54 protein-coding genes and 1 riboswitch (2 of these 55 running past the window's edge) are annotated in these 57,038 nt (G+C 68.9%); of the genes, 32 read left to right on the top strand and 22 right to left on the bottom strand.

The window, feature by feature from the left end; genetic code table 11:
- The 4 genes in view from ACSZL9_RS09905 to ACSZL9_RS09890 are tightly spaced (at most 38 nt apart) and all read right to left on the bottom strand, a layout consistent with a single transcriptional unit that may run on beyond the window.
- Positions 1-801, bottom strand: partial view of a biotin--[acetyl-CoA-carboxylase] ligase gene (locus tag ACSZL9_RS09905; RefSeq protein WP_446665326.1) — the beginning only. The gene continues 1,005 nt to the left of window position 1, outside the view; 801 of the gene's 1,806 nt are visible here — the first part of the coding sequence; its start codon is at positions 799-801; the stop codon falls past the left edge of the window.
- A 38-nt stretch (positions 802-839) separates the two neighbouring features.
- Positions 840-2,411 (bottom strand): FtsX-like permease family protein, encoded by a 1,572-nt coding sequence (locus ACSZL9_RS09900; RefSeq protein WP_446665325.1) that lies wholly within the window; start codon positions 2,409-2,411, stop codon positions 840-842.
- A complete protein-coding gene (locus tag ACSZL9_RS09895) occupies positions 2,389-3,096 on the bottom strand; it encodes a hypothetical protein (RefSeq protein WP_446665324.1) in 708 nt (235 codons plus the stop codon). Before ACSZL9_RS09895 ends, ACSZL9_RS09900 begins: the two co-directional genes overlap by 23 nt.
- Entirely contained in the window at positions 3,096-3,824 is a 729-nt protein-coding gene (locus ACSZL9_RS09890) for an ABC transporter ATP-binding protein (RefSeq protein WP_446665790.1), read from the bottom strand. Before ACSZL9_RS09890 ends, ACSZL9_RS09895 begins: the two co-directional genes overlap by 1 nt.
- 384 nt (positions 3,825-4,208) lie before the next feature.
- Here ACSZL9_RS09890 and ACSZL9_RS09885 point away from each other — a divergent pair, with 384 nt between their 5' ends.
- Entirely contained in the window at positions 4,209-4,826 is a 618-nt protein-coding gene (locus tag ACSZL9_RS09885) for a TMEM165/GDT1 family protein (RefSeq protein ID WP_446665323.1), read from the top strand.
- A 2-nt stretch (positions 4,827-4,828) separates the two neighbouring features.
- Here ACSZL9_RS09885 and ACSZL9_RS09880 read toward each other — a convergent pair whose 3' ends face one another.
- On the bottom strand, positions 4,829-5,659 hold the full coding sequence (locus ACSZL9_RS09880; protein ID WP_446665322.1) for a phosphotransferase family protein: 831 nt from the start codon (positions 5,657-5,659) through the stop codon (positions 4,829-4,831).
- 41 nt (positions 5,660-5,700) lie between these two features.
- Here ACSZL9_RS09880 and ACSZL9_RS09875 point away from each other — a divergent pair, with 41 nt between their 5' ends.
- Both ACSZL9_RS09875 and ACSZL9_RS09870 read left to right on the top strand, forming a co-directional pair.
- Positions 5,701-6,516 (top strand): hypothetical protein, encoded by an 816-nt coding sequence (locus ACSZL9_RS09875; RefSeq protein ID WP_446665321.1) that lies wholly within the window; start codon positions 5,701-5,703, stop codon positions 6,514-6,516.
- A gap of 212 nt (positions 6,517-6,728) precedes the next feature.
- The gene (locus ACSZL9_RS09870; RefSeq protein ID WP_446665320.1) at positions 6,729-7,271 is read left to right on the top strand and encodes an AAA family ATPase; all 543 of its coding nucleotides are present in this window, start codon (positions 6,729-6,731) and stop codon (positions 7,269-7,271) included.
- Positions 7,272-7,299: 28 nt separating this feature from the next.
- Here ACSZL9_RS09870 and ACSZL9_RS09865 read toward each other — a convergent pair whose 3' ends face one another.
- Positions 7,300-8,217: a LysR family transcriptional regulator gene (locus ACSZL9_RS09865; protein WP_446665319.1), complete on the bottom strand. Its 918-nt coding sequence runs from the start codon at positions 8,215-8,217 to the stop codon at positions 7,300-7,302.
- A gap of 79 nt (positions 8,218-8,296) precedes the next feature.
- On the opposite strand from ACSZL9_RS09865, the gene ACSZL9_RS09860 reads away from it, so the two are divergent.
- Entirely contained in the window at positions 8,297-9,049 is a 753-nt protein-coding gene (locus ACSZL9_RS09860) for a sulfite exporter TauE/SafE family protein (protein ID WP_446665318.1), read from the top strand.
- A gap of 130 nt (positions 9,050-9,179) precedes the next feature.
- On the opposite strand, the gene ACSZL9_RS09855 is transcribed toward ACSZL9_RS09860, so the two are convergent.
- Positions 9,180-9,875 carry an HNH endonuclease family protein gene (locus tag ACSZL9_RS09855; protein ID WP_446665317.1) on the bottom strand — a complete coding sequence of 232 codons (696 nt, stop codon included), beginning with the start codon at positions 9,873-9,875 and terminating at the stop codon, positions 9,180-9,182.
- Between the two features lie 148 nt (positions 9,876-10,023).
- Complete coding sequence (locus ACSZL9_RS09850; RefSeq protein ID WP_446665316.1) at positions 10,024-10,737, bottom strand: MOSC domain-containing protein; 714 nt, start codon at positions 10,735-10,737, stop codon at positions 10,024-10,026.
- Between the two features lie 29 nt (positions 10,738-10,766).
- On the opposite strand from ACSZL9_RS09850, the gene ACSZL9_RS09845 reads away from it, so the two are divergent.
- Both ACSZL9_RS09845 and ACSZL9_RS09840 read left to right on the top strand, forming a co-directional pair.
- Positions 10,767-12,455 carry a DUF885 domain-containing protein gene (locus tag ACSZL9_RS09845; protein WP_446665315.1) on the top strand — a complete coding sequence of 563 codons (1,689 nt, stop codon included), beginning with the start codon at positions 10,767-10,769 and terminating at the stop codon, positions 12,453-12,455.
- Between the two features lie 27 nt (positions 12,456-12,482).
- Entirely contained in the window at positions 12,483-14,369 is a 1,887-nt protein-coding gene (locus ACSZL9_RS09840; protein WP_446665314.1) for a cation:proton antiporter domain-containing protein, read from the top strand.
- A 13-nt stretch (positions 14,370-14,382) separates the two neighbouring features.
- On the opposite strand, the gene ACSZL9_RS09835 is transcribed toward ACSZL9_RS09840, so the two are convergent.
- Both ACSZL9_RS09835 and ACSZL9_RS09830 read right to left on the bottom strand, forming a co-directional pair.
- A complete protein-coding gene (locus ACSZL9_RS09835) occupies positions 14,383-15,030 on the bottom strand; it encodes a response regulator transcription factor (protein ID WP_446665313.1) in 648 nt (215 codons plus the stop codon).
- Positions 15,023-16,162 (bottom strand): sensor histidine kinase, encoded by a 1,140-nt coding sequence (locus tag ACSZL9_RS09830; RefSeq protein ID WP_446665312.1) that lies wholly within the window; start codon positions 16,160-16,162, stop codon positions 15,023-15,025. Before ACSZL9_RS09830 ends, ACSZL9_RS09835 begins: the two co-directional genes overlap by 8 nt.
- A gap of 139 nt (positions 16,163-16,301) precedes the next feature.
- Between ACSZL9_RS09830 and ACSZL9_RS09825 the strand changes: the two genes are divergently transcribed.
- The 3 genes from ACSZL9_RS09825 to ACSZL9_RS09815 are packed head-to-tail and all read left to right on the top strand — an operon-like array spanning position 16,302 to position 18,144.
- Complete coding sequence (locus tag ACSZL9_RS09825) at positions 16,302-16,865, top strand: hypothetical protein (protein ID WP_446665311.1); 564 nt, start codon at positions 16,302-16,304, stop codon at positions 16,863-16,865.
- Positions 16,862-17,503 carry a hypothetical protein gene (locus tag ACSZL9_RS09820; RefSeq protein ID WP_446665310.1) on the top strand — a complete coding sequence of 214 codons (642 nt, stop codon included), beginning with the start codon at positions 16,862-16,864 and terminating at the stop codon, positions 17,501-17,503. Before ACSZL9_RS09825 ends, ACSZL9_RS09820 begins: the two co-directional genes overlap by 4 nt.
- A gap of 11 nt (positions 17,504-17,514) precedes the next feature.
- Positions 17,515-18,144: a Maf family protein gene (locus ACSZL9_RS09815; RefSeq protein ID WP_446665309.1), complete on the top strand. Its 630-nt coding sequence runs from the start codon at positions 17,515-17,517 to the stop codon at positions 18,142-18,144.
- Between the two features lie 42 nt (positions 18,145-18,186).
- On the opposite strand, the gene ACSZL9_RS09810 is transcribed toward ACSZL9_RS09815, so the two are convergent.
- Complete coding sequence (locus ACSZL9_RS09810) at positions 18,187-19,467, bottom strand: MFS transporter (RefSeq protein ID WP_446665308.1); 1,281 nt, start codon at positions 19,465-19,467, stop codon at positions 18,187-18,189.
- Between the two features lie 308 nt (positions 19,468-19,775).
- Here ACSZL9_RS09810 and ACSZL9_RS09805 point away from each other — a divergent pair, with 308 nt between their 5' ends.
- On the top strand, positions 19,776-20,585 hold the full coding sequence (locus ACSZL9_RS09805) for an MBL fold metallo-hydrolase (RefSeq protein ID WP_446665307.1): 810 nt from the start codon (positions 19,776-19,778) through the stop codon (positions 20,583-20,585).
- 3 nt (positions 20,586-20,588) lie between these two features.
- Here ACSZL9_RS09805 and ACSZL9_RS09800 read toward each other — a convergent pair whose 3' ends face one another.
- A complete protein-coding gene (locus ACSZL9_RS09800) occupies positions 20,589-21,899 on the bottom strand; it encodes an MFS transporter (RefSeq protein WP_446665306.1) in 1,311 nt (436 codons plus the stop codon).
- A gap of 106 nt (positions 21,900-22,005) precedes the next feature.
- On the opposite strand from ACSZL9_RS09800, the gene ACSZL9_RS09795 reads away from it, so the two are divergent.
- Together ACSZL9_RS09795 and metE are read left to right on the top strand one after the other, a co-directional pair.
- Positions 22,006-22,662, top strand: a complete 657-nt coding sequence (locus ACSZL9_RS09795) for an ArsR/SmtB family transcription factor (RefSeq protein ID WP_446665305.1) — start codon at positions 22,006-22,008, stop codon at positions 22,660-22,662.
- Positions 22,661-22,869, top strand: a riboswitch (cobalamin riboswitch). It overlaps the preceding gene by 2 nt.
- 52 nt (positions 22,870-22,921) lie before the next feature.
- Positions 22,922-25,201, top strand: coding sequence for a 5-methyltetrahydropteroyltriglutamate--homocysteine S-methyltransferase (gene metE, locus ACSZL9_RS09790; RefSeq protein WP_446665304.1), 2,280 nt, complete (start codon positions 22,922-22,924; stop codon positions 25,199-25,201).
- Here the strand turns inward: metE and ACSZL9_RS09785 are convergent.
- From ACSZL9_RS09785 to ACSZL9_RS09770, 4 genes are all read right to left on the bottom strand, one after another.
- On the bottom strand, positions 25,198-26,601 hold the full coding sequence (locus ACSZL9_RS09785; protein WP_446665303.1) for a YihY/virulence factor BrkB family protein: 1,404 nt from the start codon (positions 26,599-26,601) through the stop codon (positions 25,198-25,200). The two genes, metE and ACSZL9_RS09785, sit on opposite strands and share 4 nt — an antisense overlap.
- A gap of 59 nt (positions 26,602-26,660) precedes the next feature.
- Complete coding sequence (locus tag ACSZL9_RS09780; protein WP_446665302.1) at positions 26,661-27,332, bottom strand: tyrosine-protein phosphatase; 672 nt, start codon at positions 27,330-27,332, stop codon at positions 26,661-26,663.
- Between the two features lie 103 nt (positions 27,333-27,435).
- The gene (locus ACSZL9_RS09775) at positions 27,436-29,088 is read right to left on the bottom strand and encodes an acyl-CoA carboxylase subunit beta (RefSeq protein ID WP_446665301.1); all 1,653 of its coding nucleotides are present in this window, start codon (positions 29,086-29,088) and stop codon (positions 27,436-27,438) included.
- Positions 29,085-30,266, bottom strand: a complete 1,182-nt coding sequence (locus tag ACSZL9_RS09770; RefSeq protein ID WP_446665300.1) for an acyl-CoA dehydrogenase family protein — start codon at positions 30,264-30,266, stop codon at positions 29,085-29,087. The genes ACSZL9_RS09775 and ACSZL9_RS09770 overlap by 4 nt, the downstream gene beginning before the upstream one ends.
- 81 nt (positions 30,267-30,347) lie before the next feature.
- Here ACSZL9_RS09770 and ACSZL9_RS09765 point away from each other — a divergent pair, with 81 nt between their 5' ends.
- From ACSZL9_RS09765 to ACSZL9_RS09745, 5 genes are all read left to right on the top strand, one after another.
- Positions 30,348-30,761: a MerR family transcriptional regulator gene (locus tag ACSZL9_RS09765; protein WP_446665299.1), complete on the top strand. Its 414-nt coding sequence runs from the start codon at positions 30,348-30,350 to the stop codon at positions 30,759-30,761.
- Positions 30,762-30,937: 176 nt separating this feature from the next.
- Positions 30,938-31,918 (top strand): cutinase family protein, encoded by a 981-nt coding sequence (locus ACSZL9_RS09760; protein WP_446665298.1) that lies wholly within the window; start codon positions 30,938-30,940, stop codon positions 31,916-31,918.
- Between the two features lie 30 nt (positions 31,919-31,948).
- The gene (locus tag ACSZL9_RS09755; RefSeq protein ID WP_446665297.1) at positions 31,949-32,839 is read left to right on the top strand and encodes an AAA family ATPase; all 891 of its coding nucleotides are present in this window, start codon (positions 31,949-31,951) and stop codon (positions 32,837-32,839) included.
- A complete protein-coding gene (locus tag ACSZL9_RS09750) occupies positions 32,823-34,370 on the top strand; it encodes a VWA domain-containing protein (RefSeq protein WP_446665296.1) in 1,548 nt (515 codons plus the stop codon). The genes ACSZL9_RS09755 and ACSZL9_RS09750 overlap by 17 nt, the downstream gene beginning before the upstream one ends.
- Positions 34,371-34,408: 38 nt before the next feature.
- Positions 34,409-35,659, top strand: a complete 1,251-nt coding sequence (locus ACSZL9_RS09745; RefSeq protein WP_446665295.1) for a hypothetical protein — start codon at positions 34,409-34,411, stop codon at positions 35,657-35,659.
- Positions 35,660-35,704: 45 nt separating this feature from the next.
- Here the strand turns inward: ACSZL9_RS09745 and ACSZL9_RS09740 are convergent, their stop codons facing one another.
- Positions 35,705-36,946: a protein kinase domain-containing protein gene (locus tag ACSZL9_RS09740; protein WP_446665294.1), complete on the bottom strand. Its 1,242-nt coding sequence runs from the start codon at positions 36,944-36,946 to the stop codon at positions 35,705-35,707.
- Between the two features lie 28 nt (positions 36,947-36,974).
- A complete protein-coding gene (locus ACSZL9_RS09735; RefSeq protein WP_446665789.1) occupies positions 36,975-37,811 on the bottom strand; it encodes an aldo/keto reductase in 837 nt (278 codons plus the stop codon).
- 194 nt (positions 37,812-38,005) lie between these two features.
- Between ACSZL9_RS09735 and ACSZL9_RS09730 the strand changes: the two genes are divergently transcribed.
- Positions 38,006-39,781: an acetyl/propionyl/methylcrotonyl-CoA carboxylase subunit alpha gene (locus ACSZL9_RS09730; protein WP_446665293.1), complete on the top strand. Its 1,776-nt coding sequence runs from the start codon at positions 38,006-38,008 to the stop codon at positions 39,779-39,781.
- A 27-nt stretch (positions 39,782-39,808) separates the two neighbouring features.
- On the opposite strand, the gene ACSZL9_RS09725 is transcribed toward ACSZL9_RS09730, so the two are convergent.
- Entirely contained in the window at positions 39,809-40,462 is a 654-nt protein-coding gene (locus ACSZL9_RS09725) for a TetR/AcrR family transcriptional regulator (protein WP_446665292.1), read from the bottom strand.
- 127 nt (positions 40,463-40,589) lie between these two features.
- Here ACSZL9_RS09725 and ACSZL9_RS09720 point away from each other — a divergent pair, with 127 nt between their 5' ends.
- On the top strand, positions 40,590-40,769 hold the full coding sequence (locus tag ACSZL9_RS09720; protein WP_446665291.1) for a hypothetical protein: 180 nt from the start codon (positions 40,590-40,592) through the stop codon (positions 40,767-40,769).
- A 154-nt stretch (positions 40,770-40,923) separates the two neighbouring features.
- Positions 40,924-41,109, top strand: a complete 186-nt coding sequence (locus ACSZL9_RS09715) for a hypothetical protein (protein ID WP_446665290.1) — start codon at positions 40,924-40,926, stop codon at positions 41,107-41,109.
- Between the two features lie 256 nt (positions 41,110-41,365).
- Here the strand turns inward: ACSZL9_RS09715 and ACSZL9_RS09710 are convergent, their stop codons facing one another.
- Positions 41,366-42,787, bottom strand: coding sequence for an NAD(P)H-quinone dehydrogenase (locus tag ACSZL9_RS09710; RefSeq protein WP_446665289.1), 1,422 nt, complete (start codon positions 42,785-42,787; stop codon positions 41,366-41,368).
- 86 nt (positions 42,788-42,873) lie between these two features.
- On the opposite strand from ACSZL9_RS09710, the gene ACSZL9_RS09705 reads away from it, so the two are divergent.
- Together ACSZL9_RS09705 and ACSZL9_RS09700 are read left to right on the top strand one after the other, a co-directional pair.
- Positions 42,874-43,722, top strand: a complete 849-nt coding sequence (locus tag ACSZL9_RS09705) for a purine-nucleoside phosphorylase (RefSeq protein WP_446665288.1) — start codon at positions 42,874-42,876, stop codon at positions 43,720-43,722.
- Positions 43,719-45,362 (top strand): phospho-sugar mutase, encoded by a 1,644-nt coding sequence (locus ACSZL9_RS09700; protein ID WP_446665287.1) that lies wholly within the window; start codon positions 43,719-43,721, stop codon positions 45,360-45,362. Before ACSZL9_RS09705 ends, ACSZL9_RS09700 begins: the two co-directional genes overlap by 4 nt.
- Before the next feature lie 206 nt (positions 45,363-45,568).
- On the opposite strand, the gene ACSZL9_RS09695 is transcribed toward ACSZL9_RS09700, so the two are convergent.
- Entirely contained in the window at positions 45,569-46,150 is a 582-nt protein-coding gene (locus ACSZL9_RS09695) for a hypothetical protein (protein ID WP_446665286.1), read from the bottom strand.
- Positions 46,151-46,273: 123 nt separating this feature from the next.
- Here ACSZL9_RS09695 and deoC point away from each other — a divergent pair, with 123 nt between their 5' ends.
- The 10 genes from deoC to ACSZL9_RS09645 all read left to right on the top strand — a co-directional run bounded on the left by deoC (position 46,274) and on the right by ACSZL9_RS09645 (position 56,409).
- Positions 46,274-47,224 (top strand): deoxyribose-phosphate aldolase, encoded by a 951-nt coding sequence (deoC, locus tag ACSZL9_RS09690; protein ID WP_446665788.1) that lies wholly within the window; start codon positions 46,274-46,276, stop codon positions 47,222-47,224.
- 16 nt (positions 47,225-47,240) lie between these two features.
- Entirely contained in the window at positions 47,241-48,692 is a 1,452-nt protein-coding gene (locus tag ACSZL9_RS09685) for an aldehyde dehydrogenase family protein (RefSeq protein WP_446665285.1), read from the top strand.
- The gene (locus ACSZL9_RS09680) at positions 48,692-49,576 is read left to right on the top strand and encodes an aldehyde dehydrogenase family protein (protein WP_446665284.1); all 885 of its coding nucleotides are present in this window, start codon (positions 48,692-48,694) and stop codon (positions 49,574-49,576) included. The genes ACSZL9_RS09685 and ACSZL9_RS09680 overlap by 1 nt, the downstream gene beginning before the upstream one ends.
- 82 nt (positions 49,577-49,658) lie before the next feature.
- Entirely contained in the window at positions 49,659-50,291 is a 633-nt protein-coding gene (locus tag ACSZL9_RS09675; RefSeq protein WP_446665283.1) for a uridine kinase family protein, read from the top strand.
- Positions 50,292-50,442: 151 nt separating this feature from the next.
- On the top strand, positions 50,443-51,150 hold the full coding sequence (locus ACSZL9_RS09670; protein ID WP_446665282.1) for a C40 family peptidase: 708 nt from the start codon (positions 50,443-50,445) through the stop codon (positions 51,148-51,150).
- 84 nt (positions 51,151-51,234) lie between these two features.
- Positions 51,235-52,353 (top strand): DUF7847 domain-containing protein, encoded by a 1,119-nt coding sequence (locus ACSZL9_RS09665; RefSeq protein ID WP_446665281.1) that lies wholly within the window; start codon positions 51,235-51,237, stop codon positions 52,351-52,353.
- Positions 52,343-52,987, top strand: coding sequence for a DUF4129 domain-containing protein (locus ACSZL9_RS09660; RefSeq protein WP_446665280.1), 645 nt, complete (start codon positions 52,343-52,345; stop codon positions 52,985-52,987). Before ACSZL9_RS09665 ends, ACSZL9_RS09660 begins: the two co-directional genes overlap by 11 nt.
- Positions 52,984-54,090: a DUF4350 domain-containing protein gene (locus tag ACSZL9_RS09655; RefSeq protein ID WP_446665279.1), complete on the top strand. Its 1,107-nt coding sequence runs from the start codon at positions 52,984-52,986 to the stop codon at positions 54,088-54,090. The genes ACSZL9_RS09660 and ACSZL9_RS09655 overlap by 4 nt, the downstream gene beginning before the upstream one ends.
- Positions 54,087-55,085 (top strand): AAA family ATPase, encoded by a 999-nt coding sequence (locus tag ACSZL9_RS09650; protein ID WP_446665278.1) that lies wholly within the window; start codon positions 54,087-54,089, stop codon positions 55,083-55,085. Before ACSZL9_RS09655 ends, ACSZL9_RS09650 begins: the two co-directional genes overlap by 4 nt.
- Positions 55,086-55,110: 25 nt before the next feature.
- Positions 55,111-56,409: a DUF58 domain-containing protein gene (locus ACSZL9_RS09645; RefSeq protein WP_446665277.1), complete on the top strand. Its 1,299-nt coding sequence runs from the start codon at positions 55,111-55,113 to the stop codon at positions 56,407-56,409.
- A 12-nt stretch (positions 56,410-56,421) separates the two neighbouring features.
- Here the strand turns inward: ACSZL9_RS09645 and ACSZL9_RS09640 are convergent, their stop codons facing one another.
- Positions 56,422-57,038 carry the 3' portion of a stage II sporulation protein M gene (locus ACSZL9_RS09640; protein WP_446665276.1) on the bottom strand. It continues 379 nt past the right edge of the window, so the window shows 617 of its 996 coding nt (coding positions 380-996); the start codon falls outside the window, past its right edge — the gene reads right to left on this strand; it ends in the stop codon at positions 56,422-56,424.

The following is a 57,038-nucleotide window of genomic DNA, read 5'->3' as shown; positions in this document are numbered from 1 at the left end:
GTCCGGCTCCGGCAGCAGGTCGCCCTCCCCCGGCCGAATGTGTATGACGTCCCCGACCGCGTGCGGAACCGCGCCCTCGGGGGTGTCGAGCACCAGCCGTCCCATGTTGTCGATGTCCAGTGCGGTGCCGGTGACGGGGTCGTCACCGGAGCGCTCGACCCGCACCTGCTGACCCACCGTGACGCAGGCGGCGCGGTAGGCGGCATCCTCCGTCTGCCCGTCCCACTCCTGCTGGACCACCACCAGCTGCTCCAGCACCGCGACGATGAGGTCCTCGCAGCGTACGTCGTAGCCGGCCAGGTGCAGGGATGTTGCGGTGTTGACCGGCAGCTGGTCGGCGGTCTGGTGCACGTTGATGCCGACGCCGACGACCACGACCGGGTCGGGTCCGCCGGTGGCCTGGCACAGGATGCCGGCCAGCTTCGCCCACGGGGCGCGGGCGTCGGGGCGTGCGAGCACGTCGTTGGGCCACTTCAGCCCGATCGACGCGCCGGTCAGGTCTCGTATGGCGCGTCGCACGGCGACGCCGACCAGCAGCGGCACCCAGCCCCAGCGGGTCGCGTCACGCGGCAGCGGCAACGTCGCGGACAACGCGATCGACGTGCCTGCGGGGGCGACCCAGGTGCGGTCCAGCCGTCCGCGCCCGGCGACCTGGTTGTCGGTGACCAGGGCCCGCCACGGCTGCGGGTTGCGCATCAGCTCGTCATTGGTGGAGGCCACTTCGGGGCTGACGTCGACGTCCTGCCAGGGCGTGGCATCCAGCCGATCGTTGATCTCCGACCGATCGAGGAAGTGGCTCACGTCACCCAGGCTAGTCGTCGTACTGCTGGCGGCCGTGCTCACCGTGCCGCCACCTCCGTCGCGGCGTTGCGACGCAGCAGCACACCGGCGGGCAGGAAGGTCGCGCCGGCGCCGATAGCGGTGGCCCCGGCGAGGATGAGCGCGAGCGTGCCGGGACCGACGGCAGGGGTCGAGCCGCCCGTCATACCGATGCTGAAGGCGGTCAGTGTCGCCCAGGCGGCGCCCACGCCGATGGCAGCCGCGATGGCCAGGAGTAGCGCGAGTTCCCAGCGCAGCAGGCCACGCACCTGTCGCACGGTCGCGCCGACGAGTCGGATCAGGGAGAACTCGCGCGATCGGTCCATCGTCGCCATGGCGAGCGTGTTGATCGCGGCGATCGCGCTGAAACCGACGATCAGCGCCAGGAACACCGAGCTCACGCCGGCCGTGCCCCGGCTCTGCGGGTCGGCCGCTCGTAGGTGCCCGCCGCTGCCGGTGACATGCAGTCCGGGGAAGCCGGTCAGCCGGTGTGCCAACCCGGTGGGAGTGACGTTGCCGCGCACGAGCACCTCGGCGGCGAGCGGGTCGTCGACGTGGCTGCGGAGCGTGGTCCACGGCAGCAGCGTGTCGCCGAAGCCGAGGCCGCGGTCGTACACCGCGACCAGCCGGTATGACGCAACGGTCCCGTCCCCCAGGGTGACTCGCACGGCCGAGCCGATCGACCGGCCCTGCGCCGCGCGGGTGCTCATCGCGATCGTGCCGGCGTGCAACGCGGACAGCGATCCGCGCACCACGCCCGGGTCCAGCACCTGGGTCAGCCCCTCCCCGCCCACCCCGTGCGTCGACCGCTTGTCCTGGCCGACCCACACCGTCGAGCGCACGACGGGCACCGCGGCGGTGACGCCGTGGGTGTTGCGGATCCGGTCAACGGCACGGTCCGGGACGCCCGGTCCGTCCGAGCGCACGACCCGGTCCGCGTGCAGCCCCTCCGTCGCCTGCGCATGCGCGGCACTCGACAGCGTCAGCGGCACGAAGACGATCGTCGCCGCCATACCGATGAGCAGCGCGAGGGGCGACACTGCTGCGGCCACCCGGCGACTACGCAGCTTCGCGTTCTGCGCCGCCAGGAATCCGCCGACCGGCGAGATGCGCCATACGACGGCGAGCAGGGTGGTCGCGACCCGCACGAGCAGCGGCCCGAGCAGCGTCGCGGCGATCAACCAGAGCAGCGCGGACAGGTAGGTGACCGGCATCGCCGCCGGTTCGGAGTGCAGGCCGGTGAGCACGCTGGTGATGACGACGGCGCCGACCGTGGCAAGCAGCCCGGCAACCACGCGCACGGTCCCGACGCCGCGCCGCTCGATCGTCGACTCCCCCAGGGCATCCGCCGGACTGATCCGCCCGATCCGGCGAGCCGAGATCCGGGCGGCCACCACACCGGCGACACAGGTGACGAGGGCCGCAGCAGCGAGCGGGAACGGGCTGCGGGTCAGCTGCACCGTGTCGGACACCGCACCGACCGACACGAACCGGTGCAGGATCGCCTCGCTCGCCGGGATGCCCGCAAGTGCACCCGGCACGCCGCCGAGGATGCCGACGACGAGCGCCTCACGTCCGATGAGCCGGCGCACCTGCCGGGGTGTCGCGCCGATGGCGCGCAGCAGCGCAAGCGAGGCGGGTCGCCTCGTGCTCGGAGAGGAAGACTGCGGACTGCTCCGTGACGGGATGCTGCGGTGTGGCGATGCCGGACACGACATACGCGGTGGGATCGACGGTCGACTGCACGGTGACGCGGGAACCCACGTGCAGGTGCGCCCGTGCGGCGAGACCGCGGTCGACCACCACCTGGCGGTCGGTTGTCGGGGCGCTTCCCGCACTCAGTCGGTATGGCGTCAGGCGCGCCGACTGCCAGTTCAGCCCGATGGTCCGGCCGTTCGTCCCAGGCACGAATCCACCTGTGGGAGACACGATTTCGGCGACAACCCGGCGTTCGGGGACGACATGTGCGCCCGGGACCGCCCGGAGGCGGGAGCCGACCGCCGAGGGCAGCCAGGCGCGTTCCGCGAGCGGCTTGGACTTGGTCTTCTTCTTGATCTTGCCGTGCTTGTGCTTGATCTTCGTCCAGTGGATCTGCTGGTCGGCGGTGACGACGGTCGGGGTCCCGGCATACCGCTGCGGTGGGATGGAACCATGGATGCCGGTCTCGAGGAGGCCGCCGCACGCGCTGACCATCGCGGCGGCGCAGAAGAGTGCCAGGAACGCTCCGAGCACCGAGGTCTTCCGCCTGCGGAGTGAGGCGAGCGTCAGCCGCAACATCAGGCCCACGTCCCGAGGTGCGCCATCCGCTCGGCGATGCGGCCGGCGGGCAGCGTGCCGGTGATCTCGGCGATGCGGCCGTCGGCGAGGAAGACCACCGCGTCGGCATACGAGGCGGCGACCGGGTCGTGCGTGACCATCACGGTGGTCTGCCCGGTGTCGTCGACGGTGCGGCGTAGCAGCGACAGGATCTCCTGCGCGCGGACGGTGTCCAGCGCACCGGTCGGCTCGTCGGCGAAGACGACCTCGGGGCCGGTGATGAGCGCGCGGGCGATGGCTACGCGTTGTTGTTGGCCGCCGGACAGCTGTGCCGGCAGGTGGCCGGCCCGGTCCGACAGTCCGACGCGCGCCAGGCTGTGCGCCAACCGCGCCTTGTCGGTGCGGCGGTGCGCGAGGCGGAGCGGGAGGGTGACGTTCTGTCGAACGGTCAATGACGGCAGCAGATTGAAGTCCTGGAAGACGAAACCGATGCGCTGCCGGCGGACCAGGGTGAGTTCGGTCTCGGAGAGCGCCGACAGCTCGGTGCGCCGCGAGCCGAGGCTGACTCGGCCGCTCGTCGGACGGTCGAGGCCGGCCGCGCAATGCAGGAAGGTGCTCTTGCCCGATCCGGACGGGCCCATGACCGCGGTGAAGGTGCCGGCCGGGATCGTGACGCTGACGTCGTCGAGTGCGGTCACTGCTGCGGTCCCCCGCCCGTAGCGTTTGGTGACGGAGTCCAGGCGCACCATCGCGCCGTCATACTGCAGCGCCTCGGGCCGGTGTTGTCGCTTCTTGCGCATACTCCGACGCTAGGTATGACGCGCCTCCGACGCAGTGGGCCTGGACCCACTCTCCGCCGTCGAGCGGGTGGGGTTATCCCTACCCCGTTCTCTGCTCGTCGATGCCACGTCGCCGATGTGCATCTCCTGCGTCGGCCCGTTACCCTGATGTGCGAACGGGAGTAGTCCCTCGACCGGATGTCGACATACTGGCGGCCCGCCGCCCGGTGTCCGGGGTCACCTCGCAGTGACCGGACGAGACGTTCGAACCATGACAGCAACCCGCTGCCGGTTCGACGTGCTCGTCCTTTTCTTTTGCCTGCACGGCGTTCCGGCCCGAAGCCAAGGACTATCGTGCTCGACCTCGGAATCATCCTCACCGTCTTCGTGCTCGCCTTCGTGGCCGAGCTGCCGGACAAGAGCGCCGTCGCCGGACTGGTGCTCGGCACCCGCTTCCCGTGGCCGTGGGTCTTCACCGGCGTGGCCGCGGCGTTCCTGACCCACGTGGTGATCGCCGTCAGTGCCGGCCAACTGATTTCACTGTTGCCCGGGCGATTGGTCGAGGGTGTGGTCGCAGTCCTCTTCCTGCTCGGTGCCTGGCTGATCTGGCGGGAGGGCGCGCACTACGACGACGTCGAGGCCGAGGGCGAGGCGGAGAGCGCCGACGCTGTGTCGGGTCGCTTCGACGGCGCCGGGTTCTTCAAGGTCGCCTCGCTCGGGTATGGCGTCATCTTCGTCGCTGAATGGGGCGACCTGACCCAGATCCTGACCGCCAATCTCGCTGCCAAGTATGACGATCCGCTGTCGGTCGGTATCGGCGTCACGCTCGGTCTGTGGGCCGTGGCGCTGATCGCCATACTCGGTGGCAAGACGCTGCTGAAGTTCCTGCCGATCGTCTGGATCACCCGTGTCGCCGCGGTCGTGATGGTGGTGCTCGGTGTGCTGAGCGCAGTGACGGCGATCCGCGGCTGACGTCAGGAGAGCAGCGTCGCGGTCCATGCGTCGAGCCGCTCGCGCAGGACCCTCGAGGTGATGTCGCTCCTGCCGATGCCGTGGTAGTTCCCGTCCCACGACTCGACGTGCGGGTCGGCGTGCTCGGCAGCGAGGATGTCCCATGCGCGTATGTCGGAAACTTGTCGACCGCAACGCCTTTCGTAGCTGTGCAGGAAGTCTTCCGCGGCGGCCGGCGAGCCGAGGAGCACCAGGTCCTGACGGCACCAGGCGACGTCCACACCACGCGGTGCCCAGCGGGCGCCGCTCCAGTCGACGACGCCGACCAGCTGATCAGCGTCCCAGAGCGCGTTGCCGCACCAGAAGTCGAAGTGGGTCAGGACGCGCTCGGTCAGGTCGACCCGGTGCCACGCCTCCTGTGCCGCGGCGGACAGCCGGCCAGGGCGGACCGCCGGTTGTTGCGGCTCGGGCCGCAGGCCGGTGCCGTCGAGCCGGTGGGTCCGGGCCAACACGTCGGCCAGCTGGCCGGCCATCGCCTCCGGTGCGAGGTCGAGGGCCGGGTGCCGTCCGGCGAGTGCCGAGGTCACGATCACCGGCTGACCGGCCTCTTCGCCGTGCGCCAGCAGATGCGGAGCCATCGCGCCGAGCGGACCGAGCCGTTCGAGGACGCCGATCTCGTGCGTGACGGCCAGGGACGCGTGCGGGAACGCACGCACGACATACGAATCCGTGTCGTCGGTGACCAGCACAGTCACGGCGTGCTGTCCCCCGGTGAGCGTCCGTTGCAGCCGTAGCGGGCGCGACAGAAGACGTGATCCGGCGCCGGCAACGTCCACGGGGCTGAGCGAGTCCATCCGGCAACCTTGACATGCCGCCCTCGCGCGATGATGTGGGCATGCCTGCCGACGGAGAACGCACCGACCTGAACCTGCGCGCGACCGTGACCGGCATCGGCGAGATCTTCGCGGTGTTCGACGCACGCACCCAGGACTCGGGGCACATCTCCTACGGCGTACGCGACGCGGACGGGAAGCGGTGGTTCGTCAAGACGCCCGGCGAGGACGAGGTGACCGCCGGCGGCGCCGACCGTGCGGCACGCTCTCGCGCACTCGAGTTGTCCGCGGAGGTGTGCACTGCTGTGACGCATCCGGCGCTCATCCCCATCGATCGGATCATTCGGACCCCGGAGGGCGTCGTCACCGTCTCCCCGTGGTTCGACGGCGAGTTGGTGCGCGCACCAGCCCAGCTGCGGGACGACCCCGCGCAGGCATTCAATCGCTTGAAGTCGCTGCCGGCCGAGGAAATCGTGGCGGCACTCGACGCGGTCATCGACCTGCACGTGCGGCTCGACGCGGCCGGCTGGGTCGCCGGTGACCTGTATGACGGCTGCCTGATGTACGACTTCCCCACTCGCACCATGAAGGTGATGGATTTCGAGTGCTACCACCGTGGTTCGTTCGTCAACCGGGTCGGTCGGCTGCCCGGCTCCACCCGGTTCATGGCGCCCGAGGAGTCGACGCTGGGTGCGGTGATCGACGCGCGAACGACGGTCTTCACGCTCGGCCGGATGATCCAGATCTTCCTGCTCGAGCGACACCCCGACCACTCGGCTCGCGAGATCGCCGCAGCCGCAACGCAATCCGAACCGGCGAAGCGGCCCTCGTCACTGGCTCACTTCCAACACGCGTGGCGGCGTGCCTGCCCGTCATAGCCCGTCAGAACGGTGGTGGTGGCTCGGGGAACTCGACACGGATGCCGTCCGGCCATCGACGTATGTCGCACCGACCGCTCACACGCCACAGGCCCGCGTGCGGAATCGCAGGAGTCGCCTCCAGCAGCGACATCTGGTGCGTCGGTGTCGGTGTCGGTGTCGGTGAGTAGGCGTAGGTCGTCGAGGTCGGTGAACACGTTGGGTGTCACGTCGTGACCGCGCGTTCCCACTACGGTCGACATGTGGGTGAGTGGAACTTTCTCGTCGAAGGCGTCTCGGGCGCGGGCAAGACGACGGTATGCCGGGAGTTGTGCCGTCGTGGTTGTCACGCGGTGAACGGCGACACCGAGCTTGCCTACCAAGGTGATCCGAGGACCGGCGAACCCACAGACATCCCCTCGCACTGGCACCATCTCTGGCGGGTCGAGCAGGTCAGGGCGCTGGCGGCCGATCGGTCCGAGCACTACACGTTCTTCTGTGGCGGCTCTCGCAACCGGTCGAACTTCATCGAGTTGTTCGACGCGGTGTTCGTTCTGGACCTCGATCTGGACACGCTGAATGCACGGCTCGACCGGCGTCCGGACGAATTCGGCAGCAAGCCCGACGAACGCGCGCTCGTCATCCGGCTGCACAGGAGTCAGGAGGATCGACCCGATCCGAGCATCGCTATCGATGCCACCGCCTCCGTGGCGGAGGTCGTCGACGTGATCGTTCGCCACGCGAAACGGATTGCCCGTGAAGGAGATTCGCGCTAGACGACTTCCGGCCCGCGTGGCGGAGCGGTCATGCTCCCCAGGAGCCGGCGACGAGGTGATCGCACAGCGCTCGCGCGGTCGGTGAGAGTTCGGCCTCGGCGACGAAGCACACCAGCAAAGTGCGTTCGGCCCAGGGCTCGTCGAGCGCCGTCGCGACCAGAGACCCGTCGTCGAGCCAGTCCTTCACGGCATGTCGCGGCAGGACGGTGATCCCGATGCCGGCTGCGACCGCTCGGCATACCGCGTCGATGCTGTGCAACCGCACCCGATAGGCGAAGCGTGAACCCAGCGGCAGCGTGTGGTCCTCGAGGTGCTCGGCGAGGGCGTTGCCGTGGCTCAGGCCGACGAACGGTCGCTCGACGACCTCGACGATGGACACCGTGCGTCTGCGTGCCAGTGGGCCACTCGGTGCGCTGAGGACCACGAGCTGGTCGTCGCGCAGCCGGCGCGTCTGCAGCGCCCCCAGGTCCGCACTGTCGGACACGATGCCCAAGTCAGCGCGGCGCTCAGCGACCTCCACGACGGCGCGCCGGCTGGGTCGCTGCTCGAGGTCGATCCGGACAGCCGGCCGGTCCGCCAGGAACGAGGTCACCGCGGCCGTGACCAGGCTCGCGGTGCTCGCCGTGTTTGCGAGCAGCCGGACCGTCGCACCCTGTGCCTCGGCGTATGCCGCCAGCTCGAGGTTCAGCTGCTCCATGCCCTGGTTGATCGACCGCGCGTGCTGTAACAGCAGTCGCCCTGCTCCGGTCAGCGTGACGCCGCGGCGGCCACGGTCGAAGAGCGGCACACCCAACGCGGTCTCCATCCCGCGCACCCGAGCACTGGCGGAGGCCAGCGCGAAGTGTGACCGCTCCGCTCCCCTGGTGATGCTCCCGGACTCGGCGATGCTGATGAAGAGCGTCAGGTCCGCCGGGTCGAAGCGCAGCGGAGAGCCGGTTGTCGCCATACAGCCTTCGTATCAGCCGAAGGCACACTTCGGCAATGCCGCATTGTGCTCATCCTGCGAGCACGGCACGCTCGATGCCGTGGGATTCTGGGAGTCACTATTGCTGCTGCTGACAGCGGGTTTCGCAGCTGGTGCAATGAACGCAGCCGGTGGCGGCGGATCGTTCGTCACGCTGCCGGCGATGATCAGCACCGGTGTGCCTCCTGTTATCGCGAACTCTTCCAGCAGCGTCGCCCTCTTTCCCGGCAGCCTCGCCGCCGCTGTTGCCGGTCGACGCGACCTCGCACCGGTCGCCGGGAGATCGCTGCGCACGCTCGTCGTAGTCACCGCGACCGGTGGCCTTTGCGGCGGAGTCCTGCTGATCAGCACACCGGGCGGTGTCTTCGACGCGGTGATCCCCTGGCTGCTCCTCTTCGCCACCGTCACGTTCGCCATCGGCCGGCCCGTCGGGGCCGCCCTACGCCGCCGGGTCACCCTGCCCGCACCCACGATCGTGGTCGGTCAGTTCGTCCTCGGCATGTACGGCGGCTACCTCGGCGGCGCGGTCGGGATCCTGATGATGGCGATGTGGAGTCTGCTCGGCGAGGCAGACGTGCATCACAGCAACGCCGCCAAGAACCTGATGGTCGGTGCCGCCCGTGCCGTGGCGGTGCTGGTCTTCGTCGCCACCGCGAGCGTCGCCTGGAGCGCCACCGTGCCCGTGCTGCTGGCTGGGATCGCCGGTGGCTGGGCCGGCGCCCGCGGTGCGCACCACGTGCCTGCGCCGGTGCTGCGCGCCGGGATCGTGACCGTGATGTTGGTGATCACCGTGGCGTTCTTCGTCAATCAGTGACCTCGACAAGCTCGGCCATCTCGAAGGCTCGGCCATCTCGAAGGCCCGGCCACCTCGACACGCTCGGTGACCTCGACACGCTCGGTGACCTCGACAGGCTCGGCCACCTCGGAGGACAATCTCGCCGGCGTCAGCAGGTCTCCAGCATGCTGTTCAGCGCAGTCTTCTCGGTGCTGGTCACCCACAAGCCGTACTTGTCCTTGATCAGCACCCACCGGGTTGCATAGAGGCAGTAGGCGTCCGTGTTCGGCGGCTTCCACTCCGACGGATCGTCGTCGCTCTTCGACTGGTTCAACGAGTCGTCCGACGACACCAGCACCAGTGGATCGTTCGCATACTGCGTGCGCTTCTCGGTGTCCCAGGCCGCAGCACCCGTGACATAGGCAGCTGCCAGCGGCACGACGTGATCGATGTCGATGTCGGACGCCTCGTCATACTTCTTGGCGCCATACGGATCGACCCACGTGCCTTGCAGACTGGTGCAACTCGAGGACATCGTGACGTCCTCACCATCGCGGTACAACGCCGCGTTGCGCGCATTGCAGGAGTTGTTCGGCTCCTCCGGCCAGCCCCACGTGGACGCGTCCCGCCAGTGCGGGAAGAGGTCGCGGTCGTAGCCGTCCATCGAGCCCTTGGCCTTGACCGTCAGGGTCGGCAGGTCTGCCTTCGCGTCCTCCGGTGTCCCGGTCATCCCCAGTTTGAGCTGGGCTGCGGCGACCGTGCTCGACACCTCCCCCACTTCGGATGCCTGAGCGGGGGCGGTGGTCGCGACCACACCGAATGCGAAGGAACCAGCTGAAACGACAGCAACGAGGCGGTATTTCATGGTTTTCGACGCTACGCCCGGCAAGTTCACGCGCGGGTGAAGTGCGGGTCAGACGTCGGTCAAGAGTTGGTGTCGTCAGAGAGTGTCGTCGCGGGGGTCTCGATACGCCTCCCCCGGCTACTCGACCACCTTGGCTGCGCTCCCCCTGCTACTCGACCAACTCGTCGACGGTTTCCCCCAGCCGGGCAGCGACCCGCTGGCGCTCTCGCTCACTCAGCACGCCGGCATCAAGCGCCGTGTGCATCGCCTCGACGTCGCCGTAGTGCGCCCTGAACGCCGTCGGCACGGTCACGCCGTGATCGGGAGCGGCACCGACGTGCACAGCATCCCCGGGGTGTATGACGCCAGGCGTCACCACCTCCAGGTAGGCGCCGGACAGGCCGTGCTCGACATACTTCTTCAACCAGCCCTGCTCGGCCATGTGCGTCCGGAAGGTGCCACAGGGGATCCGCGGCCCGGTGACGGCCAGCACCGCAGTGCCGACGGTCCACTGCGTGCCGATCACGCTGTTGTCGACATCGATGCCGGTGGTCGTGAGGTTCTCCCCGAACATACCGTTGTCGAGGGTCCGTCCGAGTCGCTCGCTCCACCAGTCCAACTGCTCACGGGCGACGGCATACACCGCCTGACGGTCGCCCCCGTGGTGCGCCCGGTCCCCGATGAAATCGTCCACGACACCGCTGCCGATGCCGTCCGCGACCTTCGGCCCGGGATCGCGCACCGCGATCTGCGGCACGGCGCGCTTATGGATGCCCGTCATGCCGTGGTTGGCCGGATTGGGTTGTGCCCGACCGGTGTTCGTCGACAGCACGAGTCCGGTGCCCGTTTCGCCGCTGCCCACCCAGCTCTCGTCGCAAACCACGACGCCATTGTCGGCCGCACACAAACGCGATGCAATGCGGTCTCACCGCGACTAGCGTGCACGATGTGACAGACGATCTCGCACGCAAACCCACCCCCGTCGACGCGATCGCGGAGGACTTCCACGACAAGTCCCTCCGGCTCTCCCCCATGCTGGGCACCTATATCGGCTCCGGCGAGCGACAGGACGAGCTCGACGACTTCTCCCCTGCCGGCCTCGCCGCCGCCAACGCCCTGACCCGCGAGACGCTCGCCGCGCTCGAGCAGGCGACCCCCGAGGACGACGTCGACAAGGTGACGATCGACGCGATGCGCGAGCGCCTCGGCCTCGACGCCGAGATGTACGACGCGCACCTGCAGCACGGCGCGCTGAACGTCATCGCCTCGCCGTTGCAGGACATTCGCGACGTCTTCGACCTGATGCCGACCGACACGCCCGACCAGATCGACACGATCGGACGGCGTATGACGGCCGTGCCGACCGCCCTGGACCAGTGGTTCGAGTCGCTGCACACCGCCACGGAGCACGGCGTCGTCAGCGCACGCCGCCAGGTCGAGGCCTGCATCAAGCAGACGGAGGACCACACAGCCGCCGACGGCTACTTCGCCGAGCTGAAGTCCCAGCACCCGCAGATCGCCGACGCGGTCGACACCGCAGCGGCCGCCTATGCCAAGGCCGGCGAGCGCCTGCGCGCACAGATCCTGCCGCTGGCGCCCGAGGCCGACGGATGCGGCCGGGACGCCTACGGCCTGCACTCACGCTATTTCCTGGGCTCAGCGGTCGACCTGGAGGAGACCTACGCCTGGGGCCAGCAGGAGCTCGCCCGCATCACCGAGCAGATGCAGCAGATCGCCGAGCAGATCAAGCCGGGCGCCACGGTCAAGGAGGCGATGGCCGCACTGGACACCGACCCCGACTACACGCTGCACGGCACCGACGAGCTGCAGCGCTGGATGCAGGGCAAGGCGGACGAGGCGGTCGCTAACCTCGGCGCCAGTCATTTCGACATACCCGAGCCGGCGCGCACCATCGAATGCTGCATCGCCCCAACGCAATCCGGCGGCATCTACTACACCCCGCCGAGCGAGGACTTCTCCCGTCCGGGCCGCATGTGGTGGTCGGTGCCCAAGGGTGAGGACACCTTCAGCACCTGGCGTGAGCTGACCACCGTCTACCACGAAGGTGTGCCGGGGCATCACCTGCAGAACGGCCAGACGATCTTCCGGTCCGGGCTGTTGAACACCTGGCGCCGCCTGGACGTCTGGTGCTCCGGGCACGGCGAGGGGTGGGCGCTGTATGCCGAACGCCTGATGGACGACCTGGGCTACCTGCAGGACCCGGGCAACAAGCTCGGCATGCTCGACGGGCAGTCGCTGCGTGCTGCCCGCGTCGTGGTCGACCTCGGCGTGCACTGCGGCTTCGAAGCTCCGGCCGAGGTCGGCGGCGGTGCCTGGACCTACGACAAGGCCTGGAAGTTCCTCAATGCCCACTGCGACATGGGCGAAGGCTTCCTGCGGTTCGAGCTGGACCGCTACCTCGGCTGGCCCGGCCAGGCCCCGTCATACAAGGTCGGCGAGCGGATCTGGCTGCAGCTGCGCGACGAGATGCGCGAGCGGGAAGGCGACGCCTTCGATCTCAAGGCGTTCCACCGTCGGGCGCTCGACATCGGCTCGGTCGGCCTCGACACGCTGCGCGGCGCGGTGTTGGGCACGCTGTAAGGGCCACGCACCTGGAAAGATGACAGGGTGCATATCGCGCTGCCGCTCTTCCTGCTGACCGCCGCGGTCGTCGCCATCGCTGCACTCGCTCGCCGGGTGGGGCTGTCCGCGCCGCTGTTGCTGGTCGCGGTCGGTGCGGTGACGTCGTTCCTGCCGTTCATGCCCTACCCGTTCGAGGTGGACCCCGAGATCATCCTGCTCGGGTTCCTCCCGCCGCTGCTGTTCGCCGCGGCGTCCAACACCTCGCTGATCGACCTCAGCCGCGAGCGTCGGCAGATCCTGCAGATGTCGGTGCTGCTGGTGTTGTTCACCGCGTTCGGTGTCGCGCTGGTGGCGTGGCGGCTGCTCGACGTGCCGTTCGCGGCGGCCGTCGCCCTCGGTGCCGTTGTCGCGCCGCCGGACGCGGTCGCTGCGACGGCGGTCGCGCGGCGCATCGGGCTGCCCCGCCGCGTGGTGTCGGTGCTCGAGGGTGAGTCACTCTTCAACGACGCGACAGCACTGGTCACGGTCAACACCGCGAAGGGACTCATCGCCGGAGGCGCAGGCGCGACAACGGTTTTCACCGCCGGTCGAGACTTTTTCTGGGCGTCCGCCGGCGGCGTCGCCATCGGCTTCGTCGCCTACCTGCTGGTGTCGTGGGTATGGCGACACGTCACCGACACCGTCACAGTGGTCGCGCTGAGTTTCCTCAGCCCGTGGATCGCCTACCTGCCGGCCGAGGAGGCACACGCCTCCGGCGTGATCGCGGCCGTCGTGTGCGGTGTGGCCACCAGCCACGAGGCGCCGCGGATCCAGACCGCCCAGTCGAGGGTCTCCGAGCAGCTGAACTGGGCGTCGATGACCTTCCTGCTGGAGAACATGGTCTTCCTGCTGATCGGCCTGCAGACCCGGACCATCGTCGATGGTGTGCGCAACTCCGGCAGTGGACTCGGCCGCACCGTCGGCATCGCACTGCTCGTGCTCGTGACGGTCATGGTGCTGCGACCGATCTGGTTGCTCGGCTCGGAGGCCATCAGTCGTCGCATGGGGTGGTCGAGCACGGCGATGACAGGGCGCGAGGTCGCCATCGCCTCCTGGGCCGGGATGCGCGGCGTGGTCACCCTGGCTGCAGCGTCACTGCTGCCGGCGGACACCCCCGAACGCGCCGCGATGATCTTCATCGCGCTCTTCGTGACCGTGGGAACCCTTGTGCTGCAAGGATTCACGCTCGGTTATGTCTCCCGTCGACTCGACCTGCACGGCCCCGATCCGCGCGAGGACGCCCTGCAGACCGCACAACTCACCCAGGCGGCGGTCAACGCCGGCAACCGCCGGCTGGAAGAAGAGCTCGACGACAGCGAGTTCGAAGTGCCCGAGCAGGTCATCACCGTCCTGCAGCACCAGGGAGCGCGCCGGGCGAACCTCGCCTGGGAGCGTCTCGGGCACAGTGACGAGGGCACCGAAACGCCTTCGGACGCCTACCGTCGCCTCCGCTCGGCAATGCTGGATGCCGAGCGCACGAAGGTGCTCAAGCTGCGCGACAAGGGCGTCATGGATCACGAGGTGTTGCAGGCCGTGATGGGCTCCCTGGACCTGGAGGAGTCCATGATCGCCCGCGTTCAGGACTACGACCGCAGCCTGACCGAGCGCATGCTGCTCACCCCCGAGCAACGCCAGTTCGGGTGCGAGCACCTGGCGGACGCGCCCTTCGCCACCGACCCGCTCACACCGGACGGCTGCGAGGAGTGCTTGCAGGACGGCAGCGTCTGGGTGCACCTGCGCCTGTGTCTCGCCTGCGGGCACGTCGGGTGCTGCGACTCCTCGGTCGGCAAGCACGCCAGCAAGCACCACGAGGAGACCGGCCACCCGGTGATGCGGTCCTTCGAGCCCGGCGAAGGCTGGCGCTGGTGCTTCGTGGACGACGTCCTCGGCTGAGCCTCCGCCGCACTCACATCTCCACGAATCCGCTTTCGTACGCGATGATCACGGCCTGCACCCGGTCGCGGGCGCCGAGCTTGGCGCGCAGATTGCGCACGTGCGTCTTGACTGTCTCGATGCTCAGATAGAGCTCCGAGGCGATCTCGGCGTTGGAGCTCCCGCTCGCGATCAGCCGCAGGATCTCCTGCTCCCGCTCGCTGAGCCGCTCCTGCAGGGCGGTGCCGTCCGGCCGGCGCCCGCGAGCTGCCACCAGCCCGCGCACCGCCTCCGGGAAGAGCAGCGAGTCACTGCGCTGCACCGTGCGTATGGCGGACACGAAGTCCTCCGCGCGGGCCCGTTTCAGCAGGAACCCGCGTGCCCCGGCCCGGAGGGCGTCATACACGTAGTCGTCGTTCTCGAAGGTCGTCACGACCAGCACCGCCGGACCGCCGCCGTCCAGTTGCGTCAGCAGCCGGGTCGCCCGAATCCCGTCGACTCCGGGCATCCGCACGTCCATCAGCACCACGTCCGGTCGCAACCGGCGCACCAGCGGCACCGCCTCCGAGCCGTCGCCGCACTGGCCGACGACCGTCAGGTCGGGCTCGCTGTCGACGATCGCGGCGAGTCCGCTGCGCACCAGCGGCTCGTCGTCGACGAGGACGACCCTGATCTCATCCATGCCTCTCCCCTGTCGCCAACGGCAGCTGCACCGACAGCTGCCACGTCCCGTCGTGCCGACCTGCTCTCATGCTGCCGCCGAGCGCCGTCGCGCGCTCCTCGATGCCGCGCAAACCTCGACCCTGCCGACCGTGAGCGCGGCCGGTGGTCGGGTTGCTGACGACGACCCGCAACTCGTGCCCCTCCGCCCGTATGTCGAGTGCGGCGGTCCGCGGATCGGCATAGCGCATCGCGTTGGTGAGTCCTTCCTGCACGATCCGGTATGCCTCCACACTGACCACCTCCGGACGCACCGCCGCCAGGTCACACACGTCGGCGCGCACCTCGAGTCCCGCCGCGCGTGTTGCCACGAGCAGCGCATCGACCGCGGTGAGGTCCGGCGCAGGTGCCGTCGTCACGACGCGGTCCTCGCGCAGCAGGCCGAGCGCGTGATCCAGGTCCGCGGTCGCCGACCTGGCAGCCTCCTCGATCGCGGTCAGCGCGGATGCCGCGAAGGCGGGATCACGGTCGATGACCTTGCTTGCCGCGGCTGCCTGGACCGTCACCAGCGACAGAGCGTGACCGACGCTGTCATGGATCTCCCGGGCGAGCCGATTGCGTTCGACCGCCCGGTGCACGTCCTGCTCGAGCAGCTCGATGCGCTCGGCCTGCGAGGGGCCGAGCAGCGCCGGGGCAAGCGCGGCGAGTCCTCGCCCCAGGACCGGCAGCGCACCGACCGCGACGAGAAGGACCACGGGTGTCCAAAGCGGGCTCGACGCATAGAACGCGAGCAGGACGAGCAGGACCGGAACGAGTCCGGCGAGCAGGTGCAGCGCGAACCACGCGAGCGTGCGCGACCGCTGCGGCCGGCCGACCGCCGGACCCGGCGTGCCGCTCGAAAAGTGCACTCCCAACAGCGATTCCGCCGCCGCAGCCTCCACGGAGCGCACGCCAGGAACCACACCGATCCCGACGATGGGGACCACGACGAGCACGACGGCGAGCACGACGGCGAACCACCCGGGCAGGGCATCGGACTCCAGCAGCAGCACGACGAGAGTCACGTCCAGCAAGGCGAGCGACAGCACCAACCCGGATCCGAGCAGCACGAAGACCGCTCGCAACCACACCGAGGTGTCCAGGATCCGCCGCATGCTGTCGATCCTTGCAGAAACGCAGCGCTGAGATATCCCTCCGCAGTGGTAGCTGGTTACCCCTTCCGCGCGAAGCGACGGCCCGGCCGGGACACCGAGAGTGGAGCCGTCATCCCATCACCGAGGAGCCGGAAATCCAATGACCGCAACACCTTTCATGTCCCGTCTGCACGGCCCAACTGCCGCCAACGTGCCACGGTGGGCGATCGGTGCGGCATACGCCATCCATCTCGCGGTGCTGCCGTCGTGCATCTGGCGGATCCTCGGGTTCACCTTCAACGTGCCGCTCGCCGAGCGCAGTCCGGGCGGGGGAAGTCTCCCCGACAGTTGGGGTCCCCTCTACGTCATCGTGCTGAGTCTGGTGACCGAGGCTTTCGCGTTCCTGGCCTTCGGGCTCGTATGCCGCTGGGGCGAGGTCTTCCCCGGGTGGATCCCGGGACTTCGCGGCCGGCGGGTGCCGATCAGCGCCGCGGTCGTCCCCGCGGCCATCGGCACGCTGATCCTGCTCATCTACGGCGTTGCGTTGTGCATCCACATCGTCACCGGCGGCCTCGGCACCGAGACCGACGGGAACGGCACTCAGATGTATGTCCATGCGTGGCAGACCGTCCTGGCAGGAGTCGCCTACTTCCCCCTAGTCGCCTGGGGGCCGCTGCTCGGCCTGCTGACCGTCCGCTACTACCGGCGCCGGAGCCTCGCATGAGCACCCGCACGCTTCCGGACCGCCTGCACGGCCCCACCGCAGCGAACGTGCCACAGTGGGCAATCGTCTCGGCATACCTCGTCCACCTCGCGGTGCTGCCGTCGTGCATCTGGCGCATCGCGGGGATGGTCTTCGACGTGCCGGTTCTCGAAGCCGAGACCGAGGGCCGGCACACCGGTCAGGGGCCTCAACTGATCCCCGACAGTTGGACGACGGTCTACGTCATCGGGTTGAGCGTGATCAGTGAGGGTTTGGCGTTCCTGGCATTCGGGCTCGTATGCCGCTGGGGTGAGGTGTTCCCGCGCTGGGTCCCGCGGCTGCGCGGCCGGCGGGTGCCGATCATGGGTGCCGTCATACCTGCGGCCATCGGGTCGACCCTGCTGTTGGTCTTCCCCTACGCCATGTTCATGGACCTCGTCCTGGGCCGCACCGTGGGCGGCGCGAGCAACGACACGACGGGCATGGTCACGCACGGTTGGCAGACCGTTGCGTTCGCGGTGTCCTACCTCCCGTTGGTCGCCTGGGGACCGCTGCTGGGTGCGCTGACCGTCCACTACTACCGGCGCCGCAGGCCCCAAACACAAGCACCGACAACCGAATCCGACGGCAACACCCCATTTGTCGCGGCGAAGAATTAGGCTTGCGGATCGTGACTGTCGACCTCGTGCTCGCCTCTGCTTCCCCCGCCCGCCTCGCGACCCTGCGGTCCGCCGGTGTCGAGCCGGAGGTGATCGTCTCCGAGGTCGACGAGCCGGCGGTCATCAACGACGCCGAGGCGGGGCTGGGCGCGACGCTCGCCGCCGACGATGTCGCGCTGCTGCTCGCCCGGGCGAAGTGCGAGGCGGTCGCTTCGGCGACCGACGCCGACGCACTCGTGCTGGGTTGCGACTCGGTGCTGGAGTTCGAGGACTCCACGTTGGGCAAGCCGGCCGACGCGGCAGATGCGATCGCCCGCTGGCAGCGGATGCGTGGCCGCTCCGGCACCTTGCACACCGGGCACTGGCTGGTCGACGGCCGTGAGGAGTCCACCGGCGCGACCTTCGGGGTCGTCGCCTCCACCGTGGTCCACTTCGCCGACGTGACCGACGAGGAGATCGAGGCGTATGTCGCCACGGGCGAGCCACTGCACGTCGCCGGTGCGTTCACGATCGACGGCTTGGGTGGACCGTTCGTCCGGCGCATCGAGGGCGACCACCACAACGTGGTCGGCCTCAGCCTGCCGGTGCTGCGCGAGATGCTCGCCGAGGTCGATGTGCGGTTCGACCAACTGCGCGACTGACACCGTCCGGCCCGGCCGGTTCTTGACCAATCCGCCCGGTCGTCAGGCCGTTTCGACGGAGTCCTCGACGGCCGACATACGCATCAGGCGGGGGAAGGGCAGCACGAGCACGCCCGACACCACGAGCAGCACCGCGAAGGTGACCATCGCGGTCTCACCCCCGGCGGCACCGATCAGGAAACCCATCGTCGCGGGCGCGAGCGCCGTCAGCACTAGCGACAGCACGTTGTCGGCGCTCATCACCCGGCCGAGCCGGTCCTCGGGCGTGCGTGAGGTCAGCACCGACACGACGGCGGCGTTGCACGGCGCGAGCAGGAAGGTCCCGCACGCCATCAGCGCCATGAGCACGAGCGGGGCGTGGGCGAACGCCATACCGGTGAAAGCGACGGCGCCGATCAGCGGCGTCAGCAACATCAGCACGCCGACGCTCAGGTGCTCCAGGATGCGTGCGGACAGCAGTGACGCGATGAGCATCGACACCGCCATCGCGCTCGACACCGCACCGATCCAGGCGGGCGCGGTGCCGCGCTGCTGCATGGTGATCGTCACCGACACCACGAGGCCGGTGCCGGCGAAGTTGAGCAGCGTCGAGAGCAGGGTGATGGTGCGCAGCAGCTCGTGGCCGAAGAGGAACGACAGCCCGGTGCGGATCGACGGCCACAGCGCTTCGCGGTCATCGCGTGCCTTGCCCGGCATCGGCGTGCGCACGCGGAAGGCACACACGATGGCGACCGCGTAGCTGATCGCGTCCGCGACCATCGGCAGGCCACGGGTGATGCCGAAGAGGAAGCCACCGAGGGGTGGCCCGGCAAGTCCGGCAGCGGCCGAGCGCACCTGGTTGTTGACCGCTGCTCGAGGGATGTCGTCCTTGCGCACCACGTTGCGCACGGCGACCTGCTCGGCCGGTCCGTAGAAACTGTTGGCAACACCTCCGCACGCAGCCGCGAGCATGAGGTGCGGGACGGTGATGTGGTCGGCGAAGGCCGCCAGCGCCACGGACAGGTAGGCGACACCGCCGAGTGCGGCGGCAGTGATCATCGTCCGGCGACGGTCCCAGCGATCGACGAGCGCTCCGGCGGGTATGCCGATGACGACCAGCGCCATCGTGGCTGTGCCGGCCACCAGACCGACGGCGAACGGGCTGCCGGTGGCTGCGAGCGTGATCAGCGGGAACGCGATGCTGCTCATCCGGCTGCCGAGACTCGACACCGCTCCGCCGAAGATCAACCTGGCGTAGTCGCGGTTGTGTCGCAGCGGTGGCAACGCGGCTCGCTCCGCGTCGTCGGCTCCCACCGTCGCGCGCCCCCTTTCGTCCACTGTCACGCTTCACCACCCTGCCATCCCGGATCCCGCGGTGGTGCCACCGAAAGGTAAGGGTTTGGTCAGGTCGCGACGTCAGTCGCAAGTCGTTCGCAGAGTCGGGCGATCACGAGTTCCTTCCCCTAGGTCGGAGACTAACGTCCTGCTCGGAGACAGCTCTGCACGGTCATCTTGTCGCCGCCCCGAACACGCCCGGAACCAGATTTCCGCCAGTGAGGAGCCGGAAGGGTGGCCCGGCGTGGGGAGCCGGAGGACGCCGGGTCGGTCGGTTGGTTGACCTCGAGCTCGCTTGAGGCAGCAGGATGGTGGACATGATCACGTGTGCCACCTGTGCGGTGGAGTATGACGATGCGGCCGAGGGTCGGGACTGCCCGATCTGCGCCGACGAGCGGCAGTACCTCCCCGAGGGCGGCCAGATCTGGACCAGCCTGAAGCAGCTCGCTGCGGACGGGCACCGCGTCGAGGTGCTCGACCTCCGCCCCGGCCTGACCGGGCTGCGGACCGACGTCGGCATCGGACAGACCGCGCTCCTGGTGCAGACGCCGGACGGCAACCTGCTCTGGGACCCACCGGGTTTCATCGACGACGAAGCGGTCGCGGCCGTGGCCGGCCGTGGTGGCATCCGGTGGATCGCGGCGAGTCATCCGCACATGTTCGGCGTGCAGCTCGAGTGGTCGGCGGCCTTCGACGACGCGCCGGTCCACGTCAATGCCGCGGACGCAGAGTGGCTCGGACGTCGCGGCCCGGCGATCAGCGAGTGGGACGACGAGCTGCAGCTGACTGAAGGGCTGACCCTGCACCGGATCGGCGGCCACTTCCCGGGAAGTGCGGTCGCGCACTGGGAGCATGGCGCCGATGGCCGCGGCACGCTGCTCAGTGGCGACACCATCATGTCCAACCCGGACCATCGCTCGGTGAGCTTCATGCGAAGCTACCCCAACCGGATCCCGTTGTCCGGCAACGTTGTCCAGCGGATCGCTGCACGCGTGAAGCCACTGGCCTTCGATGAGCTGTGGAACAACTTCGGTGTCGCCGTGGCGTCGGATGCAGCAGCTGCGGTGCAGCGCTCTGCACAGCGGCACATCGGGTGGGTGCGAGGTGACTTCGACCAGCTGACCTGATGGTCAGGCGATGGCCGGGTCGGTGGCACCGGGTTTCGGACCCACCGGCTCAACGTCAGCGAGCAGCGGCATCCGGCGAAGCGGTCCGACCAGCACGATCAGCGAGGCCACGACAAGCAGCAGCGCTCCGAGGCAGACCATCGCGGGCTCGCCGCCCCACCACTCCACGAGCAAGCCACCCACGGCAGGTGCCAGCGGCGACATGGCCAGGACACAGGTCATCAGCGCGCTTTGGACCCTGCCCTGCATCGTCTCCGGCGTGATCAGCATGACGTAGGTCATGAAACCGGCGTTGAGGGCAGGAGTGAGCAGGAACCCGACGACCAGCAGCGCGAGCACCACCGGATAGCTGTGCACGAAGGCGCAGGTCACCAGGCAGGCGCCGAGCAGGACAGCGCCACCCATCAGGACGCGACCGGCCGCCACCTTCTTGAGGATCGCCCCTGCGGCAACCGCGCCCGCGATCGTCGCGACCGCGATCGCCGTCTCGGCCAGCCCGATGCCCGCCGGACGGACGCCGCGCTGCTGCAGGACGACGATCAGCACCAACATGAAGCCGCTCCCCGCGAAGTTGATCAGGGTCGCTATCACCATCACCGGGCGGAGCACCTCATGGCGCCATACGAACCTCAGGCCGGATCGCATTGCCTGCAACGGGGGCTCGTGCGTGTCGCCCTCCGGCGGCGGCGCCGGCAACGGCGTGCGGACCAGCAGCGCCGCGGCCGCTGAGATGAGGTATGACGCGACGTCGGCCAGCACGGGCAGCGACCGGGAGATCGAGAAGAGCAGCCCGCCCAGGGGCGGGCCGACCAGGCCGGTGACACCCTGTCGCCCCTGCATCGCAGACATCGCGGTGCTCAGATCCTCAGTCGGCACAACGGTTTTCGTCGCCAGTGTGTCCGCAGGGGTGAAGAATGCCTCCGCTGCGCCGACCACCACGCCGGCGATCACCAGCTGGGTGATCGTCAGCGCATCGGCGGCATACGCCAGCACGACGGTCGCGTAGGTGGCAGCCGCCGCCAGGGCCGACCAGACCATCGTCGCCCGCCGGTTCCAGCGGTCGACGAAGGCTCCGGCGGGCACCCCGGCAACGACCAACCCGGCGACCACGGCTCCCCCGACGAGCCCCGCGAGCGCCGCATTGCCGGTCAGCCACAGTGCAAGCAGCGGGAACGCCAAACCGCTCATCCGGGAGCCGATCCCGTTGAGCGTGTTGCCGACCATCAGCAGCTCGAAGTCGCGATTGCGCCACAGCGCCGGACGCTTCACGTCCGTCGGCGTTTGCTCAGGCCTGGTCTCCCCGGGTGTTGTCATGACGGACAGCCTGCACCCGTCGTGAATATTACGCAAGATTATTTGCGCATTTATTTTTGCGCATGTCCCTTTGCGAACCACTCGCCCCGTCCGGCACAGTGGTGTCGTGAGCACGCAGGACGACCGAGGCGACCCCAAACGCATCGCAGACCCTCGCGCCCTGAAGGCACTGGCGCACCCGATGCGGATGCGCCTGATCAGCGAGCTCGCCACGCGCGGTTCATGTCGCGCCGTCGATCTCGCCAAAGCCCTTGGCGAACCTGCCAATTCGGTGAGTTTCCACCTACGTCAACTGGCCCGTTACGGACTTGTCGTCGAGGACACCGAACGCGGCACGGACGGCCGCGAGCGGTGGTGGCGGACCCCGTCCGCCCAGGGGTTCATCGTGAATCTCGACGAATTACGGAAGCTACCGGGCGGACCGCAAGCGGTAGGCGTCTTCGAGCAAGTGACGGAGGGCTCGGCGCACGCCCTGGTGTCATTGGCGTTCAGCCGGATCGACGCGCCGGACGACAGCGCGCGTAGTTGGGTGAACGACTTCGGCCTGCACCTGAGCCGTGAGGAGGTCGACGAATTCCTCGAGGAGCAGTGGCAATTCATGATGCGGTGGATGGACCGCTCTCGGCACCTCTCGCAATCCGGCGATGACGTCGAGCGCCATACCTACTACACGATGATGTTCGGCGCTCCGGTCGACGAGGTGCTCACGTCGGAGGAGTCCGAGCCTCGAACCTCCCCGAAGGAGGCGGCCGACCGCGAGTAGGCTCGTTCATGCGACAGGTTCGAACCGCCCTGCACCCCAGGGCAGTTCGTCGTAAGAGGGAACCCGGTGCGACTCCGGGACTGCCCCGCAGCGGTATGTGAGAACGACCTCCGTCATACGCACTGGCCAACCGGTCGGGAAGCGACGGACAGTAGGCGCCCAGGCGTGCTCACGAGTCCGAAGACCTGCCGGTCGCCCGAGCCCGGACCCGGGTTCGGCCGATCGATGACCTCTCGGGCGGGTCACGGAGGAGTTCGACATGACCAACAGCACCACCGCCACTGTCCTCGGCTGGCCGCGGCAAGGACCGAAGCGCGTGTTGAAGCGGGCCATCGAGGCCTACTGGGCCGGGCGATCCAGCGCGGACCAACTGCACGAGGTCGCAGCCGGCCTACGCGCTGACGCGTGGAAACAGCTGTCCGACAACGGCATCCGCGAAGTCCCCACGGGCGACTTCTCCTACTACGACCACGTGCTCGACACGGCGATCATGGTCGGTGCCGTCCCGCAGCGCTACCGCGACGCAGCCACGGGCGAGCTGGACATCTACTTCGCCATGGCCCGGGGCAACGACCAGGTCGCGCCGCTGGAGATGACCAAGTGGTTCGACACCAACTACCACTACCTGGTGCCGGAACTCTCCCCCACTACGACCTTCACCGCCGACGCCTCGCGGCAGATCGAGCACTTCAACGAGGCAACAGCTGCCGGCCACACCGCACGCCCGGTGCTCGTCGGACCGCTCACCTTCCTGTTGTTGGCCAAACCCGCTGCCGACGCGCCCGCCGACTTCGACCGGCTGTCGCTGCTCGAGCCACTGCTGGAGGTGTATGTCGAGATCCTGGCCCAGCTGCGCGAAGCCGGTGCCGAGTGGGTGCAGCTCGACGAGCCGGCGCTCGTGCTCGACCAGCCGGCCGCCGTGTTGGACGCTGCCCGCGCGGCGCTGCAGCGGCTCGGCTCGGCCACCGACCGCCCGAAACTGTTGATCGCCAGCTATTTTGCGGCATTGCAGGACGCCTTCGAAGTCCTCGCCGACGCGCCCGTCGACGGCGTCGCGATCGACTGCACCGTCGCCGACAACGTCACCGCGATCCTGGAGCACGGCCTCGCCGGCAAGCGCCTGGTCGCGGGAGTGATCGACGGCCGCAACGTCTGGGCTGCCGACCTCGACGAGCGCCTCGCCACGCTGCGCCGACTGGCCGCCCGGGTCGACGACCTCGTCGTCGGGAGCTCCTGCTCCCTGCTACACGTCCCGCTCGACGCGTCCAAGGAGACCGCCGTCGACGACGAGGTGCGCAGCTGGCTCGCCTTCGCTCGGGAGAAGGTGCTCGAACTCCACACGCTGGCAACGGCATTGGACGACGAAGCTGCTGCGACACCCGCACTGGAGCGCGCACGTGACGCGATCGCCTCGCGACGCAACTCGGCACGCACCCACGACGCCGCCGTCCGCGCAGGGATGGCCGGAGTCACCGAAGCCGACGCCCACCGCGCGGCGGCTTTCGAGCAGCGGCGTCCGCAGCAGCACGAAGCGCTCGGCCTGCCCGTGCTGCCGACGACCACCATCGGGTCGTTCCCGCAGACCGACGCCGTGCGCAAGGCGCGGGCCGCACTGCGCAAGGGCGAGATCGACCGGGCGGCATACGAGTCGGCGATGCAGGGCGAGATCGCCGCGGTGATCGAGCTGCAGGAGGAGCTCGGCCTGGACGTCCTGGTGCACGGCGAGCCCGAGCGCAACGACATGGTGCAGTATTTCGCCGAGCAGCTCGACGGCTACCTGGCGACCAGCCACGGCTGGGTGCAGTCCTACGGCACCCGCTGCGTCCGGCCGCCGATCATCTTCGGCGACGTCTCCCGCCCGGAGCCGATGACCGTGCGGTGGTGGCAATACGCCCAGTCACTGACGCAGCGACCCGTCAAGGGGATGCTGACCGGCCCGGTCACCATGCTCGCGTGGTCCTTCGTGCGTGATGACCAGCCCCTGGGCGACACGGCCCAGCAGGTCGCGCTCGCGCTGCGCGACGAGGTGTCGGACCTCGAGGCTGCCGGGTGTCGCGTCATCCAGGTCGATGAGCCCGCGCTGCGCGAAACGCTGCCGCTGCGGAGCGCCGATCGTCCGGCATACCTGGACTGGGCGACCGAATCCTTCCGGCTGGCAACGAGTTCCGTCGCCGACACCACGCAGGTGCACACTCACATGTGCTACGCCGATTTCGGCGACATCTTCGCCGCGATCGACGATCTCGACGCCGACGTGATCAGCCTCGAGGCGACCCGATCGGGTATGTCGCTGGCGGACGACCTGCAGCAGTCCGGCTACGCCAAGGGTGTCGGCCCGGGCGTCTATGACATCCACTCCCCGCGGGTGCCGTCCAGCGACGAGATTCGCGCGTTGCTGGAGAAGGCGGTGCACGCGTTGGACATCCGGCAGGTGTGGGTCAATCCGGACTGCGGTCTGAAGACCCGCAACACCGACGAGGTCCGCTCCGCCCTGACGAACCTCGTCGCCGCGGCGACCGCCGTGCGAGCGTCGAGCTAGCTCCCCGTCGACCACGGGCCGCGGATCACCGGCGCGGTGTCCGCGTCGTCCTCGGCCTCCGGGTCGGAGCGGCGGGTGACCAGCGGAATGGTCCGCTCGTCGTCGGATCCGCGGCCCGGGTGCGGGGTCGGCAACCGGTGTGCCTCCTGTGCCGCTTCGGCGGCGCGGGTGGGCAGCGGCTCGGTCGCGATCGGCAGGTTCGGACGTGCATCGGGAGTGGGTGCACCACGTGTGCTCGGTACGCCGGCCGTGCTGGGTGCAGCTTCGGTGTCGGGCGCGGCTTCGGACGCTGCGGGTGCCGGGCGTTCGTCGAGAGGTGCCGTGGCGTCGCCGAAGTCGAGCGGCAACGGCACCTCCTCGTGGTCGCGGCCATCGTCACCCTCCGACGCAGCCGCCGGGTCGACCTCGGCAGCGGACTCCGAATCCGGCGAGGGATCGGGTGGCGGTTTGTTGAAGCCGATGTCGATCTGCTGGAAGCCCTTCAGCCGGGTCGCGCGAGCGAGCCCGCTGTAGGCACGGACGTCGGCGTCGGTCAGCTGGACGTTGTCGGTGAACGGTGTCAACAACGCGCGCGGCCACAGGTGCAGGACCCAGACGGCGTTGATCTCCATGCTGATGACGATGATGATGCCCGCCACGAAGAGGAAGAGCATCAGGCCGAGAACGACCGACAGCGTGCCGTTCATGGCCTTGTTGCGCTGCACCACGTGCTCGACGTAGATGCCTCCGAAGCGCTGCAGCACTTGCCACATGAACGCCGCGAAGAGAGCACCCGGCCAGATGTCACGCCAGCGCAAGGACCTGCTGGTCCCCACGTGATAGGCGACCATCAGGGCCAGCACGTCGATGCCGAGCGTCCCCAGCTTGACCCCGAGCGAGGCCAGGCCCTCCAGGTGCACCAGCCGCGGCATGACGGTGCCGAGGCCGATCGTCGCGAGCAACGAGGTGCCGAGCAGCGCAATGAGCCCGAGGGACTTGCCGCGGGCAGCGAACGGGTTGGGGCGGGAGTTGCGCGGCACCTGCCACACGCTGTTGGCGATGTATTGGAACGCCTGCGCACTGCCCAACGCACCGTAGAGCGCGACGAGTGTGCTCACCGTGATCGAGACCCAACTGCCGGACAAGGCATTTGGGGAGGCGATCTGGTCGCTGATGATCGGCAGCTCGTTCAGCGCCGACTTGATGAGGTCCTGCTGCAGCCCCGGGTCGCCGTCGAGGACGACACCGAGAATGGTGGTGCCCAGGATCAGCAGCGGGAAGAGCGAGACGAACGCATAGAAGGCCAACAGCGCCGACAGGTAGCTGCCCATGTCGTCGAAGAACTTGTACGCGACGGCGACGGGGTAACCCAGCGGCGGGAATTTCCGCTGGGCTCTGTCGATCGTCGTGTGCGCTGACACCCCTCCACGGTATCCGCACGGCCCGGAAACGACGGAATCCCGCGGAGTGGCGTGGCGTGCTAACTCACTGCGCCGTCGATCAACCACTCATGGAGGCGCTGCAGGTCCTCGCGGGTGAAACCTCCGGCGGTCAACAGCCCGGCCGCGCCGCCATACGTCCGGTCGAGTTCGGTGAGTGCCCCAGTCATCAGCTCCGTGGCCGACCGTCGGCCGTCGACGTCGGGATGGGACGCGGCATAGTCCTCGATGACCGCGTCGCGGTCCACGCCGACGGCGAGCAGCGCGATCGCGACGACGAGACCGGTGCGATCCGTGCCCGCATAACAGTGCACGATCACCCCGTCGCCACTGTTGTCCATCGCCACTCGCACGGCTGCCGCGAGTTGCCCGCTACGGTCGCGAATGATGCTGCGGTAGATGTCCGCCATGGTGTCGGTCACCGTGTCAGTCACCGGGGACTCCTGCTCGTCGTCGAGGATCGGGCACCCGATGACCCGGACACCCTCCCAGACGCGATCCGGCCAGCCGCTGCGCTCGGCATCGGTCCGCAGGTCCACGACGGCCCGCACGCCCAGATCGGTGACAGTTCGCTGACCGGTCTCGGTGATCGCCTGCAGACTGCCGGAGCGAAAGAGGCGTCCCGCCCGCACCACACCGTTGCCGGCAGGAAGACCTTCCGTGCTGCGGAAATTGGCCACGCCGTCGACCACCGTCGGTGAGTTCGAACCCATTTGTCGCACTCTAGTGAAGTGAGTCAGAAATAAGGCTGGTGCGAATGTGGGCGAAGTTGCTGGTCAGGCGCGGAGCGACTGTCAAGCAACTTGCACACACGCACTAGACCGGCGGTATGGCGCGGCGGCGCTCGCTGAAGCTGCGGTCGCGCCGGGCGGCATACGACAACCGGCGCAGCAGGTCCGCCCGCAGGTCCGAGGCCTCGACGACCGTGTCGATGACCAGGTCGGACGCAAGGCGTTCCAGGTCGACGTCCTCCAGGTATTCGTCGCGGCGAGCCTGCACGAACTCGGCGCGCTCGGTGTCGTCCTCGATGGCGGCGATCTTGCCGGCATACACCGCGTTGACCGCAGCCTCCGGACCCATGACCGCGATGCGCGCCGTCGGCAGCGCGATCGTCGCGTCCGGGCCGAAGCCGGGACCACACATCGCGTAGAGACCGGCGCCATACGCCTTGCGGACCACGACGCAGAACTGCGGGACGGTCGCCTCGGACACCGCCGACACCATCTTCGCGCCGTGCCGGATGATGCCGCCGCGCTCGACCTCCGAGCCGATCATGAAGCCCGGCACGTCGGCCAGGTAGATCAGCGGGATCGAGTAGGCATCACACATCCAGATGAAGCGCGTCGCCTTGTCGGCGCTGTCGGTGAAGAGCACACCGCCCTTGGCCGCGGAGTTGTTGGCGACGAAACCGACTGTCCTGCCGTCCATTCGGCCGAAGCCGACGACCAGCTCGGGCGCGAAGAGCGGCTTGATCTCGAAGAACGAGTCGTCGTCGACGAGCCCGTCGATCACCTCGTGTATGTCGAACGGCTGGCTCTCGATCTCCGGCACGGTCGTGTCGGTCAGCGCGACCTCCGGCTCCTCCGCGATGTATGTCGGAGGCTCGTCACGCCAGGTCGACGGCAGGTAGGAGAAGAAGAGCTTGGCCAGCTCGATCGCCTCGGGGTCGTCCTCGGCCAGCAGGTCACCCACGCCGGAGACGGTGCAGTGCATGCGCGCACCGCCCATCTCCTCCAGCGAAACCTTTTCTCCGACAACCATTTCCGCCATACGCGGGCTGCCGAGATACATGGACGCATTGCCCTCGACCATGATCAGCACGTCGGTGAAGCTCGGGATGTAGGCGCCACCGGCGGCCGACGGCCCGAAGAGGCAGCAGATCTGCGGGACCTTGCCGGACAGCGCCACCTGGTTGTGGAAGATCCGACCCGCTCCGCGGCGGCCCGGGAAGAGCTGCACCTGATCGGTGATCCGCGCACCCGCGGAGTCGACGAACCAGAAGATCGGCAGCTCCTCGCGCAGCGCGGATTCGGTTGCCCGCACGATCTTTTCGACGGTCCGCGCACCCCAGGACCCGGCCTTGACCGTCGGGTCGTTGGCGACGACGATCGCCGGTCGCCCGTCCACCGTGCCGCGACCGGTGACCACACCGTCCGCCGGCAGGTTGCCGGCCACCGAGTTGGCATAACGGCCGTCCTCGATGAAGGAGCCCTCGTCGAAGAGCAGTGCGATCCGGTCCCGGACGTAGAGCTTGTTCTGCGAGTCCAGTTTGGCCCGCGCCTTGTCCGACAGCGTCTGCGACGCCTCGCGCGCTGCAGCCAGTCGCTCGCGGACGTCGGCGACCCGTGGGTCGCCGCCCAAGGTGGTCGAGTAGGGCGAGCCGCTGGGCGAGCCCGTATCGAGACCATCAGGGTCTCGATACGCTCCCCCGCTTCGCTCCTCCGCTACTCGACCAGCTTCGTTGCTCATGCCGGCAAGCCTAGGCCGCGGGCGATCAGCAACCGCTGCACCTCGGAGGTGCCTTCGCCGATCTCCAGGATCTTGGCGTCGCGGTAGAACCGCGCCACCGGGTATTCCTCCATGAACCCGTTGCCGCCGAAAATCTGCGTGGCGATGCGGGTGGCGGTGACGGCGGACTCGGTCGAGTAGAGCTTGGCGATCGACGCGGCCTGCTTGACCTCGGCCACCGAGCGGCGGCCGGCCTCCATCTCGTCCTTCAGCCAGGCGGCCTTGTAGGTCAGCAGGCGGGACGCCTCGACCATCACAGCCAGGTCGGACAGCTGGAACGACACACCTTGGTTGACGGCGATCGGCTTGCCGAAAGCCGTTCGGGTCTTTGCGTATTCGGTGGCCGCCTCCAGGCAAGCCTGCGACAGCCCGACCGCGAGCGCGGAGATCGCGATGCGGCCGTCGTCGAGCGTCTTGAGGAACTGGCGATAGCCCTGACCGCGCTCCCCCAGCAGGTTGCCCTCGGGCACGACGCAGCCGGCGAACGTCAGTCCGTGGGTGTCGGAGATGTTCCAGCCGAGTTTGTTGTATGCCGGCTCCGCCGTGAAGCCGGGCGTGCCGGCCGGCACCATGATCGCGCTGATCTCGGGACGGCCCTTGTCGTCAGTACCGGTGCGCGCGGTGACGGTGACGACCGAGGTGATGTCGGTGCCCGAGTTGGTGATGAACGCCTTCGCACCGTTGATGGTCCACTGACCGTCGGCGAGCGTCGCCTTGGTGCGAGTAGCGCCGGCATCGGACCCGGCGTCCGGCTCGGTCAGCCCGAAACCGGCCAGCGCCCGTCCGGCCACCAGATCGGGCAGGAAGTGCTGCTTCTGCTCGTCGGAGCCGTAGGTCAGGATCGGGTTGATTCCCAAGCCCATCCCGGCCGACAGCGTGATGCCGATCGACTGGTCGACCCGACCCAGCTCCTCGATCGCCAGGCACAGGTAGGTGAAGCCGCCCTCGTCCAGGCCGGCCCCGCCATACTCCTCCGGCACCACCAGGCCGAAGAGACCGAGCTCGCCCATCTTCGGGATCAGGTCGGTCGGGAAGTGGTGGTCCAGGTCCCATTGCGCGACGTGCGGAGCGACCTCCTTCTCCGCGAAGTCGCGCACCACCTGCCGGAACTCCTCGTGTTCCTCGGTCAACTCGAACATGCTGCGAGCGGGTCCTTCCGGTCGTCGGTCGCCAAGCCACGCTGCTTGACGTTGACGTAAACGTAAAGCATGCTTGCCGCCATGACAACCTCGGAGCCTGCGGCCGATCGCGCCACCACGTGGACGATCGCCGAGCTCGCCGCCGAATACGAGGTCACCCACCGGACCATCCGGCATTACGAGGAGCTCGGCCTCATCTCCCCCGAGCGCCGCGGCACCGTCCGCGTCTTCCACCGTCGAGACCGCACCCGCCTCGCGCTCATCCTGCGCGGACGCCGAATCGGCTTCCCGTTGGACGAGATTCGCACGATCATCGACATGTATGACGAGACGCCGGGCGAGGCTGGACAGCTGACCTATCTGCTGGAGCAGATCGCTGCACGTCGTGCCGACCTCGAGCAACGCCGCGCAGACATCGAGCAGACCCTGCAGGAGCTCGGCCAGGTCGAGGACCGCTGCCGCGCCGACCTGGCGGCTCTCCGCACATCGAGGTAGTGCAACATTCAGTCTTTGGTCAATAGTTTACGAACTCTTGCACTGAAAGCTGTTTTCTTACCGACGAGTCACTTCTAGCGTGCAGGTGCACCCAGCGACAGTCGGGGTGGATCCTCCGGAGTCGCGTCACCACCCGAGCCGTCGACTCGGCCGACCCCCACAAGGAGCCACACCCCGTGCACCTGTCAAAGAAGACGATTTCTCGCAAGGTCGTGACCACCGCCGCCAGCGCCGCGCTGCTGACCACCGGCATGGGCCTCGCCGCCGTCCAGTCGGCACCGTCCGCGCACGCTGCCGGCTGCAGCAACAAGATCTTCCTGGTCGACGGCTATAACAGCGGCATGTCCGCCAAGAGCTTCGGCGGCAAGGCCCTGACCAACGTCACCTCCGCCCCGGGCTGGGATCGCGAGATCTTCTTCTACGAGAACGGCATCATCCCGGTCGTCGACCCTCTGACTCTCAACGAGACCGTCTCCAAGGCAGTGCCCAGCCTCGAGCACAAGGCCGTCGCCTACCACCAGGCCTGCCCCAACGCGAAGATCGCCTTCATGGGCTACTCGTTCGGCGCCCTGGTCGCCGGCAACGTCGTGGAGTCGTTGGCCCACAAGAACGTCATCCCGCACGACCAGATGAACGCCGTCCTGTATGGCGACCCGCGCCGCGCGCCGCACGCCAAGGGCGTCGAGGGCATGGCCGGCGGTGTGCTGACGATGCTGCCCAACCTGCCCACGGCCGACGCACCGGGACCGCGCGACTTCAAGGACGTCGACGTGAGCGAGGTCTGCAACCAGAACGACGTCATCTGCAATGCGGCCAACCCGTTCACCAATGCGATGGCCGTCGGCAACGAGATCCAGGGATACCTGTCCGGTGATCACGGCTACGGGAAGTTCGACCCGTTCGGTGCCGACTCCCACCCGGGCGACCACTGGCACGCGCAGCAGCCCCGGACCAACTACGGCCCGCCGCTGCCCCTCCCGATCCCGACACCCAACGCGCTGCTCAACAACAATCCGGCGTGGAACGCCGCGGTGAAGGCGATCGGCGACGCCATCGACAACGCGACCCTGGCCCAGCTGCTCAAGCAGTTCGGCATCCCGGCCCAGCTGTCCGATGTCGCCATGGGACTGGTGCAGGAGGCCGGCGTCGAGTCCTGACCGGTCACGCTGCGGCGTTACGTTGGGGTCGTGACCAGCGACGACAACGCACCGCCCTTCGACTCCGTCGACGAGGTGTCCCGCGCCCTGCAGGGCGCGGGATACCTTGCGTCCGAGGAGATTTCGACCACGGCCTACCTCGCGGCGGCACTCGGCCGGCCGATCCTGGTGGAGGGCCCGGCCGGTGTCGGCAAGACCGCACTGGCGTCGGCCCTGTCACGGGCGCTGGACCGGCAACTGGTCCGACTGCAGTGCTACGAAGGCGTCGACGAGGCACGCGCGCTCTACGAGTGGAACCACGCCAAGCAGCTGCTCCGGATCACCGCTGAACAGGGCACCGACTGGGACGACCTGCGCACCGACATCTTCGGCGAGGAGTTCCTGCTGGCCCGACCGCTGCTGACCGCCGTGCGCAGCGAGGAACCTGTCGTGCTGCTCGTCGACGAGGTCGACAAGGCCGACGAGGAGATGGAGGGCCTGCTGCTGGAGCTGCTCTCGGAGTTCCAGGTCACCATCCCCGAGCTCGGCACGCTGCGCGCGAAGCACCGCCCGCTGGTGGTGCTGACCTCCAACGCCACCCGCGAGCTGTCCGAGGCGCTGCGGCGGCGATGCCTGTTCCTGCACATCGACTACCCGTCGGCGGACCTCGAGCAGCGCATCGTACGGTCACACGTGCCGGAGCTGCCCGAGGCGCTGGCCGTCTCCATGGTCCGGATCGTCGGCTCGCTGCGTGCGCTCGAGCTGCGCAAGGCCCCGTCCGTCGCCGAGACCGTGGACTGGGCCGGCACCCTGCTGCGCCTGGGCGCCAGTGAACTCGACCCGGCGATCGTGCGGCGCAGCCTCGGCGTGATCCTCAAGCACAACAGTGACATCGAGATCGCCCTACGCAGCCTGGACCTCGATCGTGACCTCGCCGGCTGAGTCCGCGGGCCGGGCGGCTGCCAAGTCCACTCCTCTTGCGAGTCCCCTCGCGAGCCGCTTCACCCGGCTCGGCGCCGCCATGCGCGGCCACGGCATACGTGTGGGTCCGAGTGAGGTGACCGACGCGGCGCGCGTGGCTGCCACCCTCGGCTTCGACCACCGCGAGCGCCTGCGCGCAGGTATGGCGGCGGCGATGGTCCGCCAGGCCGAGGACCGCTCCACCTTCGACCACCTCTTCGACATCTTCTTCCCGGCGGCGACCGGACGGCGCACCGCGAGCGGCGACCACATCGGCGACGAAACCGGGGATGCTGACCTGATCGACCAGCTGTCCCGGGCGCTGGCCACCGGCGACGACGCCGAGCTGGAACGGATCGCGGCCGCAGCGGTCGACCTGCTCGGGTCGATCGACGAAGACAACCCGGATCGCGGCTGGAGCAGCGCCCGGACTCTCGAGGCGCTCGCGCCGCAGCGCGCGATCGCCAGCGCGCATCAACAGCTCCGAGCCACTCAGGAGGGCGCCGGCGGCGAGGGCAACGCCCTCGGCGCCGGCTCCGGTATGACGCCCGCAGCCCCATCACCCGACAGCTCGGCAGGAAACCCCGACACCTCGTGGGCGACCAACCCCTGGGACCGGCCATCGGACCGCCCGGAGCAACTCACCGACCGCGTCGACCGTGACGAGCTGCGCCGCAGGGTCGACGACTTCCGCGGCAAGGTGCAGACCGAGTCCCGTCGCCGCAACGCCGAGCTGCGTGATCGGGACCGGCTCGCCCAACTCGCCGTGCCGACCTCGCTGCGACGTCGCGACTTCATCAGCTCGGGCGAGAAGCAGCTGCACGAGTTACGGCGCGAGATCGACCCGCTCGCGCGCAAGCTCGCGGCCCGGATGACCGCCCGCGAGCGCGCCGGGCGCGGGGCCATCGACGTACGCCGCACGCTGCGGGCCTCCCTGTCGACCGGTGGTGTGCCGATCGCGCCGGCATACCACCGGCGAGCGCCGCACCGCCCCGACCTGGTCCTCTTCGCCGACCTTTCCGGGTCCGTCGGTGGCTTCTCGACCTTCACCATGCTGCTGATGCAGGCGCTGCACCAGCACTTCCGCCGGGTGCGTGTCTTCGGCTTCATCAGCAGCACCGCCGAGATCACCGACGTCGTCCACAACCTGCCGCCGGGCCGGTCGCTGACCAGTTGGGCGCTCGGCACGTCCGAGCTGATCCGCCGCGGACCCAGCTCCAACTACGGCTGGGCGCTGCGAACCTTCACTCGTGGTCACCTGGACGCGATCACCACCCGGTCGACCGTGCTCGTGCTCGGCGACGCCCGCAACAACTTCGCCGACCCGAACACCACCGACCTCACCCGGATCCGGGACCGGGCGCGCTACATCGCGTGGCTCAACCCCGAGCCGCGCAAGCTGTGGAGCCAGGGCGACTCCGAGGTGCGTCGCTACCGCGAGATCGTGCCGATGCACGAGTGCCGCAACCTGGAGCAACTGCGGCATTTCGTCGCCGAGATGATGCCTACCTGACGATCGGCCGAAGCCGTTTCGGCATACTTGCAGCCACCATGCGTTTTCGAGCTCTTGCCGCTGCCCTCGGTGCCGCCGTCCTTCTCGGGTCCGGCGTGCCCGCGTCTGCCGAGACCCAGCCGAGCACCACACCGCCCTCGATCAAGCTCAGCACCGCGCGTGGCGACGCTCCGCAGCTGCAGCCCGGCCTGCACCAGACCACCGCCCCGACGGGCCAGACCGAGCACTACGCAGCGATCACCCGCCCCAAGGAAGGCAGTGTGACGGTCGCGATCTTCGGGTCGGTGAACGCCGAGATCACCACCAAGGACGGCGAGAGCGACTGCTCCAGTGATGTCAGCCTGAACAACGACGTCACCGGCTACACGTTCGTCTATGTCGACCCGCCGAACTCCGAGCGGCAGTCCTACCAGCCGGACAAATGCGCCTACGCGACCGACCTGCTGCTGGTGTTGAAGGGCAGCGACGACTCGGACTCCTCGTCCAGCTCGTCCTCCGAGCCCGCCAAGGGCCCGCTGCAGATCGCGGTCACGGTCGAACCCAAGCTGGAGAAGGTCGGGTCGCCCTCGCCGAAGGACCAGCAGAAGGACATCACGGCGCCCAGCAAGTCCACCGACGGTCAGACCACCCTCAGCGACAAGCTCATCGAGCCAACCACGCTGGCACCCGGCAGCTACGCGGTTGACCTCAAACCGGGCAAGCTGGCCGTCGCTCGCGTCCGGGTCGGCTGGGGCCAGCGGCTGGCCGCGTCGGTCGACGCGCCCCGCAACGGCAGCAATTTCGCCCCGCCGCAGTCTCTCGATCTGGCTGTCGTCGCCTTCAGCCCGCAATGGGCGCCCGTGGACGGCAGCGACTCGACCTACCTCTACAAGGAGGAGTCGACCGAGAAGAAGGCCACCATCTCGACGGCACCGGTCAACCCGGGCAACCGGCAGGCGTCCTACGACGACGCCGGTGACGTCGGCAGCAACGACCTGACCTGGACCACCGTCGCCGGCTGGTACTACCTCGTCGTGCGGGTCAGCCCGTCCGAGGAGGGCGAGAAGGTCACCACCGACAAGCTGCCCGCACGCGTCAACATCGCGGTCGAGGGTTCCGCCTCGGACGGTCCCGCCTACGTCGCCGCGGACGGCTCGGCGCAGGCTGCCCCTCCGGCGAACGAGATGAGCCAGGGCGGGGAAACCGGCTCCGGCTCCAGCACCGGCACGATCCTGCGCGTCGTGGGGTCCGTGCTGGTGATCGCCGTCGCCGCGGGTGTCGTGACGTTGCTGCTGCGCCGCCGCGCCTGAGCGCGCTACCCCCGCGTCGCGCCTGACGCGTGCCCTAACAGCAGGTCAGCCCACCTTTTGCCAGGTGTAGCCGCCGTCAGCATCGGCGACGCAGCGGAGCGTGTGGTTGCCGTTGCTGTCGTTCTCCAGCGTGCCGGCGTCCTGCCACTGACAGGTGCCGCCCTCGGCCGCCTTTCCGGGCGTCAGCTCGCCCTGGCTGCTCCCCTGCGGCAACCAGATGCCCAGCAGCGCTGCCACCGCCACTACGGGCACCAGCACCATGCCCAGGCGGCGACCGCCGGGCGCGCGCTGTCCGGCGGGGCGAGCAGCAGTCGAGGACTTCGGCCGTGCCGCTCGCTGGGTGCGTGTCGCCTCCTGCGCGTGCAGGTGCTGGGTGGACTGCTGCGGGGACGCCTGCGTCGCCGTCCCGGTCCCCGGCGAACCCGCCTGGGTCACCGACGCGTCCGTGACCGGAGTCGTGACCACCTCGGGCACCCGCGACGGGACGACGATCTGCTGCTGCTCCACCCAGGCCAGCTCCGGGGTCTCCAGGGCGTCGGCCGCGGCGGCTGCCGACGGCGGGCGGGACTGCGGGTCGGGGTCGGCCAGGTCGGTCACGACCCGCCACAGTCGATCGGGTATGCCGTCCGGGCGCGGTGGCACCTGATCGCGGCTGCGCCGGACCTCGTCCGGCTTGTGCCCGGTGAGCAGTTGGAAGGCGACGATGCCCGCGGCATACAGGTCGAATCCCGGTGCCGGGTCGGCGCCGGCGAGCTGCTCGGGCGCCAGGTAGCCGCGGGTGCCGAGCACCACCGAGGTGGTCGTCATCCGGGGCGAGTCGGTCGGCACGGCGATGCCGAAGTCGGTGAGCATCAGGTGCGGGCGCTGTGCCCCGGTCGCGGCGAGCAGCAGGTTGGCCGGTTTCACGTCACGGTGTATGACGCCCGCGGTGTGCACCGCGTCCAGGGCACGCATCAGCTGGCGGAGCAGCTCGGCGACAAACCGCGGCGGCAGCACGTGGTAATCACGCTGCAGGTCGCTGACGGCGCCGCCGTCGACCATCTGCATGGTGAACAGCACCCGGTCGTCCTCGCCGGCCCAGCCGAGCGGGGTGACGACGTTGGGATGGTGGATGCGCACGCCCTGCTCGCGCATGAAGCGCAGCAGCGCACCGGCATCGGACTGCCGCAGCACCTTCGCCGCGAGGACACGGTCCTGTTTGCGGTCGTGGACCTGCCACACCGAGCCCATACCGCCCTCGCCGATGATGTCGATCAGCTCGTAGCGACCTGCGAATATCTCACCCACGGGTCAGCAGGATGCCAGAGTTGTCCGCTCAGTCGAACTTCGCGGGGTGCGGACCGGTGCGCAGGTCCTTGTTCAGGGCCTCGATCGCGGCGAGGTCATCGGCGGTCAGCTCGAAGCCGAAGACGTCGAAGTTCTCGGCGATGCGCGACGGGGTGACCGACTTCGGGATGACGACGTTGCCGATCTGCAGGTGCCAGCGGATGATCACCTGCGCCGGGGTTCGGCCCAGTCGTTGGGCAATGCGGCCGATGACCGGATCGGTCAGCACGTCGCCGCCGGACGCCAGCGGACTCCACGCCTGCGTCACGATGCCGTTGTCGGCGTGGAAGGCGCGCAGTTGCGCCTGCTGGAAGTGCGGGTGCAACTCGATCTGGTTGATCGCCGGGAACTCCCCCAGCTCGTCCTTGAGCCGTTGCAACTCCTCGACGGAGAAGTTGCACACGCCCGCGGCGCGGATCCGGCCGTCCTCGCGCAGCCGCAGCAACGCGCGGAACGTGTCGACATAGTTGTCCTTGGACGCCACCGGCCAATGGATCAGGTAGAGGTCGACAGGCCGGCCGAGCCGCTTCTGCGAAGCGTCGAACGCGCGCAGCGTCGCGTCATAGCCCTGGTCCCTGTTCCAGACCTTGGTGGTCAGGAAGACCTCGTCGGCGCTCAGGTCGGACTGGGCGAGCGCGGTGCCCACGCCGGCCTCGTTGCCGTAGATCTTGGCCGTGTCGATGTGCCGGTAGCCGACCCGCAGCGCCTCCGCGACAGCCGGTGTGACCTCGTCGTTCGGCACCTGCCACACGCCGAAACCCAGCTGCGGGATGGGCACTTGCACTCCCTGCCCGCAGAGGGCGACGGTGGGCAGGTGGGTGGGCACGGTCTGCTCGCTCTGATCACTCACGCGGCCAATAACACACCCTCGCCGCAACGTATGCCGACTCGGGGCTCCGGTCTCACGACCCGAACCCGGCACCCCCCGAAGTTTCTCCTCCGCTCCGCTCCTCCGAATACTTCGCGGGGACCCCGCCCCGAAGACGTGAGCCGCATCACTCGCCCGTTAAAGTCGGCCGCATGCCAGCTCTGCAGAAGGTCCTGATCGCCAACCGTGGTGAGATCGCCGTGCGTGTCGCTCGAGCCTGTGCCGACGCGGGTCTCGCGTCGGTGGCCGTCTACGCCGATCCGGACCGTGACGCGTTGCACGTCCGGGTGGCCGACGAGGCCTATTCGCTGGGCGGCTCCACCCCGGGTGACTCCTACCTCGACCAGGGCAAGCTGCTGGACGTCGCGCAGCGCAGCGGCGCCGACGCCGTGCACCCCGGCTACGGATTCCTTTCCGAGAACGCCGAATTTGCGCAAGCGGTGCTGGATGCCGGGCTGACCTGGGTCGGCCCTCCCCCGGCCGCGATCGACTCGCTGGGCGACAAGGTCAAGGCGCGACACATCGCGACGGAGGCGGGCGCACCGCTCGTCCCGGGCACCAAGGAACCGGTGGGCGGCAGCGACGAGGTGATCGCCTTCGCTCGCGAGCACGGGCTGCCGGTCGCGATCAAGGCGGCGTACGGCGGAGGCGGTCGCGGGCTGAAGGTCGCCCGCACCATGGAGGAGATCCCGGAGCTGTTCGACTCCGCCGTCCGGGAGGCCGTCACGGCGTTCGGTCGCGGCGAGTGCTTCGTCGAGCGCTTCCTCGACAAGCCCCGACATGTCGAAACCCAGTGTCTCGCAGACACTTCCGGCAATGTCGTGGTCATCTCCACCCGCGACTGCTCGCTGCAGCGTCGCAATCAGAAGCTGGTCGAGGAGGCGCCTGCGCCATACCTCTCGGAGGCGCAGCACGCCGAGCTGGTGCGCGCTTCGAAGGCGATCCTGTCCGCTGCCGGTTACGTGGGAGCCGGGACCTGCGAGTTCCTCGTCGGCCAGGATGGCACGATCAGCTTCCTGGAGGTCAACACCCGACTGCAGGTCGAGCACCCCGTCTCCGAGGAGGTCACCGGCATCGACCTGGTCCGCGAGCAGTTCCGCATCGCCGCCGGCGAGTCGCTCGGGTATGCCGACCCGGCACCCCACGCCCACTCCATCGAGTTTCGGATCAACGGCGAGGACGCCGGCCGCGGCTTCTTGCCCGCGCCCGGGGCCGTCGAAACCTTCACTGCCCCAAGCGGTCCCGGCGTGCGCGTCGATTCCGGCGTCGTCTCCGGTGACGTCATCGGTGGCGCCTTCGACTCGATGCTCGCCAAGCTGATCGTCACCGGCCGCACCCGCAAGGAGGCGCTCGAGCGGTCCCGCCGCGCGCTGGCCGAGATGGTCGTCGACGGGATGCCGACGGTGCTGCCCTTCCATCGAGCCGTCGTGTCGGACCCGGCGTTCGCGACCGACGACGAGACGCCCTTCGCCATACACACCAGGTGGATCGAGACCGAGTTCGACAACACCATCGAGCCGTATGCCGGGGCGCCCGACACCGGCGCGGAGGTCGCACCACGGCAGAGCCTCGTGGTCGAGATCGACGGTCGCCGCCACCAACTCACCCTGCCCGGTGATCTGCAGCTCGGCGGTGGTGGCAGCGCAACCGGGCAGCCTCGGCGGCGCGCCCCGAAACGCTCGCGCGGCGGCTCGTCGAGTGCCGCGGTGTCCGGCGACGCGCTCACCGCGCCGATGCAGGGCACGATCGTGAAAATCGTTGTCGCCGAAGGCGATCAGGTCGCGGCCGGTGACACCGTCGTGGTCCTCGAAGCGATGAAGATGGAGCAGCCCATCGCGGCGCATCGATCAGGGACCGTCGCGTCGATCGGCGCATCGGTGGGCGATATGGTGCCGGCCGGTGCGGTGCTCGCGACGATCACGGACTGACCGGCGCACGCGGCCGCACTCCTCGCCTCACTCCTCGATGTCGGCGTCGCTGATCGCGTGCAGCACGAGAGTCACCATCGAACGTAGGTAACCCGGGCGTTCCTGCGGCGAGGTGGCCAGCAGGCCGCTGAGCACGACGCCGTCGAGGCTGGCGACGATCGCCTCGGCGCGCAACCGGGCGGCGGACTTCTCGGTGCGGCAGATGATCGACTCGACGATGTCGGTGAGGTTGGTGCGCCAGGCCACGATGGGTTCGCTCAGCGAGGGCGTGCGGCCGGCCTCGAGTGACAACTCGGACATCGTGACGATCAGCTCAGGATGCTCGGACCAGCGCAAGAGCATCTCGACGGTGGCTTCCACTGCGCGATCGACACTCTCCTGGCTGCCACCTTCACCGGTCGGACCCGGCAGGGACGCGCCGAGCGCCCGGACGTCAGCGTGCAACTGCGCCGCGACGAAGTTGCTGAGTGCGGTCAGCAGCGCGAGCCGGGTGCGGTAATAGACCGAGCAGGAGCCCTCCGGCATACCCGCTTCGCGGTCGACGGCGCGGTGCGTCAGGCCGCGCATCCCCGACCGCCCGACGACCACGATCGCGCTGCGCAGCAGGAGCTCCTGGCGTGCGGCAGCGCCTTCGGGGGTCTGGCGGGGGCGCTTGCGCGCGGCACGTCGACGGGTGGACACGCTTCACTTTCTCATGCCGACGGCCCCGACGTGATGCAGACCACGCTCACTCGATTTGCATGCCGTTTCTACAGGTGTAGTGTTGTAGTCACTACAAACGTAGTGAACAAGACATCAGGAGTTCGACATGATCAACATCAACGCCTTCTTCATCGGCTTCGTGGTCATCAACGCGATCGCACTCGCGCTCCTCGTGGGCTTCGCAGCCGTCGAGGCCACCCGCTTCTTCGCCGCGAACCGCAAGCAGCGCATCGCACGCCACGAGCCCTTCGGTCGCTACTACTCGCGGCTGGCCCTCGGTCACTGATCTCGACACGCGCACTCGGTGCTCGCTGGGTGCGCACCAGCGCTCGACCCCCAACGGCGTCGCCCATCCCGGGCGGCGCCGTTTTCCGCTGTGCGGCGCGGGCACGTAGATTTGGGAAGACAGCAACCTGCCAGCAGAACGGATCCCGCTCGCCGTGACAGCACTCGTCAACTTCATCATCGTGCTCGCCGTCGCGGGCGCGGTCATCCTCGTGCTGCGCTACCTGCGGCCGAAGCTGCGCGAGCAGCGTCACCGCCGCTGGGAGGAGGCCGGCCTGCTCCCCCACCAGGTCGATCCCTACGCCCCGCGCCCCGACGAGGACGACAAACCCCAGACCTGACCCCGCACCTGATCGCCCAGTGACGGCTTCCTCGCCGAGTGACGGTCGTATGACGCCGTCACTCGACGAAAGCGCCGTCACTCAGTGAGTTGTATGTCGCAACGGCGGCCGGGGTTTCGACAAGCTCAACCACCTTGGGTTCGCTCAACCGGCTTGGGTTCGCTCAACCGGCTTGGGTTCGCTCAACCGGCTTGGGTTGTGATGGCCGAGCCTGTCGAGGTCATGGTTTCGACAAGCTCAACCGACTTGGGTTCGCTCAGATCTCGGCTTCGTGCAGCCGGCGGGCGGCCTCGGCGATCGACCCGGTCATCGACGGGTAGACCGAGAAGGTGCTGGCGACCTGATCGACCGTCAGCCGGTTCTGGACCGCGAGCCCGATCGGGTAGATCAACTCCGACGCCTGCGGCGCGACGACCACGCCGCCGATGATCGTGGTGCTGCCCGGTCGGACGAAGAGCTTGACGAACCCGTCGGTGATGTTGCGCATCTTGGCCCGCGGGTTGGTCGACAGCGGCAAGGTCATGACCCGGGCCTCGATGCGACCCTCCTCCACGTCGACCTGCGAGTAGCCGACGGTGGCGATCTCGGGGTCGGTGAAGATGTTGGCGCAGACGCCTCGCAGGTTCAGCGGCGAGACGGCGTCGCCGAGTGCGTGCGCCATCGCGATCCGGCCCTGCATCGCAGCGACGGAGGCCAGCGGCAGAACACCGGTGCAGTCGCCCGCGGCATACACGCCCTGCGCGGACGTGCGGGAGACGCGGTCGACGGTGATGTGCCCGGAGTCCCTGGTCTCGATGTCGACGGTCTCCAGGCCGACCTCCCGGGTCAACGGCACCGAGCCAACGGCGAGCAGCACGTGCGAGCCCTGCACCTCGCGACCGTCCTCCAGCGTCACGACCACGCCGTCGCCCTCGCGCCGCGCGGACTTCATCCGGGACCGGCCGAGGACCGTCATACCGCGGCGGCGGAAGACGTTCTCGATGACCGTCGCGGCGTCCGCGTCCTCACCGGGCAGCACCCGATCGCGGGACGACACGAGCGTGACGTCACACCCGAGGCCGAGGTAGGCGTGCGCGAGCTCGGCTCCGGTGACCCCGGAGCCGACCACGATGAGCTTCTCCGGCAACTCGGTGAGGGCGTAGATCTGCTGCCAGGTCAGGATCCGCTCGCCGTCCGGGACGGCGGTGTCCATGACGCGCGGGGTGCACCCGGTCGCCACGAGTATGACGTCGGCGGCGAACTCCTCGGTCCGGGCGGCGTTGCCCGATCCCTCGTGGACCGGCTCGGCGATGACCTTGCCGGGACCGGCGATGCGCCCACGGCCGTTGACGATCCGGACCCCGACGCTCTCCAGTTGGGCACGGATGTCATGACTCTGCGCCTCGGCGAGGTCGAGGATGCGCTCGTTGACCTGCTTGGCGTGTGCTTCGGCGTGCTGGTCCTCGCCGGTGCCCTCGAAGCCGACTCCGAGCCGCCCCGCGGCCGCGAAGCGGGACATGAAGTCGGAGGTCGCGATGAGCGTCTTGCTCGGCACGCAGTCGGTCAGCACCGCAGCGCCGCCCAGACCGGTCTGCTCGATGATCGTGACCTGAGCCCCGAGCTGTGCCGCGACGAGGGCGGACTCGTAGCCGCCGGGGCCGCCACCGATGATGACCACATTCTTCTGGCGTCCACTCACAAGGTCGCATCATTCCATGTCGGCGCCGAGGAGCCGAAAACGCCGGTGCGCCGTGCCGGCGCCCCACACGTCATACGCTGGCGCGCGTGACTGCTACAACTTCGCTGGCCGACCCGGCAACCGATCCCTTCGACGTGGCGCGGGCCGCTGCCGCCGCGATCGCCGAACGCACCGGTGCGCCGACACATGACATCGCACTCGTGCTCGGCTCCGGCTGGGGCGGTGCCGCCGACCGCATCGGTGAGACGCTCGCGACGGTCGACAACGCCGACGTGCCGGGGTTCGCCGCCGCAGCCGTCGCCGGACACTCCAGCGCGATGCGCTCGATCGCCATCGGTGACACCGGCTCTCGCGCGCTGGTCTTCGGCACCCGCACGCACTTCTACGAGGGCAAGGGCGTGCGCTCGGTGGTGCACGGCGTGCGCACCGCGGCCGCGGCAGGCTGCCACACCATCGTGCTGACCAACGGTTGCGGCGGGCTCAACCCGTCCTGGGGTCCCGGCACCCCGGTGTTGATCCGCGACCAGATCAACCTCACGGCGCACTCCCCCATCGAAGGCGCCAACTTCATCGACGTCACGGATCTCTACACACCACGGCTGCGGGAGATCGCGCACGCGGTCGATCCGTCCCTGGACGAGGGTGTTTACGCGCAGTTCCGCGGCCCGCAGTACGAAACGCCCGCGGAGGTGAAGATGGCCGGAGTGCTCGGCGCCGATCTGGTCGGTATGTCGACCGCCTTGGAGGCCATCGCGGCCCGGCAGGCCGGGCTCGACGTGCTGGGTGTCAGCCTGGTCACCAACCTCGCGGCCGGGATCAGCGGCGAGCCGCTGTCGCACCAGGAGGTCATCGAGGCGGGCAAGGCCGCAGCCGAGCGCTGCGGGAAGCTGCTCGCCGAGGTCGTCGGCCGGGTCGCCGGGGAGGCACGCGCATGAGCAGCGACACCACCGAGCTGATCGCCGAGGCCAAGGCTTGGATCGCCGACGATCCCGACGAGCAGACCCGCAACGAGCTCCAATCCGTCGTCACCGCAGTCGAATCCGGCGACTCTGCCGCATCAGAGGATCTGCAGGACCGTTTCGCCGGACTGCTGGAGTTCGGCACCGCAGGGCTGCGGGGCGCACTCGGGGCGGGGCCGGGGCGAATGAACCGCGTGGTCGTCATCCGGGCGGCGGCCGGCTTGACGGCATACCTCCAGGAGAAGCTGGGCAAGCGCGACGTCACCGTCGTCATCGGGTATGACGCCCGACACAACTCCGACGTCTTCGCCCGCGACACGGCTGCCGTCGCCGTGGGTGCGGGCGGGCGCGCGATGATCCTGCCGCACACTCTGCCGACACCGGTGCTGGCGTTCATGATCCGGCACCTCGGCGCGGACGCGGGTGTCATGGTCACCGCGAGCCACAACCCGCCGCAGGACAACGGCTACAAGGTCTACCTGGGCGACGGCAGCCAGATCGTCGCACCGGCGGACAGTGAGATCAGCGACGCGATCAGTCGTTTCCCGCGGGCCGCCGACGTCCGGCTGGCCGAGGACGGCTGGGAGACGCTCTCCGACGACGTGGTCGACGACTACCTGGACGCCGTCACGAAGGTCGTGCGACCGGACGGTCCACGCGACATCAAGCTCGTCCACACCGCGCTCCACGGTGTCGGATCCGCTGTGTTCACAGCGGCTTTCGACCGGGCGGGCTTCCCCGCGCCCGCTTCGGTCGCGGATCAGGCGGAGCCGGACCCGGCGTTCCCGACGGTCGCCTTCCCCAACCCCGAGGAGCCCGGCGCGATCGATCACGCGCTCGCGCTGGCGGCCGACACGGATGCCGACCTGGTGATCGCCAATGACCCCGACGCAGACCGCTGTGCGGTCGCGGTCCCCCGCTCCGACGGGTGGCAGATGCTGCGCGGGGACGAGGTCGGTGCTCTGCTCGGTGCCTACCTGCTGCAGCGCGGTGTCGCGCCCGGCGGAGTCTTCGCCAACTCGATCGTGTCTTCCCGGCTGTTGGCCGCCATGGCGAAACAGGCGGGAGTCCCGCACGCGGAGACACTGACCGGTTTCAAGTGGATCAGCCGCGTCCCCGGCCTCGCCTACGGCTACGAGGAGGCGCTGGGCTATTGCGTCGACCCGGGCGCGGTCCGCGACAAGGACGGCATCAGTGCCGCGCTGCTGATCGCCGAGTTCGCCGCCCAGTGCAAGGCCGAGGGACGGACGCTCGACGACATACTCACCGAGCTTGCCGACCGACACGGCACGCACGCGACTGACAGCTTCTCGGTGCGCGTCGACGACCTGTCGATCATCGGTGACATCATGGATCGACTGCGTGCCCAACCGCCGAAAACTGTTGCAGAGCAGGAAGTTTCGCAAGTCGACGACCTCGCCGAAGGCTCCGCGGAGCTGCCGCCAACCGAGGGCTTGCGCTACTTCCTGGCCGACAACACCAGGGTGATCGTCCGACCCAGCGGCACCGAGCCGAAGCTGAAGATCTACCTGGAGACCATCGACGCCGACCCGGCGACCGCACGCCACAAGCTCGCCGCGGTGCGTGCCGACTTCGAGCGGCTCACCGCGCCCTGACCCCGGCGGGCAAGGGGCGGGCCCAAGGTGGTTGAGCTTGTCCCACGGCGGTTGGGCTTGTCCCACGGTGGTTGAGCCTGTCCCAAGGTGGTTGAGCTTGTCGAAACCATGACCTCGACAGGCTCGGCCACCCAAGGTGGTTGAGCTTGTCGAAACCAAGACCTCGACAGGCTCGGCCACCACCGAACCCCTTGGGGGTCCGCCGGTCAGCCGGCGGTCACCGCCACGGCGACGCAGACCACGGCGAGCACGACCGCGCCGATGGCGGGCCACGCAGGCACCACGACGTATTCGTCCTTCGCCCGGACCGACGGATCACGCTCGACGGCGCCGGCGTAGTCCTCCTGGCCGGTCCGGATCGCAGCGGCGACAGCAGCCGCCGACCCCGGGCGGGCGCCCATCACCGACCCGGTCGGGTCGTTCATGTCGACCTCACCGAGCCCGGGTCCGGCGTGGATCCCGGTCCGGCGATTGACCCGCCGGGGTCGCTGCGAGGTGATCGCCCACGACCCGTTGCCCTTGCCGTGCACGTCGAAGATCTTGAGGTTCCAGCGTTGCTCGACCAGATCGATCGCCGGCCAGCCGACCCGCACGTCGCGGACGAGGTTGCGCATCTCGACCCCGGCCTGGGTGAGCCGGACACACGGCCGCGCGAACACCACCCAGATCAGCAGCAGGCCCGCGATCGGCCACAGCAGGTGCGTCGGCTCGTCGAAACCGGACTGGACGATGATCAGCACGATCGCGACGACACACGCCAGTGCGAGGATGATTCCGGGAACGAGCATTGCGGGTTGCCGATAGACGCGGCGAGGGCCGGACGCAGTCGCGCCAGGACGAGGAAGTGTGAAGGGCATGGCAGGTAGGCTGCACCGGTGAGCCCATCATCTGCAACGTCGCGGGCCCGGGACATGCTCGGAGTCGCCTCTCTGACCAACAAAGCCCTGCGCACCTGGCTGCACGGTCTGCCCGGCGTCGACCAGGTCGGACTCGAGGCGCGAGCCGCCTCGCTGGCCACCCGATCGATCAAAACGACCAGCAAGGCCTGGGCCATTGACACCGCAATCGGGATGATCGACCTGACCACCCTCGAGGGCGCCGACACCCGCGGCAAGGTCCGCAGTCTGTGCGCCAAGGCGCAGCTGCCCGACCCGGGTGACCTCGGCACGCCCCAGGTCGCCGCCGTCTGTGTGTATGGCGACATGGTCGCCACCGCCAAGGAGGCGCTCGGCGCTGCCAGCGACATTCACGTCGCGGCCGTCGCGACGGCGTTCCCGTCGGGCCGCGCAAGCCTGGCGGTCAAGCTGGCAGACACCAAGGACGCCGTGAAGGCCGGCGCCGACGAGATCGACATGGTCATCGACCGCGGCGCCTTCCTGGCCGGCGACTACCGCTTTGTCTTCGACCAGATCGCCGCCGTCAAGGAAGCCTGCGCACGCCCGGGCGACCAGCCCGACGCCCACCTGAAGGTCATCCTGGAGACCGGCGAGCTGGCTACCTACGACAACGTTCGGCGCGCGTCCTGGCTGGCGATGCTGGCCGGCGCCGACTTCATCAAGACCTCCACCGGCAAGGTGCAACCGGCCGCCACCATGCCGGTCACACTGCTGATGCTCGAGGCGGTCCGCGACTGGCGTGAACTCACCGGCGAGATGATCGGAGTGAAGCCGGCGGGCGGCATACGCACCAGCAAGGACGCGCTGCGCTATCTGGTGATGGTCAGCGAGATCGCCGGCGACGACTGGCTGACGCCGCAGTGGTTCCGCTTCGGCGCGTCCAGCCTGCTGACCGACCTGCTGCTGCAACGCCAGAAGCTGCGCACCGGGGCCTACTCCGGTGCCGACTACGTGACGATCGATTGAGCGCGAAAGACAAGACATGACACCAGCATTCGAATACGCACCGGCACCGGAGTCGCGCTCCGTGGTCGACATCGCCTCGTCATACGGACTGTTCATCGGCGGTGACTTCGTCGACCCGGCCGAAGGCAAGTCGTTCAAGACCGTCAACCCGGCGACCGAGGAGAAGCTCGCCGACGTCGCCGAGGCGAGCGCGGCCGACGTCGACAAGGCAGTCCGGGCGGCGCGCCGGGCCTACGACCGCACGTGGAGTCGCCTGTCCGGCGCCGAACGCGGCAAATACCTCTTCCGGATCGCGCGGATCATGGCCGAGCGGGCTCGCGAGTTCGCGGTGCTGGAGACCCTCGACAACGGCAAGCCGATCAAGGAGTCGCGCGACGTCGACGTCCCGACCGCCGCGGCGCATTTCTTCTACCACGCGGGGTGGGCGGACAAGCTGGAATACGCCGGCCTCGGCCAAGATCCACGCTCGCTGGGCGTTGTCGGCCAGATCATCCCGTGGAACTTCCCGCTGCTCATGCTGGCCTGGAAGATCGCGCCCGCGCTGGCGACCGGCAACACGGTCGTGCTCAAGCCTGCGGAGACAACGCCGCTGACCGCGCTGCTCTTCGCCGACGTATGCCGCCAGGCGGAGCTACCCGCCGGCGTGGTCAACATCGTCACCGGCGCCGGAGCGACCGGGCAGGCGCTCGTCGAGCATCCCGGCATCGACAAGATCGCCTTCACCGGGTCGACCGGTGTCGGGAAGGCCATCGCCCGCGAGATCGCTGGCACCCGAAAGCGATTGACGCTCGAGCTGGGCGGCAAGGCCGCCAACATCGTCTTCGACGACGCACCGATCGACCAGGCCGTCGAGGGCATCGTCAACGGCATCTTCTTCAACCAGGGCCACGTCTGCTGTGCGGGCAGCCGCCTGCTGGTGCAGGAGTCGGTGGCCGAGGACGTCATACACCGGCTGCAGCGGCGACTGACCACCCTGCGGGTCGGCGACCCGATGGACAAGAACACCGACGTCGGTGCGATCAACTCCGCTGCCCAGCTGGCCCGGATCAACGAATTGGTTGCGGCAGGCGAGGCAGAGGGCGCGCAGCGGTGGAGCCCGCCGTGCTCACTGCCGGAGCGCGGATACTGGTTTGCCCCAACGGTTTTCACCGAAGTGTCGCAGGCCCACCGGATCGCTCAGGAGGAGATCTTCGGCCCGGTGTTGTCGGTGCTGACCTTCCGCACGCCGGACGAGGCAGTGGCCAAGGCCAACAACACCCCCTACGGCCTGTCCGCCGGCATCTGGACCGACAAGGGCTCGCGCATCCTGGCCATCGCCGACCGACTGCGGGCGGGTGTGGTCTGGGCCAACACCTTCAACCGCTTCGATCCCACCTCGCCGTTCGGCGGCTACAAGGAGAGCGGTTACGGCCGCGAAGGCGGCCGACAGGGACTGGCCGCTTACCTGGACACGGAAGGAACGCACTGATGGCACGCCTCGAGGTGCGCAAGACCTACAAGCTCTACATCGGCGGCAAGTTCCCGCGCTCGGAGTCCGGCCGGTCCTACGAGGTCCACTCGTCCGGCCGCTCCCCGAAGTTCCTCGCCAACGCCGCGCAGGGCTCCCGCAAGGACATCCGCGACGCCGTCGTCGCGGCGCGCAAGGCCGTCAAGGGCTGGTCGGGCGCGACGGCATACAACAGGGGGCAGGTGCTCTACCGCGTCGGCGAGATGCTCGAGGGACGCCGCGAGCAGTTCATCGCCGAGGTCGCTGCGAGCGAAGGCCTGACCAAGCCGCAGGCGACCAAGATCGTCGACGCCGCCATCGACCGGTGGGTCTGGTATGCCGGGTGGCCCGACAAGCTGCCGCAGGTGCTGGGCAACCTCAACCCGGTCGCCGGGCCCTACTTCGACATCTCCGCTCCCGAGCCGACCGGAGTGGTGGGCATCCTTGCGCCACAAGAGAGTTCGCTGCTCGGGCTGGTGTCGGTGATCGCGCCGGCGATCGTGTCCGGCAACGCCGTCGTCGTGGTCACCAGTGAGGACCGACCGCTGCCGGGGATCTCGCTCGGCGAAGTGCTGGCGACCTCGGACGTGCCCGGCGGCGTGGTCAACATCGTCACCGGCCGCACCGCCGAGCTGGCACCGTGGCTGGCGTCGCACGCCGACGTCAACGCGATCGACCTCGCCGGCGCGACCGAGATCGACTGGGCCGACCTGGAGCGGTCGGCGGCCGACACCGTCAAGCGGGTCGTGCGGCCCGCCGGTGAGGGAGCCGATGCGGTCGAGCCGGACTGGCTGGAGACCCCGGGACTGTCCCGGATGCAGGCCTTCCTGGAGACCAAGACCGTCTGGCACCCCAAGGGAATGTAGAACTCCACGAAGTTCGACTCCTCCGCTGCGCTCCCCGTCAATACTTCGCGGGGACCCCGATCACCATGGACAGACGACTGACGTGACCGACCGACCCTCCCCTGCCCGCGTGCTCGTGCTCGGCGGACCCAGCGGCTCCGGCAAATCACGCTGGTCGGCGCACCTGTCCCACGAGCACGGGTGGCCCATCGTCCGACTCGACGATTACTACCGGAACGGTGACGACCCGACCTTGCCGATGCTGTCGGGCATCCCGGACTGGGACGACGTGCGGTCCTGGCGTTGCGACGACGCGGTCGACGCGCTGGAGACACTGTGCCGCACCGGCGAGGTCGTCGCGCCGGTCTACGACATCTCCGCATCCGCCGTCACCGGCACACAGGTAGTGCGGCTCGACCCCGAGGTTCCCATCGTGATCGCGGAGGGCATCTTCGCGCCATACGTGATCGCACCGCTGCGGGAGCGCGGCATCCTCGAAGGCGCCTACTGCGTGCACCACAACCGTTGGATCACCTTCGTCCGTCGGCTGGCGCGCGATCTGTCCGAGCGCCGGAAGCCGCCGATGGTGCTGCTCCGCCGGGGGCTACGGCTGGCGAAGGCCGAGCCGCGCATCGTTGCCGATCAGCAGCGACTCGGGGCTGAGCCGATCCGCCCGAAGGAGCTCGCGCGTCGCATGCAGCGCCGACCGTCCCGACGGGGCGACGAGGCCAGGTAATTTCTTTCGCAGTCATTTATAGAATACGAAACTTTTAACCATTCTTTACATTCGGAAATGCCTACGGCGCACCCGGCGCTGGTTGCATGAGACCTGCCACACCCGTGGCCCGCACCCCCTCATGCGGACACTCAATGGAGAGTGAAGAGTCATGCGTTTTGCACATCGTTTCGGTGGCGCCGTCACCATCGCAGCCATCTCCCTGACCGGCGTCGGCATCTCCGGCGCCGTTCTCGCCGCACCCGCTCACGCGGCGACGTCGTGTGTCAGCTCCGATCGCGTCAAGATCAAGCTGGGCATGCGCGGCATCAACTCGATCAAGGAAGCCCAGTGCCGACTGAACATGGTCGGCTACGACCTGACCGTGGACGGGGTCTTTGGCTCCGGCACCGAGAAGGCGGTCAAGAGCTTCCAGGACAAGCACAACCTCACCCCCGACGGCGTCGTCGGCACCAAGACCTGGGCCGCCCTGGTGGCGGCGACCGGCGGCACGTCGTCCCGCGACCAGAAGGTCGCCACGGTCGTCAGCTACGCCAAGAAGCAGCTCGGCAAGCCCTACAAGCTGGGAGCCACCGGCCCCAGCTCCTTCGACTGCTCCGGGCTGACCCAGAGCGCCTACAAGCAGGTCGGCATCACGATCGCACGCAAGTCGACGCAGCAGCACGTGGGCTACACCGAGGTCTCCGCGGCCAACCGCAAGACGGGCGACCTCATCTGGTGGTCCACCAAGACACACGTCGGGCTGTATGTCGGCGGCGGCCACATCATCGACGCGTCCGGATCCCAGCACAAGGTCGTCGAGCGCAACGTCTACGTCTACGACGGGCACCCGGCGCGCTACTTCCGGATCATCAAGTAGCACGACAGAAAGCACGACACGGCGGGACGGACGCACGCGCAGCTGTTGCGGGTGCGTCCGTCCCGCGTCCTCTAGGGTCGAGCCATGAGCAACGGATGGACGAGCCCCGGGGGTGACTCGGCCGGTGGCGATCAGGGGCCGCCGCAGTACGGACAGTACGGCGGGCAGCAGCCACCACCGCAATACGGGCAATACGGCGGGCAGCAGCCGCCACCGCAGTACGGGCAGTATGGCGCGCCACAGCAACCGCCGCCGCAGTACGGCCCGCCCGCGCCGTTCCAGCTGGCGCCGAAGCCCGGCGTCATACCGCTGCGGCCACTGAATCTCGGCGACATCTTCAGCGGCACCTTCGGCACCATCCGCGGCAACCCCGGCGCGACACTCGGCCTGTCCGCACTGGTCGCGCTGGTCGTCGCGATCCCGGCGATCTTCACGACCCTCGCGCTGAACAACGCGGACCTGACGACGACCGACGACTCGGGCACCACCATCAACCTCGGCACCCAGTTGGGGACGTCGGTCACCGCGATCTACACGACGCTCGCGGGGATCTTCCTGGGCGGAATGCTCACGGCGGTCGTCGCCGAAGCGGTGCTCGGGCGCCGCATCTCCGTAGGCGCCACCTGGCAGCGGGTCCGCGGGCGCCTGCTGCCGTTGCTCGGCATGACCCTGCTGGTCTCCCTGGCTGCGGTGCTGCTGATCGGCGTCGTCGTCGGCATCATCGTGCTCCTCGCGCTCGCGGGCAGTCCGGTCGCCGCGGTCGTCATCGGCATCCTGCTCGGCATCGCAGCCCTGGTGGTCCTCGTCTGGCTTGCTATCAAGGTGTCCCTGGCCGCTCCCGCGCTCGTGCTGGAGGAGATCGGTCCGATCAAGGCGCTCGGCCGCTCCTGGCAGCTCACCCGTGATCAGTGGTGGCGCATCTTCGGCATCACCCTGCTTGCGAACCTGATCGTCGGCATGATCAGCAATATCGCCCAATTGCCAACTGCCGCAATCATGGTCGCGTCGGCGGGCGACGCCGGGGTGCCGAGCGTCGGCTCTGTTCTCGCTGCCGAGCTCGTCTCCGTCGTGGTCAGCGCGCTCACTGCGCCGTTCACCGCGGGCGTGACCGCACTGCTCTACCTCGACCAGCGGATCCGCAAGGAGGCCCTCGACGTCACGCTGATGGAAGCCGCCGCAGAGGACGGTGCCGGTGCGCCGTGACGGCGGACCGCCGCTGGACCCGAGTGGCGGCACGGCACACGACTGGTTGCAGCGGGAGCTGTCCAAACCTGCGTATGCCGACCAGCGCAGCTGGCTGCAACGACTGTGGGACTGGGCCACCGACCGACTCGGTGATCTGCTGCAGGGCGTCGGGGGCGCACTGCCGCTCTATGTGCTGATCCCGCTGCTGCTCGCCATCGTGGCGGCGGTCGTCTTCGGTCTGAGCCGGCTGCAGCCGCGTGGAGCGGGCCGGACCGAGAAGTCCGACGAAGGCGTGCTGACCGATGTCGACCTCTCGGCGGAGCAGCTGCGCAGTCGCGCCGAGCGGCTCGCCAGTGAGGGCGCGTTGTCCGCGGCGTTCATCGACCACTTCCGAGCACTGACCCGTCGCGCCGAAGAACGCGCGCTGCTTCTCCCCCAACCCGGACGGACCGCCCACGAGGTCGGCACAGAGCTCGCACCCCATTTCCCGGCCCAGAGCGACGGGATCCACTCCGCCGCAGTGTTTTTCGATGCAGTGCGTTACGGCGGAGCCGAGGCCGATGTCGACGACGTCGCCCGGGTCAGCGCACTCGACCGGGAGATCGACCGGACCCGTCCGCACCATCCCGACAGCGACCGGGTCAGCGCATGATCACCCGTGGCCGGGTCGTCCTCGCAGCCGTCGTCGCCCTGCTGGTTGCGGTCCTCGTAGGCGCCGTTTTGCTGACGCCGCGCACGTCCGACGAGCCGCTGGACCCCGCATCGGCCGAGCCGGACGGGACGCGCGCGGTCGCGCAGGTGCTCGGGCAGCACGGGGTCGACGTGACGATCACGCACCGCGTCAGTGGCCTGGACACCGCCGGGTTGCGCGACGCAACGGTCGTCCTGACCCGACCACAACTGCTGGCACCGGAGACTCTGCAGCAGACCATGAGCGCCGCCGAGGGGGCTCGGCGGCTGGTCATCGTCGACGCGGACCCGACGACCATCAAGACGCTCGACCTGCCCGTCGCCAAGGTGGAACCCCAACGTTCACAACCGGTTTCACTGTGCTCGGTGAGCTGGCTGGACGGCCTACGGCTGAGCTACGCCGACATCAGCTACCGCCCGGAGGGCACCGCGCAAACGTGCTTCGGGGAACGCGGCCAGGGTGCGGTGGTCGTGCTGCCGGCGCAGGGCAACGCCCCTGAGACGGTGCTGCTCGGCAGTCGTGCCGCACTCACCAACAACACGGTCGTCAACGACGACAACGCCGCGATCGCCCTGCGCATCCTGGGAGCCAGTGACCGGCTCGTGTGGTTCGCACCGTCGATCGCGACCGCCGACAACGAGGCGGTGCAGGGACCGATGTGGCCCCGCTGGTTCCACCCGGCGATCTGGCTGGCCGGTGCCGTCATACTCATCGTGATGGTATGGCGCGGAAGGCGATTCGGCCGATTGGTTCCCGAGCCGCTGCCGGTGGTGGTGCCTGCCGACGAGACCACCCGCAGCCGCGGACAGCTCTATCGCAAGGCGCACGACCAGGCCCGGGCCTCGGCCGCGCTCCGGCTCGCGGCGCGGGCCCGACTGGCGCGATATCTGGGTCTTGCTCCCGGCGGCCCGCCGGACGCGTTGATCAGCCACACCGCGCGCGCGGCACAGCACGACCCCCAGCAGGTGGCCGATCTGCTCTACGGCGCGGACCCACCGGACGACGCCACGCTGACCGCGCTCGCACAGGACTTGCAACAACTCGAAAGGCAGGTACGACGATGACAGGCCACCCCCCGGGCGACAACCCACCCGAGAGTGCACCGGCAGCGCAGCAGGCGCGCGCCGCGCTCAATGCCGTCCGTGGTGAGGTCGCGAGGGCCGTGGTGGGCCAGGACGCCGCCGTCACCGCACTGGTGGTCGCGTTGCTCGCACGCGGCCACGTGCTGCTCGAAGGCGTGCCCGGCGTCGCCAAGACGCTGCTCGTCCGCTCGCTCTCGGCCGCCTTGTCGATCGAGACCAAACGTGTGCAATTCACCCCGGACCTGATGCCCGGCGACATCACCGGATCGCTCGTGTTCGACTCGCGTTCCTCGGAGTTCACCTTCCGGCCGGGTCCGGTCTTCACCAACCTGCTGCTGGCCGACGAGATCAACCGGACCCCTCCGAAGACGCAGTCGGCGTTGCTGGAGGCGATGGAGGAGCGTCAGGTGTCCGTCGACGGCGAAGCCCGGGCGATGCACTCGCCGTTCATGGTCGCCGCCACCCAGAACCCGGTGGAGTACGAAGGCACCTACCCGCTGCCCGAGGCGCAGCTGGACCGCTTCCTGCTGAAGGTCACCATGCCGCTGCCCGACCGGGACGTGGAGCTGGAGATGCTGCGCCGGCACGCAGGCGACTTCGACCCGCGCGACCTGGCCACCGCCGGGATCCGGCCGGTCGCCGGACCCGACGATCTGGCCGCCGGCGCCGCAGCCGTCCGCACCGTGCAGGTGGGGGCCGACGTGGCGTCATACATCGTGGATCTGGTGCGCGCGACGCGTGCCGCGCCGTCGTTGTCGCTCGGCGCGAGCCCGCGCGCGGCCACCGCGCTGCTCGCGACCAGCCGAGCCTGGGCGTGGCTGAGCGGGCGCGACTTCGTCACGCCCGACGATGTGAAAGCGATGGCGCACTCCACGCTCGCCCACCGGTTGCAACTGCGGCCGGAGGCCGAGCTCGAGGGTGTCGGCACCGGCACCGTGCTGCAGAGCGTGGTCGGGTCCGTCCCGGTCCCCCGATGAGCGTGTCCGGACCGATGGCCACATCATGGCGCTGACCGGCCGCACGGCGCTGCTGGCCGCTCTCGGCATCGTCGTCGTCCTCGTGCACCCGAGCGTCGCGACGGTCCTGTGGTGGCTGGTCGCCGTGGCTGCGCTGGTGGGCATCGACCTGTGGTTGGCGCCGGCCACGACTTCCCTTGCGCTGCAACGCCTTCCGATCCGTCCGGTGCGCCTCGGCGAGACCACGGCCGGCACCCTCGTGCTGCGCAACACCGGCTCGCGGACCATCCGCGGACTCGTTCGCGATGCCTGGCAACCATCGGCCGGAGCACGAGGCGGGCGGCAGCAGCTGCGCAAGCTGGGCGCAGGCGAACAGACCCGCCTCGTCGTGGAGTTGACCCCGACCCGGCGGGGGGACCGCCGCGCCGACCGAGTCACCATCCGCACCGCCGGGCCACTCGGCCTCGCCCTGCGGCAACGCTCTGTCGAAGTGAGCGGCAGCGTTCGCGCACTGCCGGCTTTCCCCTCCCGGCGGCATCTGCCCAGCAGGTTGGCGCAACTGCGCCAGCTCGACGGTCGCGCCGCGGTCCGGGTTCGCGGCCAGGGCACGGAGTTCGACTCCCTGCGTGACTATGTCGACGGGGATGACGTGCGCAGCATCGACTGGCGGGCGACCGCACGCCGGCAGCACCCGGTCGTGCGCACCTGGCAGCCCGAGCGCGACCGGCGGGTGATGATCGTGCTCGACACCTCCCGCACGTCCGCGGGTCGCATCGGTGACAGCACCCGGCTGGACTCCGGCATGGACGCGACGCTGCTGCTGACCGCGCTGGCTTCCCGCGCCGGCGACCGGGTCAGCTTCCTCGCGGGTGACCGGTCGATCCGCGCCCGCGTCACCGGGATCAGTGATCGTGCGGAGTTGATGCACACCGTCATCAACGCGATGGCACCCGTGGAACCCACTCTGGTGGAGGCGAATTGGCGCACCCTGCTGGGTGCCGGGAGCGGCCTGCCCAAGCAACGGTCACTGCTGGTCATCGTCACCCCGTTGGAGCCCGCGGCGGTCGAGGAGGGCCTGCTGCCGGTCCTCGCCGGGGTCGCCCTCCGGCACCGGGTCGTGATCGCCTCGGTCGCCGACCCGGGCGTGCGCGCCATGGCGGACCGTCGCGACACCACCGAGCAGGTGTATGACGCCAGTGCCGCAGAACGCACTCAGCTGCTGCGGAACGACACGCGCACCGCCCTCGAACGTCTCGGGGTGACCGTGCTGGACGAGGAGCCCGCGACGCTCCCGGTCGCGCTCGTCGACCACTACCTCCTGCTCAAGTCCCGCGGCCTGCTCTGATCCGCGGCCTGCTCACACACTCACGGGGCGCACGGCACTCTGGTCCGCTTCTGCGAGGTCTCCGGTGACACCTTCGGCGACGGCACGCCTGCCGAGGGTGAACACGTAGGCCAGGAAGAGGATCTCGGCAACGATCCCGATGCCGAGCCGTGCCCAGGTCGGCAGCGCCGACGGCGTCACGAACGCCTCGATGGCACCGCTGACCAGCAGCACACCGACCAGTCCGATGGCCACGACGACGATCGAGCGGCCCTCGTGCGCCATCGCGTCCGCACGACTTCGGGCGCCCGGCTCGACCCATGACCAGAACAGCCGCAGACCGCACCCCGCTGCCACGAAAACCGCTGTCAGCTCGAGGATCCCGTGCGGCAGGATCAGCCCGAAGAAGTCGCCGGCGTGCCCGTAGGCGGCCATGATGCCGCCCTGGATGCCGACGTTGACGACGTTGTTCCACAGCAGCCACACGATGGGGAAACCGAGCACGCCGAGTGCGATGCACACCGCCGCCACCCAGGCGTTGTTGGTCCAGACGCGGGTGGCGAAGTCGGCGCCGCCATACTCCGAGTAGTAGTCCCGGAAGTCATGAGTGACCAGCTGCTGCGCGTCCTGCGGCGAGATGAACGACGCCT

This window comes from Flexivirga sp. B27, from assembly GCF_052905685.1.
This window is presented reverse-complemented; position numbering and strand designations above follow the sequence as displayed.

Bases quoted from the DNA above. Each gene is read 5' to 3' on its own strand.
- ACSZL9_RS09855 (WP_446665317.1), bottom strand. From the start codon at position 9,875: ATGAAATACCGCCTCGTTGCTGTCGTTTCAGCTGGTTCCTTCGCATTC.
- ACSZL9_RS09650 (WP_446665278.1), top strand. From the start codon at position 54,087: ATGACAGGCCACCCCCCGGGCGACAACCCACCCGAGAGTGCACCGGCA.
- ACSZL9_RS09680 (WP_446665284.1), top strand. From the start codon at position 48,692: ATGGCACGCCTCGAGGTGCGCAAGACCTACAAGCTCTACATCGGCGGC.
- ACSZL9_RS09830 (WP_446665312.1), bottom strand. From the start codon at position 16,162: ATGCGGCGGATCCTGGACACCTCGGTGTGGTTGCGAGCGGTCTTCGTG.
- ACSZL9_RS09730 (WP_446665293.1), top strand. From the start codon at position 38,006: ATGCCAGCTCTGCAGAAGGTCCTGATCGCCAACCGTGGTGAGATCGCC.
- metE (WP_446665304.1), top strand. From the start codon at position 22,922: ATGACCAACAGCACCACCGCCACTGTCCTCGGCTGGCCGCGGCAAGGA.
- ACSZL9_RS09685 (WP_446665285.1), top strand. From the start codon at position 47,241: ATGACACCAGCATTCGAATACGCACCGGCACCGGAGTCGCGCTCCGTG.
- ACSZL9_RS09775 (WP_446665301.1), bottom strand. From the start codon at position 29,088: ATGAGCAACGAAGCTGGTCGAGTAGCGGAGGAGCGAAGCGGGGGAGCG.
- ACSZL9_RS09800 (WP_446665306.1), bottom strand. From the start codon at position 21,899: ATGACAACACCCGGGGAGACCAGGCCTGAGCAAACGCCGACGGACGTG.
- ACSZL9_RS09825 (WP_446665311.1), top strand. From the start codon at position 16,302: ATGACCGCAACACCTTTCATGTCCCGTCTGCACGGCCCAACTGCCGCC.
- ACSZL9_RS09765 (WP_446665299.1), top strand. From the start codon at position 30,348: ATGACAACCTCGGAGCCTGCGGCCGATCGCGCCACCACGTGGACGATC.
- ACSZL9_RS09865 (WP_446665319.1), bottom strand. From the start codon at position 8,217: ATGGCGACAACCGGCTCTCCGCTGCGCTTCGACCCGGCGGACCTGACG.
- ACSZL9_RS09645 (WP_446665277.1), top strand. From the start codon at position 55,111: ATGGCGCTGACCGGCCGCACGGCGCTGCTGGCCGCTCTCGGCATCGTC.
- ACSZL9_RS09695 (WP_446665286.1), bottom strand. From the start codon at position 46,150: ATGCTCGTTCCCGGAATCATCCTCGCACTGGCGTGTGTCGTCGCGATC.
- ACSZL9_RS09875 (WP_446665321.1), top strand. From the start codon at position 5,701: ATGCCTGCCGACGGAGAACGCACCGACCTGAACCTGCGCGCGACCGTG.
- ACSZL9_RS09805 (WP_446665307.1), top strand. From the start codon at position 19,776: ATGATCACGTGTGCCACCTGTGCGGTGGAGTATGACGATGCGGCCGAG.
- ACSZL9_RS09845 (WP_446665315.1), top strand. From the start codon at position 10,767: ATGCAATGCGGTCTCACCGCGACTAGCGTGCACGATGTGACAGACGAT.
- ACSZL9_RS09835 (WP_446665313.1), bottom strand. From the start codon at position 15,030: ATGGATGAGATCAGGGTCGTCCTCGTCGACGACGAGCCGCTGGTGCGC.
- ACSZL9_RS09745 (WP_446665295.1), top strand. From the start codon at position 34,409: ATGCGTTTTCGAGCTCTTGCCGCTGCCCTCGGTGCCGCCGTCCTTCTC.
- ACSZL9_RS09655 (WP_446665279.1), top strand. From the start codon at position 52,984: ATGATCACCCGTGGCCGGGTCGTCCTCGCAGCCGTCGTCGCCCTGCTG.
- ACSZL9_RS09780 (WP_446665302.1), bottom strand. From the start codon at position 27,332: ATGGGTTCGAACTCACCGACGGTGGTCGACGGCGTGGCCAATTTCCGC.
- ACSZL9_RS09665 (WP_446665281.1), top strand. From the start codon at position 51,235: ATGAGCAACGGATGGACGAGCCCCGGGGGTGACTCGGCCGGTGGCGAT.
- ACSZL9_RS09890 (WP_446665790.1), bottom strand. From the start codon at position 3,824: ATGGTGCGCCTGGACTCCGTCACCAAACGCTACGGGCGGGGGACCGCA.
- ACSZL9_RS09670 (WP_446665282.1), top strand. From the start codon at position 50,443: ATGCGTTTTGCACATCGTTTCGGTGGCGCCGTCACCATCGCAGCCATC.
- ACSZL9_RS09770 (WP_446665300.1), bottom strand. From the start codon at position 30,266: ATGTTCGAGTTGACCGAGGAACACGAGGAGTTCCGGCAGGTGGTGCGC.
- ACSZL9_RS09895 (WP_446665324.1), bottom strand. From the start codon at position 3,096: ATGTTGCGGCTGACGCTCGCCTCACTCCGCAGGCGGAAGACCTCGGTG.
- ACSZL9_RS09700 (WP_446665287.1), top strand. From the start codon at position 43,719: ATGAGCAGCGACACCACCGAGCTGATCGCCGAGGCCAAGGCTTGGATC.
- deoC (WP_446665788.1), top strand. From the start codon at position 46,274: ATGCTCGGAGTCGCCTCTCTGACCAACAAAGCCCTGCGCACCTGGCTG.
- ACSZL9_RS09880 (WP_446665322.1), bottom strand. From the start codon at position 5,659: ATGGACTCGCTCAGCCCCGTGGACGTTGCCGGCGCCGGATCACGTCTT.
- ACSZL9_RS09720 (WP_446665291.1), top strand. From the start codon at position 40,590: ATGATCAACATCAACGCCTTCTTCATCGGCTTCGTGGTCATCAACGCG.
- ACSZL9_RS09820 (WP_446665310.1), top strand. From the start codon at position 16,862: ATGAGCACCCGCACGCTTCCGGACCGCCTGCACGGCCCCACCGCAGCG.